General features: G+C 65.8%; 43 protein-coding genes, 1 rRNA gene and 1 riboswitch. Of the genes, 14 read left to right on the forward strand and 30 right to left on the reverse strand.

All coding sequences use genetic code 11. The features are described from left to right. The first annotated feature begins 174 nt into the window (after window positions 1-174). From rrf to bamE, 4 genes are all read left to right on the forward strand, one after another. Window positions 175-290, forward strand: a 5S ribosomal RNA gene (rrf, locus tag BLR75_RS23475). 182 nt (window positions 291-472) lie between these two features. Beyond that, a complete protein-coding gene (locus BLR75_RS23480; RefSeq protein WP_084314467.1) occupies window positions 473-1,486 on the forward strand; it encodes a class 1 fructose-bisphosphatase in 1,014 nt (337 codons plus the stop codon). Continuing rightward, the gene (locus BLR75_RS23485; protein ID WP_084314468.1) at window positions 1,483-2,085 is read left to right on the forward strand and encodes a DUF924 family protein; all 603 of its coding nucleotides are present in this window, start codon (window positions 1,483-1,485) and stop codon (window positions 2,083-2,085) included. Before BLR75_RS23480 ends, BLR75_RS23485 begins: the two co-directional genes overlap by 4 nt. 51 nt (window positions 2,086-2,136) lie before the next feature. Then, entirely contained in the window at window positions 2,137-2,391 is a 255-nt protein-coding gene (gene bamE / locus BLR75_RS23490) for an outer membrane protein assembly factor BamE domain-containing protein (protein ID WP_084314469.1), read from the forward strand. Between the two features lie 47 nt (window positions 2,392-2,438). On the opposite strand, the gene BLR75_RS23495 is transcribed toward bamE, so the two are convergent. The 7 genes from BLR75_RS23495 to pip form a co-directional block, all read right to left on the reverse strand. Continuing rightward, window positions 2,439-3,173 (reverse strand): amino acid ABC transporter ATP-binding protein, encoded by a 735-nt coding sequence (locus BLR75_RS23495; protein WP_084314470.1) that lies wholly within the window; start codon window positions 3,171-3,173, stop codon window positions 2,439-2,441. Then, window positions 3,166-4,128: an amino acid ABC transporter permease gene (locus tag BLR75_RS23500; RefSeq protein WP_084314471.1), complete on the reverse strand. Its 963-nt coding sequence runs from the start codon at window positions 4,126-4,128 to the stop codon at window positions 3,166-3,168. The genes BLR75_RS23495 and BLR75_RS23500 overlap by 8 nt, the downstream gene beginning before the upstream one ends. A 74-nt stretch (window positions 4,129-4,202) precedes the next feature. Then, on the reverse strand, window positions 4,203-5,000 hold the full coding sequence (locus tag BLR75_RS23505; RefSeq protein WP_084314472.1) for a transporter substrate-binding domain-containing protein: 798 nt from the start codon (window positions 4,998-5,000) through the stop codon (window positions 4,203-4,205). A 215-nt stretch (window positions 5,001-5,215) separates the two neighbouring features. Beyond that, entirely contained in the window at window positions 5,216-7,798 is a 2,583-nt protein-coding gene (mdoH, locus tag BLR75_RS23510; RefSeq protein WP_084314473.1) for a glucans biosynthesis glucosyltransferase MdoH, read from the reverse strand. Next, window positions 7,791-9,365: a glucan biosynthesis protein G gene (locus BLR75_RS23515; RefSeq protein WP_090416154.1), complete on the reverse strand. Its 1,575-nt coding sequence runs from the start codon at window positions 9,363-9,365 to the stop codon at window positions 7,791-7,793. The genes mdoH and BLR75_RS23515 overlap by 8 nt, the downstream gene beginning before the upstream one ends. Before the next feature lie 215 nt (window positions 9,366-9,580). Further along, on the reverse strand, window positions 9,581-10,018 hold the full coding sequence (gene dtd / locus BLR75_RS23520; protein ID WP_084314474.1) for a D-aminoacyl-tRNA deacylase: 438 nt from the start codon (window positions 10,016-10,018) through the stop codon (window positions 9,581-9,583). Further along, window positions 10,015-10,986: a prolyl aminopeptidase gene (pip, locus tag BLR75_RS23525; RefSeq protein WP_084314475.1), complete on the reverse strand. Its 972-nt coding sequence runs from the start codon at window positions 10,984-10,986 to the stop codon at window positions 10,015-10,017. The genes dtd and pip overlap by 4 nt, the downstream gene beginning before the upstream one ends. 169 nt (window positions 10,987-11,155) lie before the next feature. Here pip and BLR75_RS23530 point away from each other — a divergent pair, with 169 nt between their 5' ends. After that, window positions 11,156-11,632 (forward strand): NUDIX domain-containing protein, encoded by a 477-nt coding sequence (locus BLR75_RS23530; RefSeq protein ID WP_084314476.1) that lies wholly within the window; start codon window positions 11,156-11,158, stop codon window positions 11,630-11,632. 5 nt (window positions 11,633-11,637) lie between these two features. Here the strand turns inward: BLR75_RS23530 and BLR75_RS23535 are convergent, their stop codons facing one another. The 3 genes from BLR75_RS23535 to BLR75_RS23545 are packed head-to-tail and all read right to left on the reverse strand — an operon-like array spanning window position 11,638 to window position 14,198. Further along, window positions 11,638-12,537 carry a transporter substrate-binding domain-containing protein gene (locus BLR75_RS23535; protein ID WP_084314477.1) on the reverse strand — a complete coding sequence of 300 codons (900 nt, stop codon included), beginning with the start codon at window positions 12,535-12,537 and terminating at the stop codon, window positions 11,638-11,640. Between the two features lie 41 nt (window positions 12,538-12,578). Continuing rightward, window positions 12,579-12,929: a RidA family protein gene (locus tag BLR75_RS23540; RefSeq protein ID WP_084314478.1), complete on the reverse strand. Its 351-nt coding sequence runs from the start codon at window positions 12,927-12,929 to the stop codon at window positions 12,579-12,581. A 24-nt stretch (window positions 12,930-12,953) separates the two neighbouring features. Then, window positions 12,954-14,198 (reverse strand): D-amino acid dehydrogenase, encoded by a 1,245-nt coding sequence (locus BLR75_RS23545; protein WP_084314479.1) that lies wholly within the window; start codon window positions 14,196-14,198, stop codon window positions 12,954-12,956. A 119-nt stretch (window positions 14,199-14,317) separates the two neighbouring features. Here BLR75_RS23545 and BLR75_RS23550 point away from each other — a divergent pair, with 119 nt between their 5' ends. Beyond that, window positions 14,318-15,229, forward strand: a complete 912-nt coding sequence (locus BLR75_RS23550; RefSeq protein WP_084314480.1) for a LysR family transcriptional regulator — start codon at window positions 14,318-14,320, stop codon at window positions 15,227-15,229. A 54-nt stretch (window positions 15,230-15,283) separates the two neighbouring features. Here BLR75_RS23550 and BLR75_RS26590 read toward each other — a convergent pair whose 3' ends face one another. The 10 genes from BLR75_RS26590 to hutC form a co-directional block, all read right to left on the reverse strand. Further along, window positions 15,284-15,862: a hypothetical protein gene (locus BLR75_RS26590; RefSeq protein WP_139207057.1), complete on the reverse strand. Its 579-nt coding sequence runs from the start codon at window positions 15,860-15,862 to the stop codon at window positions 15,284-15,286. Continuing rightward, window positions 15,862-18,153 (reverse strand): M23 family metallopeptidase, encoded by a 2,292-nt coding sequence (locus BLR75_RS23555; RefSeq protein ID WP_139207058.1) that lies wholly within the window; start codon window positions 18,151-18,153, stop codon window positions 15,862-15,864. The genes BLR75_RS26590 and BLR75_RS23555 overlap by 1 nt, the downstream gene beginning before the upstream one ends. A 322-nt stretch (window positions 18,154-18,475) precedes the next feature. Then, complete coding sequence (gene hutG, locus BLR75_RS23560; RefSeq protein ID WP_084314482.1) at window positions 18,476-19,279, reverse strand: N-formylglutamate deformylase; 804 nt, start codon at window positions 19,277-19,279, stop codon at window positions 18,476-18,478. Between the two features lie 125 nt (window positions 19,280-19,404). Continuing rightward, window positions 19,405-20,628 (reverse strand): imidazolonepropionase, encoded by a 1,224-nt coding sequence (gene hutI / locus BLR75_RS23565; RefSeq protein ID WP_084314483.1) that lies wholly within the window; start codon window positions 20,626-20,628, stop codon window positions 19,405-19,407. A gap of 28 nt (window positions 20,629-20,656) precedes the next feature. Then, complete coding sequence (locus BLR75_RS23570) at window positions 20,657-22,057, reverse strand: amino acid permease (RefSeq protein ID WP_084314484.1); 1,401 nt, start codon at window positions 22,055-22,057, stop codon at window positions 20,657-20,659. A 100-nt stretch (window positions 22,058-22,157) separates the two neighbouring features. Next, complete coding sequence (gene hutH, locus BLR75_RS23575) at window positions 22,158-23,687, reverse strand: histidine ammonia-lyase (RefSeq protein ID WP_084314485.1); 1,530 nt, start codon at window positions 23,685-23,687, stop codon at window positions 22,158-22,160. A 99-nt stretch (window positions 23,688-23,786) separates the two neighbouring features. Continuing rightward, window positions 23,787-25,199 (reverse strand): purine-cytosine permease family protein, encoded by a 1,413-nt coding sequence (locus BLR75_RS23580; RefSeq protein WP_084314486.1) that lies wholly within the window; start codon window positions 25,197-25,199, stop codon window positions 23,787-23,789. 117 nt (window positions 25,200-25,316) lie between these two features. Continuing rightward, window positions 25,317-26,996 carry a urocanate hydratase gene (hutU, locus tag BLR75_RS23585; RefSeq protein ID WP_084314487.1) on the reverse strand — a complete coding sequence of 560 codons (1,680 nt, stop codon included), beginning with the start codon at window positions 26,994-26,996 and terminating at the stop codon, window positions 25,317-25,319. A gap of 484 nt (window positions 26,997-27,480) precedes the next feature. Continuing rightward, window positions 27,481-28,065 carry a HutD/Ves family protein gene (locus BLR75_RS23590; RefSeq protein WP_084314488.1) on the reverse strand — a complete coding sequence of 195 codons (585 nt, stop codon included), beginning with the start codon at window positions 28,063-28,065 and terminating at the stop codon, window positions 27,481-27,483. After that, window positions 28,062-28,814 carry a histidine utilization transcriptional repressor HutC gene (gene hutC, locus BLR75_RS23595; RefSeq protein WP_084314489.1) on the reverse strand — a complete coding sequence of 251 codons (753 nt, stop codon included), beginning with the start codon at window positions 28,812-28,814 and terminating at the stop codon, window positions 28,062-28,064. Before hutC ends, BLR75_RS23590 begins: the two co-directional genes overlap by 4 nt. 104 nt (window positions 28,815-28,918) lie before the next feature. On the opposite strand from hutC, the gene BLR75_RS23600 reads away from it, so the two are divergent. Further along, window positions 28,919-30,283, forward strand: a complete 1,365-nt coding sequence (locus BLR75_RS23600; RefSeq protein WP_084314490.1) for a formimidoylglutamate deiminase — start codon at window positions 28,919-28,921, stop codon at window positions 30,281-30,283. 151 nt (window positions 30,284-30,434) lie between these two features. Here the strand turns inward: BLR75_RS23600 and rhlE2 are convergent, their stop codons facing one another. From rhlE2 to BLR75_RS23625, 5 genes are all read right to left on the reverse strand, one after another. Then, complete coding sequence (rhlE2, locus tag BLR75_RS23605; RefSeq protein WP_090416156.1) at window positions 30,435-32,465, reverse strand: RNA helicase RhlE2; 2,031 nt, start codon at window positions 32,463-32,465, stop codon at window positions 30,435-30,437. A gap of 157 nt (window positions 32,466-32,622) precedes the next feature. After that, window positions 32,623-33,471 carry a methylenetetrahydrofolate reductase [NAD(P)H] gene (metF, locus tag BLR75_RS23610; protein ID WP_084314492.1) on the reverse strand — a complete coding sequence of 283 codons (849 nt, stop codon included), beginning with the start codon at window positions 33,469-33,471 and terminating at the stop codon, window positions 32,623-32,625. Between the two features lie 134 nt (window positions 33,472-33,605). Then, entirely contained in the window at window positions 33,606-35,015 is a 1,410-nt protein-coding gene (gene ahcY, locus BLR75_RS23615; protein ID WP_084314493.1) for an adenosylhomocysteinase, read from the reverse strand. Window positions 35,016-35,041: 26 nt separating this feature from the next. Beyond that, window positions 35,042-35,147: riboswitch (S-adenosyl-L-homocysteine riboswitch) on the reverse strand. A 299-nt stretch (window positions 35,148-35,446) separates the two neighbouring features. After that, window positions 35,447-36,670 (reverse strand): CaiB/BaiF CoA transferase family protein, encoded by a 1,224-nt coding sequence (locus tag BLR75_RS23620; RefSeq protein ID WP_084314494.1) that lies wholly within the window; start codon window positions 36,668-36,670, stop codon window positions 35,447-35,449. A gap of 112 nt (window positions 36,671-36,782) precedes the next feature. After that, window positions 36,783-37,964 carry an acyl-CoA dehydrogenase gene (locus tag BLR75_RS23625; protein WP_084314495.1) on the reverse strand — a complete coding sequence of 394 codons (1,182 nt, stop codon included), beginning with the start codon at window positions 37,962-37,964 and terminating at the stop codon, window positions 36,783-36,785. A gap of 221 nt (window positions 37,965-38,185) precedes the next feature. Here BLR75_RS23625 and BLR75_RS23630 point away from each other — a divergent pair, with 221 nt between their 5' ends. The 5 genes from BLR75_RS23630 (at window position 38,186) to BLR75_RS23650 (ending at window position 41,445) form a co-directional block, all read left to right on the forward strand. Continuing rightward, window positions 38,186-39,094 (forward strand): LysR family transcriptional regulator, encoded by a 909-nt coding sequence (locus tag BLR75_RS23630; protein ID WP_084314496.1) that lies wholly within the window; start codon window positions 38,186-38,188, stop codon window positions 39,092-39,094. 9 nt (window positions 39,095-39,103) lie between these two features. Continuing rightward, entirely contained in the window at window positions 39,104-39,511 is a 408-nt protein-coding gene (locus BLR75_RS23635; RefSeq protein WP_084314497.1) for an acyl-CoA thioesterase, read from the forward strand. Window positions 39,512-39,585: 74 nt separating this feature from the next. Then, the gene (locus BLR75_RS23640; protein WP_084314498.1) at window positions 39,586-40,416 is read left to right on the forward strand and encodes a DMT family transporter; all 831 of its coding nucleotides are present in this window, start codon (window positions 39,586-39,588) and stop codon (window positions 40,414-40,416) included. Between the two features lie 65 nt (window positions 40,417-40,481). Further along, window positions 40,482-40,868, forward strand: coding sequence for an MAPEG family protein (locus BLR75_RS23645; protein WP_084314499.1), 387 nt, complete (start codon window positions 40,482-40,484; stop codon window positions 40,866-40,868). A 115-nt stretch (window positions 40,869-40,983) separates the two neighbouring features. Beyond that, window positions 40,984-41,445 carry a c-type cytochrome gene (locus BLR75_RS23650; protein WP_084314500.1) on the forward strand — a complete coding sequence of 154 codons (462 nt, stop codon included), beginning with the start codon at window positions 40,984-40,986 and terminating at the stop codon, window positions 41,443-41,445. A 1-nt stretch (window position 41,446) separates the two neighbouring features. Here the strand turns inward: BLR75_RS23650 and BLR75_RS23655 are convergent, their stop codons facing one another. Further along, on the reverse strand, window positions 41,447-41,839 hold the full coding sequence (locus tag BLR75_RS23655) for a DUF1090 domain-containing protein (RefSeq protein ID WP_084314501.1): 393 nt from the start codon (window positions 41,837-41,839) through the stop codon (window positions 41,447-41,449). A 96-nt stretch (window positions 41,840-41,935) separates the two neighbouring features. On the opposite strand from BLR75_RS23655, the gene BLR75_RS23660 reads away from it, so the two are divergent. Then, window positions 41,936-42,904, forward strand: coding sequence for a CE1 family esterase (locus tag BLR75_RS23660; RefSeq protein WP_084314502.1), 969 nt, complete (start codon window positions 41,936-41,938; stop codon window positions 42,902-42,904). Between the two features lie 3 nt (window positions 42,905-42,907). Here BLR75_RS23660 and BLR75_RS23665 read toward each other — a convergent pair whose 3' ends face one another. Further along, a complete protein-coding gene (locus BLR75_RS23665) occupies window positions 42,908-43,651 on the reverse strand; it encodes a metallophosphoesterase (RefSeq protein ID WP_084314503.1) in 744 nt (247 codons plus the stop codon). A 184-nt stretch (window positions 43,652-43,835) separates the two neighbouring features. Between BLR75_RS23665 and BLR75_RS23670 the strand changes: the two genes are divergently transcribed. Further along, window positions 43,836-45,140: a ferredoxin reductase family protein gene (locus BLR75_RS23670; protein WP_084314504.1), complete on the forward strand. Its 1,305-nt coding sequence runs from the start codon at window positions 43,836-43,838 to the stop codon at window positions 45,138-45,140. Between the two features lie 6 nt (window positions 45,141-45,146). On the opposite strand, the gene ligB is transcribed toward BLR75_RS23670, so the two are convergent. From ligB to BLR75_RS23685, 3 genes are all read right to left on the reverse strand, one after another. Then, window positions 45,147-46,826 carry an NAD-dependent DNA ligase LigB gene (gene ligB / locus BLR75_RS23675; RefSeq protein ID WP_371858148.1) on the reverse strand — a complete coding sequence of 560 codons (1,680 nt, stop codon included), beginning with the start codon at window positions 46,824-46,826 and terminating at the stop codon, window positions 45,147-45,149. 130 nt (window positions 46,827-46,956) lie between these two features. After that, window positions 46,957-48,147 carry a methionine adenosyltransferase gene (gene metK, locus BLR75_RS23680; RefSeq protein WP_084314506.1) on the reverse strand — a complete coding sequence of 397 codons (1,191 nt, stop codon included), beginning with the start codon at window positions 48,145-48,147 and terminating at the stop codon, window positions 46,957-46,959. Between the two features lie 17 nt (window positions 48,148-48,164). Next, entirely contained in the window at window positions 48,165-49,166 is a 1,002-nt protein-coding gene (locus BLR75_RS23685) for an ArsR/SmtB family transcription factor (protein ID WP_084314507.1), read from the reverse strand. Window positions 49,167-49,357 lie beyond the last annotated feature (191 nt).

Here is a 49,357-nt window from a genome sequence, read left to right on the forward strand (position 1 = left end):
GCTAACCGATACTAATTGCCCGTGAGGCTTGACCATATAACACCCAAGCAATCTGAGAAGATTGTGCGGTGATGGTGAAGTCGACGAACCGAAAGTTCGTGAGAACCGCAAATTACATCACATACCCGAATCTGGATGAGCGTGAGCGCAAGCCACGAGCGTCCGAAAGAATTGCTTGACGACCATAGAGCGTTGGAACCACCTGATCCCATCCCGAACTCAGCAGTGAAACGACGCATCGCCGATGGTAGTGTGGGGTCTCCCCATGTGAGAGTAGGTCATCGTCAAGCACCTATCCCGAAACCCCTGGCCAGTGATGGCCGGGGGTTTTGCTTTTGCGCGCGGGAAATGCGCGCGGAACTGTCAGGCCTCCTGCGGCCTCAAACGGATCAGCCGTACCGCTGCCATGCAGCGCCGGTGCTGATTCCACGCTAAAATGCGCCCGATTTTTCTTCTTGTCCCGGAGCCTTTCATGTCCCGCGTAACCCTGAGTCGCTATCTGATCGAGCAGACCCGCAGTCACAACACTCCGGCCGACCTGCGCTTCCTCATCGAGGTGGTGGCGCGCGCCTGCAAGGAAATCAGCCATGCGGTGTCCAAGGGTGCGCTCGGTGGCGTGCTCGGCAGCATGGGCACCGAGAACGTGCAGGGCGAGGTTCAGAAGAAGCTGGACGTGATGTCCAACGAAATCCTCCTGGAAGCCAACGAGTGGGGCGGTACCCTGGCCGGCATGGCCTCGGAAGAGATGGACCACGCCTACCAGATTCCCGGCAAGTATCCGAAGGGCGCCTACCTGCTGGTGTTCGACCCGCTGGATGGCTCCAGCAACATCGACGTCAACGTCTCGGTCGGCACCATCTTCTCGGTGCTGCGCTGCCCGTCCGATTGCTTCAGCCAGAACGAGCCGCTCGGCGAGGAAGCCTTCCTGCAGCCGGGCACCAGGCAGGTCGCCGCCGGCTACGCCATCTACGGTCCGCAGACCATGCTGATGCTGACCCTGGGCAACGGCGTGAAGGGCTTCACCCTGGACCGCGAGATGGGCAGCTTCGTGCTCACCCACGACGACATCCGCGTGCCGGAGACCACCGCCGAGTTCGCCATCAACATGTCGAACCAGCGTCACTGGGAAGAACCGGTGAAGCGCTACGTCAGCGAACTGCTGGCCGGCAAGGAAGGTCCGCTGGGCAAGAACTACAACATGCGCTGGATCGCCTCGATGGTGGCCGACGTGCACCGCATTCTCACCCGCGGCGGCATCTTCATGTACCCGCGCGACGCCCGAGAGCCGGAGAAGCCCGGCAAGCTGCGCCTGATGTACGAGGCCAACCCGATGTCCTTCATCATCGAGCAGGCCGGCGGCGCAGCCACCAACGGCCACCAGCGCATCCTCGACATCCAGCCGGAATCGCTGCACCAGCGCGTGGCGGTGTTCCTGGGCTCTAGGGAGGAAGTCGAGCGCGCCACGGCCTATCACCGGGAAGGCTGATGGCTCCCTGGCAGCCCCTGCTCGAGTGGTGGTTCGGCGATGAGTCGACCGCCACGGCCGTCGCTGCGCAACGCCAGCGCCTGTGGTTCGGCAAGAATGCCTGCCAGGACCTGGACGTCGACAATCGCTTCGGCGGGCTGCTGCGCCAGGCGCTGGAAGGCGGTCTGGAAGACTGGAGCGCGTCGGCGCAGGGCTGGCTGGCGTTGATCCTGTTGCTGGATCAACTGCCGCGCATGGCCTTCCGTGATACCCCGCGCGCCTATGCCGGCGATGCCCGCGCCCAGCGACTGGTGCGCCGCGGGTTGGCCGAAGGACTGGACCGGCAGCTGCAGCCGATCGAGCGGGCCTTCGTCTACCTCGTCCTGGAACATGCCGAGGACAAGTCCAGCCAGGCGCTGAGTGTCGAGCTGCACCAGCAGCTGTGCGACGAGGTGGAGGCAGAGGAAAAGCCGCTGTTCGACGACTTCCTCGACTGGGCGGTGCGCCACCAGCGCGTCGTCGAGCGCTTCGGCCGCTTCCCCCACCGCAACGCTATTCTTGGGCGTGCCTGCAGCGAAGCGGAAGAACGTTTCCTCAGGGAACCCGGCTCACGTTTCTGACTCCAACGCAGCCGGCATTGCGCCGAGCTGTCATCATTCAGGAGCCTACCGATGTCGTTCCGTCGTATCGCATTGATCGCGCTGTGCCTCGCCATGGCGGCGTGCAACAAGGTCAACCAGCAGAATTTCGCCAAGCTGCAGACCGGCATGCCCAAGGCGGACGTGGAGAAGCTGCTCGGCCAGCCCACCGAATGCTCCGGTGCACTGGGCTTCACCAGCTGCACATGGGGCGATCAGAACACCTTCATCAGCGTGCAGTACGCCGGCGACAAGGTGCTGATGTTCTCGGGCAAGGGGCTGAAATAACGCGGTAGACGCGGGATCGCCAGCGCGGCCGGCGATCCCGCACCAGGTCAGAGAACCTGGCGGAGGAAGGCCTGGGCGCGCGGGTCCTTCGGCTGTTCGAAGAACTGCGCCGGCGGCGAGTCCTCCAGCAGCTTGCCGTGATCGAAGAACAGCACGCGGTCGGCCACTTCGCGGGCGAAGCCCATCTCGTGGGTCACGCAGACCATGGTCATGCCTTCCACGGCCAGGGTCTTCATCACGTCGAGCACCTCGCCGACCATTTCCGGGTCGAGCGCCGAGGTCGGCTCGTCGAACAGCATCACCTTCGGCTCCATGCACAGCGCACGGGCGATGGCCACGCGCTGCTGCTGGCCGCCGGACAGGCGCGAGGGATACTCGCCGGCCTTCTGGCCGATGCCGACCTTGGCCAGTAGCGCCTTCGCCTTCTCCTCGGCCTGCGCCTTGCTGCGCTTGCGCACGACCTTCTGCGCCAGGCAGAGGTTTTCCAGCACGGTCATGTGCGGGAACAGGTTGAAGTGCTGGAAGACCATGCCGACTTCGCGGCGATAGGCGTTGATGTCGGTCTTCGGGTTGGCCAGGTCGACGCCGTCGATGCTCACCGAACCGGAGTCGAACTCCTCCAGGCCGTTCAGGCAGCGCAGGAAGGTCGACTTGCCGGAGCCGGACGGGCCGACCACCACCAGCACCTCGCCCTTGGCCACATTGGTGGTGACGTCGTCGACGGCACGCACCACCTGACCGCGGGTATCGAAAATCTTCACCAGGTTGCGGACTTCAATCACTTTGCCCGAGCCTCCGTTCCAGCCGGCCCGCCAGATGCGACAGCGGCAGGTTGATCACAAGATAGAGCGCGGCGACGCAGAACCAGATCTCGAAGGTGGAGAACGAGGTGGTGATCGCCTCGCGGCCGCTCTTGGTCAGTTCGGTGATGGCGATCACCGAGACCAGCGAAGTGTCCTTGACCAGGCTGATGAACTGCCCGGCCAGCGGCGGCAGCACGCGCTTGAAGGCCTGCGGCAGGATCACATGGCGCATCGCCTGGGTGGCGTTCAGGCCGAGGGAGCGCGCCGCCTCGTTCTGCCCGCGGGCGATGGACTGCACGCCGGCGCGGACGATTTCCGCCACGTAGGCGCCGGTGAACAATGCCAGCGCGGCGACCCCGGCGAACTCGCGGGAGAGGTTCAGCACGGTGCCGATGAAGAAGTAGAAGATGAAGATCTGCACCAGCAGCGGCGTGCCGCGCACCAGTTCGACGTAGAGGGTGGAGAGGTCGTGCAGGGTGGGGTTCTTCGACAGCCGGCAGAGACCGGTGAAGAGGCCGATCGCCAGGCCGAAGGCGCCGGAGACGAAGGAAATCCACAGCGTGGTCCACAGACCCCAGGCCAGCGGGCCGGCGGCCCAGTGACGGGTCACGCCGACCACATCGCCTTCCTCGACGTCGTCGTTCTCGCTGAACTGCAGGCTGTCGGCGGCGACCAGCAGCACCTGCTGCTTGCCGTCCTCGTCGACCAGGGTGACCTGTGCGTCCTTGCCGCTCTCGGCGATCTTCTCGACGCGGGAAATGTTCTCCGCCCGCTGCGGTTCCTCGGCCTGGTAGGCGAAGTACTGCGGCACGCGGTTCCAGCGCCATTCGTAGGAAATCAGCGAGGTGGAGTACCAGATGCCCAGGCCGATCAGCAGGATGATCAGCCCGGTCAGCCCATGCCAGGGCCAGGTTGCGCGTTTCGTCTTAGCCACGAATCTCTACCGTAAAAAAGCGAACGCGCAGGCCGGTGGCCTGCGCGTCGGGTGGACGAACCTCGGGACGCGGATTACTCCATGTCCTTCAGCCAGTCGGTGTTCTTGAACCACTTGTCATGCAGGCGATCGTAGGTGCCGTCTTCATGGATCTGCTTCAGGAAGTTGTTGATCCAGTTCAGGCTGTCGTAGTCGCCCTTCTTCAGGCCGAAGGCCAGCGGCTCGTAGGTGAACGGCTGGTCGAGGTAGACCAGCTTGCCGGCGCCGAACTTGCTGACCGCGACGACGTTGTACGGCGAGTCATAGATGAAGGCGTCAGCCTTGCCGTTGACCACGTCCATCACCGCTTCCGGCTCGTTGTCGAAGCCGTGGTACTGGGCCTTGGAGAGCTGCTTCTTGGCGACGAACTCGCCGGTGGTGCCGATCTTGGAAGTAATCCGGTACTTCTCGTCGTTCAGGTCCTTGTAGGACTTGATGGTGCCTTCCAGGTCCTTGCGGATCAGCAGGGTCTGGCCGACCACGATGAACGGATCGGAGAAGTTGATGCGCAGGTTGCGCTCCTGGGTCAGGGTCATGCCGGAGCCGATCATGTCGAACTTGTCGGTCAGCAGGGCCGGGATGATGCCGTCATAGCCGGTGGAAACCAGTTCCAGCTTGACGCCCATGGACTTGGCCATGGCCTTCAGCAGGTCGACTTCGAAGCCGACGATCTGCCCGCGCTTGTTGGTCATCTCGAACGGCATGTAGGTCGGGTCCATGCCCACCCGCAGGGTGCCGCGCTTGACCGCGTCGTCCACCGCGCCGGCCTGCGCTGCGCTCACGCCCACCAGGGCGCAGACGCCCAGGACCAGCGATGCCAGATATTTCTTCATTCCCCAAACCCCTGATAGTCGATGAATGCCGTCTCCGGCTTCCGTGTTGGATTTCCAGTGCGAAGTCTTGTTGGAAGCCTGAAAGGGTGCAGATCGTACCCAAGTCTCCGGACTTCACAATACTTCGTGGATCGGAGGCGAAGGTTAGCAGCAGCGGTGCGGAAGGGGAAACCGGGCGATTCGACGCCCCCGCCGCGCGGGCGGGGGCGCCGGATTCAGGACTGCGCGGCGGTCAGCGGCATTTCCGCGCTGCCCGGCAGCGGCGCCAGCGGGACCGCCGGCGCATGGGCATCGGCCTGGACCGACTGGCGCCAGGGCGCCAGCCAGTTGTCCCGGCCGCCTTCCCAGACCTGCAGGTGCAGGCGCGACAGGGCTACCGGGTCGCTCAGCAGGGCCAGGCGCACGCTGCCGTCGAGCTGTTCCGGCCCCAGTTCCAGGGCGCGGCGCACGCGCTCGTCGCGGCCCGCCTCGATCACCTCGGCCTGGCTGTGGCGGGCGGTGCCCATGGCGCAGCTCAGGGCGTTCGCCAGCGGATCGACCACGGCGCGGAGGAAACCATCCTTCAGCGCCTGCCAGCGGTTCTGGTAGTTGTACTCGTCGGTGGCGCGCAGTTCGCGCGGCGTGTCGTATTCCTCGGGGATGAGGAACAGCTTGTTGTCGCGCGAGCTGAGGCCGAGACGGACGCGGCTGGTGATCACCGAGACCGGGATCGACAGCAGCAGCGCGCCGACGATGGGCGACAGCCACCAGAGGAACAACGGGTCGAGCCAGGCCACCAGCGCCGCCCAGGCCACGCCGAGCAGGGTCTGCAGGCCATGGCGGCGCACCGCCTCGCTCCACGGGGTGGCGTCGTCGTCGCGCTGCGGCGATTTCCACACCGCTTCCCAGCCGAGGAAGGCGGCCAGCACGAAGCGGGTGTGGAACAGCATGCGCACCGGCGCCAGCAGCATGGAGAAGAGCATCTCCAGGAGCATGCTGAGGGTGACCTTGAACACGCCGCCGTAGGCCTTGGCGCCCTTGGCCCAGATCAGCATGACGCTGAGCAGCTTGGGCAGGAACAGCAGGGTCAGGGTGGTGGAGAACAGCGCGATGGCCTTCTCCGGGTGCCATTGCGGCCAGATCGGGAACAGTTGTCCCGGCTCCATGAAGTACTGCGGCTCCATCAACTGGTGCACCGCCAGCAGCGCGGTGGACAGCACCAGGAAGGTGAACCACAGCGGCGCCGACAGGTAGGACATCACCCCGGTGAGGAACACCGCGCGGTGCACCGGGTGCATGCCCTTGACCAGGAACAGGCGGAAGTTCATCAGGTTGCCGTGGCACCAGCGGCGGTCGCGCTTGAGCTCGTCGAGCAGGTTCGGCGGCAATTCCTCGTAGCTGCCTTCCAGGTCGTAGGCGATCCACACGCCCCAGCCGGCGCGGCGCATCAGCGCGGCCTCGACGAAGTCGTGGGAGAGGATCGCGCCGGCGAACGCGCCCTTGCCCGGCAGTGGCGCCAGGGCGCAGTGCTCGATGAAGGGCTTCACGCGGATGATCGCGTTGTGCCCCCAGTAGTGCGATTCGCCGAGCTGCCAGAAGTGCAGGCCGGCGGTGAACAGCGGGCCGTAGACGCGGGTGGCGAACTGCTGGATGCGCGCATAGAGGGTATCCATGCCCGACGCCTTGGGTGCGGTCTGGATGATGCCCGCCTCGGGGTTGGCCTCCATCAGGCGCACCAGGCTGGTCAGGCAGTGGCCGCTCATCACGCTGTCGGCGTCCAGCACCACCATGTACTTGTACTGGCTGCCCCAGCGCCGGCAGAAGTCGTCGATGTTGCCGCTCTTGCGCTTCACCCGGCGGCGGCGGCGGCGGTAGAACAGCCGGCCGAAGGCGCCGGCCTCGCGGCACAGCTCGATCCAGGACTTCTCCTCGGCGACCGCGATGTCCGGCTGGTTGGTGTCGCTGAGGATGAAGAAGTCGAAGCGGTCCAGCTCGCCGGTGGCGGCCACCGATTCGTAGGTCGCACGCAGGCCGGCGAACACCCGCGGCACGTCCTCGTTGCAGATCGGCATGACGATGGCGGTGCGCGCCTCGGCAGCGATCGGCTCGCTGCCCGCGCTGCTGCCGGAGATGCGGTAGCGGTCGCGGCCGGTGAGCAGTTCGAGGAAGCCCATCAGCGCCGTCCAGAAGCCCGCCGAGACCCAGCAGAACAGCACGGCGAAGAGGAACAGCACGCCGAACTGGATCAGGTACGGCAGCACCTGCTGCAGGCTGGCCAGCCAGGACTGCTGCATGATCTCGTCGAGGTCGACGAAGGCCCAGCCCTGGTAGGGCAGGATACCCTTCATGTAGTAGGTGGCGATGGTGGTCTGGCCGAGCATCAGCGCCAGCAGGATCATCCGGCGGATCGAGCCGACCCGCTGCCAGCGCGCCTTCGGCAGGTCGCGGGTCGGCTTGGGCGGGTTGCTGCGGCCGGTCAGGCGGCGCCAGCCGCGCATCAGGATGTTGGTGCGCCACGGTTCGGGCAGCACCTTGGTGCGCTGGATCGGCGGTGCGGCCTTGAGATAGGCGCGGCCGTTGTCGTCCATGCCGAGCAGGTCGGCGTCTTCCAGTTCGCGGCCGAAGCCGTGGACCAGGCGCGGGCCGACCGAAGCCAGCGCGGCATCGCCGGCCGCCTCGCCTTGCACGGCGCCGGCCAGGCGGTGGTGCAGCTCGCCGAACGAGCCGCTGCGGGCCAGCTCCTCGCGCTCCTGCGCCGTCATCGGCAGGTGCGCGAGGTAGTCGGCCGGCGAGGCCTTGAGGGGAGTGGGATTATTCATCGGCAGGCAGCTGGTAGCTCCAGGTTTCGCTCAGGGTCTGCTGGCCGTTGACCAGCGCGGCGCGCATTTCCACCGGCTTCTTCGGATCCTTGACCTTGAGGCGCAGGGTCAGGCGCCAGCCCTGGGTGACGGGGTTGTAGCGCAGGCTGTTTTCCTTCACCTCAGAATTGTCGTCGGTGCTGACCTGGCTGCTCACCGGCGCATCCGGCGGCAGGGCCTTCAGCGACGGCCCGACGAAATCGACGACCAGCGCGGTGGTGCCGTCAGGCTGACGGATCAGGTTCTTCTGCTTGACGTCGCCGATCGAGCGCAGGGTCTGCATGACATAGGCCGATTGCGGGTCGTGCAGGCCCTGCTCGTCCAGGGTCCAGTGCATGCGATAGGCGAACTCCAGCGGCTCGCCGGCCGCCGGGCGCTTCTCCGGGTTCCAGAAGGCGACGATGTTGTCGTTGGTCTCGTCCGGGGTGGGGATTTCAACCAGTTCGACGGTGCCCTTGCCCCAGTCGCCCTTCGGCTCGATCCAGGCGCTCGGGCGCAGGTCGTAGCGGTCGTCCAGGTCCTCGTAGCGGGAGAACTCGCGGCCGCGCTGGAGCAGGCCGAAGCCCTTCGGATTCTCCACGCTGTAGGCGCTGACCGAGAGGTGCTTCGGGTTGTTCAGCGGGCGCCAGATCCACTCGCCGTTGCCGGCATGGATCTGCAGGCCGGTGGAGTCGTGCAGTTCCGGACGGAAGTTGTGCTCGGCGGACGGCTGGTTGGAGCCGAACAGGTACATGCTGGTCAGCGGCGCCAGGCCCAGCTTGGTCACGCTATCGCGCAGGTAGACGCGGGACTGTACGTCGACCACGGTTTCCACGCCCGGACGCAGGACGAAGCGGTAGGCGCCGGTGGCGCGCGGCGAGTCGAGCAGGGCGAAGATCACCAGGTGCTTGTCCTTGGCCTTCGGCCGCTCGATCCAGAATTCGCGGAAGCGCGGGAATTCCTCGCCGGAGGGCAGCGCGGTGTCCAGCGCCAGGCCGCGGGCGGACAGACCCCAGGCCTGGCCCTTGCCGACGATGCGGAAATAGCTGGCGCCGAGGAAGGAGGCGATCTCGTCCTGCTTGTCGGCCTTGTTGATCGGGTAGAGGATGCGGAAGCCGGCGTAGCCGAGGTCCTTGGTGGCATTTTCGTCGAACTTCAGCGTACCGAAGTCGAACTGCGCAGGATCGTACTTGATCTGCTTGACCGTGGTGGCGGTCACCTCGTTGATCTTCACCGGCGTGTCGAAGTGCATGCCCTGGTGATAGAAGCCGAGCTTGAACGGCGTCTTCTCGTCGGCCCAGTAGGCCTTTTCCATGCGCAGGCGAATCTGCTGGTAGTCGGCGAACTTCATCTCGCTGAATTCGGAAGGCAGATTGCTGGTGGGTGCCTTGTACTGTTCCCCGGCAAGTTTCTTCGCTTTCGCGCTCACGTCGTCCAGGTTGAAGGCCCAGGCCGTATCGGCGCCGAGGGCCATGATTGCGGAGCCGAGCAGCAGCAGGCTGCCGAGCAGAGTGCGAGAAGCGGGTAACTGAACGGAACGGAAAATCACGAGTCCCCCTCGTCCGTGAACATGAAAAAGCTTGAGCCAGCAAAGGCGATGCCAAAGTGCCGGCGATGGAGTTCCGACCCCGGTGAGTGCGAATGATTCCCCGCTTGGCACGGCGAACCCGTGGCCGGCGCGCGGCCGGCACTCCCGGAAGGCGATTGTTCTGAATGCGTGGGCATTACCATCATCCTACGGTTCGATTGCAAACAGACGTTCGTTCAAACCTCCAGCAGAAAAGTCACCGGCCCGTCATTGACCAGATGGACCTGCATGTTGGCGCCGAAACGGCCGGTGGCGACCTGGGGATGACGGGTGCGCGCCTGCTCCACGAGAAAATCGAACAGCTCGGCGCCCCGCTCGGGGGCCGCCGCGCTGGAAAAGCTCGGCCGCAGCCCCTTGCGGGTATCGGCGGCCAGGGTGAACTGCGAGACCAGCAGCAGGCCGCCACCGACGTCGCTCAGGGAAAGATTCATTTTACCTTCGGCGTCGGCGAACACCCGATAGTTAAGCAGCTTGTGCAGCAGCCGCTTCGCTGCTTCCTCGTCGTCCTGCGGTTCGACGCCGACCAGCGCCAGCAGGCCGTGGTCGATGGCGCCGACGATCTCGCCGTCCACTTCCACCCGCGCGCCGCGCACGCGCTGGATCAGACCTTTCATTCGGCCTCCGGCGGCAGGTTCAGCAGGCGGCGGCCGATCTCGTTGGTGGCGCGCACCAGCGCATCGGTGATGCCCAGCTCGCCGGCGGCATGGCCGGCGTCACGGACGATCTGCAGCTCGCTGTTCGGCCAGGCCTTGTGCAGCGCCCAGGCGTTGTCCAGCGGGCAGACCACGTCGTAGCGGCCGTGCACGATCACGCCGGGAAGATGGGCGATCCTGTGCATGTCGCGGAGCAACTGGTCCGGTTCGAGGAAGGCGGCGTTGACGAAGTAGTGGTTCTCGATGCGGGCGATGGACAGCGCACGGTGCGGATCGGAGAAGCGATCGACCACCGCCGTGTTCGGCCGCAGCGTCGCGGTGCGGCCTTCCCATACCGACCAGGCGCGGGCGGCATGCATCTGGGCGATCTGGTCGGCGCCGGTGAGGCGCTTGTGGAAGGCCTGCATCAGGTCGCCGCGCTCGTCCTCCGGGATCGGCGCCAGGTAGTCTTCCCAGTAGTCGGGGAACAGGCGGCTGGCGCCTTCCTGGTAGAACCAGTGGAAGTCCTGCGGGCGGCACAGGAAGATGCCGCGCAGGATCAGCGCGTGGACGCGTTCCGGATGGGTCTGCGCGTAGGCCAGCGACAGGGTCGAGCCCCAGGAGCCGCCGAACAGCACCCACTTGTCGATGCCGAGCTTCTCGCGGATGCGCTCCATGTCCGCCACCAGGTCCCAGGTGGTGTTCTTCTCCAGGCTGGCGTGCGGGGTGGAGCGGCCGCAGCCGCGCTGGTCGAAGGTGACGATGCGGTAGATGTTCGGATCGAAGAAGCGCCGCGACATCGCATCGCATCCGGCCCCCGGCCCGCCATGGACGAACACCACCGGCAGCCCCTCGGGCGTGCCGCTCTCGTCCACATAGAGGACGTGCGGCTCGTCGACGGCCAACTCGTGGCGGGCGTAAGGCTTGATTTCCGGATACAAAGATTGCATGGCGCGCTCCCGAATCAGTGCATGCGGTCGTCCCTCGACCGGGTCCCATCCCTGGCTCTGCCGGGCATGATACTCGGGCCGGAGCAAAACCGATAAAGGGGCCGCGCAATAATTACGGCGCCAGGGTCATTGGCGCCCCGTTGGCGACGAAAAAGGACGAGATCGGCACATGAGCGACCCACTGATCCACCGCATCCGCGCCGCCGGCCTGCTGCTGCGGGACGAACGCATCCTGCTGGTCAAGCACCAGGTCGGCGACGACATCTACTGGATACCGCCGGGCGGCGGCTTCGAATCCGCCAGCGACCGCTCGACCCGCGACACGGTGCGCCGCGAATGCATGGAGGAAACCGGCCTGGACGTGGACGTCGGCCCGCTGGTCTACGTGCGCGAATTCGCCGAGCCGCTGGCCGGGCGCTTCCATATGGAGCTGTTCTACCGGGTCGACGCCTGGCGCGGCGAGCTGACCATGGGCAACCTGCACGGGATCGGCGGCGACGAGTTCGAGATCCGCGATGTGGCCTGGGTGCCACGCAAGGCATTACCGCACCTGCCCTCCTTCTACCCCGCCGAATTGCTCGACGACGTCTGGGAGCGCCTGGCCGAGGCGCAGCCGCTGATCCGCCACCTCGGCCTGCAGCGCTAGCAGGGCTACTGCACCGGCTCGCTGGTGGGCTTGGCGATGATCGCCTGCAGCTCGGCGGTCATGGGGAATTCCAGGTTGAGGTTCTTCGGCGGGATCGGTTGTTCGAACCAGCGCTGGTAGATGTCCTTGATCTCGCCGGAGGCATACAGGTCGGCCAGGGTCTGGTTGACCAGGGCGAGGAACTGCGGATCGTCGCGGCGCACCATGCAGGCATAGATCTCCCGCGACTGCGGCTCGCCCACCACCACCCACTGACGCGGGTCGCGGGCCTTGGCCTTCTCGCCATAGAGCAGCGCGTCATCCATGTAGAAGGCCACCGCGCGGCCGGACTGCAGCATGAGGAAGGCTTCGCCGTGGTCCTTGGCGCTGACCACGTTCATGCCCAGCTTGTGCTCGGCGTTGTAGGCCTTGAGGTAGCGCTCGTTGGTGGTGCCGGCGGTGGTCACCACGTTCTTGCCCTTGAGGTCATCGAAACCCTGGATGCCGCTGTCCTTGGCAGTCAGCAGCTGGCCCTTCACATAGATGAAGCCATAGGAGAAGGCGACCTGCTTCAGGCGCTCGGCGGTGACCCCAGTGGAGCCGCATTCCAGGTCCACGGTGCCGTTCTGCACCAACGGGATGCGCGTCTGCGAGGTCACCAGGTTGTACTTCACCGCAAGATCGGGCTTGTTCAGCTTATGCCGGAGGCGCTCGACCACCTTGCCGGCCAGTTCCACCGAGTAGCCCATGGGCTGGCCGCTGTTGTCGCCCAGGTAGGAGAACGGCACCGAGGCGTCGCGATAACCCAGGGTTATCGTGCCGCGGTCGGCGACTTTCTTCAGCGTGCCGTCCAGCGCTTCGTTAGCCTGCGCCAGCGCACAGACCAGGCTGGACGCCGCCAGCATTCCCAGAGCAAGTCGTTTCATGGATTGCGTGCCTCTCTTGTTGTTGTCAGTCATGTTGAGATTCAGGGCCGCGCGGCGATCACGGTGATTTCCACCAGCACGGTCGGTCGCGCCAGCAGCGCCTGCACCGTGGTACGGGTCGGCGCGCAGCCTTCGGGCAGCCAGGCGGACCAGACGGCGTTCATGGCCTCGAAGTCGGCCGTGATGTCCTTGAGGTAGATGGTCGCGCTGAGGATGTTCGCCTTGTCGGTGCCGGCCTCGGCCAGCAGCGCATCGATCTTCGCCAGCACTTCGCCGGTCTGGCCCTGTATATCGGTGGCCTGACCGGGCACCTGCCCGGAGAGGAACACCAGCGAGCCGAAGACCATAGCGCCGGAAAGGCGGTCGTTGGTGGCGATGCGTGTGAGTTGCATGGTGGGTCTCCTAATCCGATGGAATCAGCCAGCCAGCCGCTCGGGCGTCAGGCCGCTGGTGTCTATGTCCGGGCAACGCCCGGTGATCTGCGCGGCGATCAGCCGCGCGCTGCCGCAGGCCAGGGTGAAACCCAGCGCGCCGTGACCGAGGTTGAGCCACAGGCCACGCGGTCCGCAGGCGCCCACCAGCGGCACGCCGGTGGGTGTGGCCGGGCGCATGCCGGCCCATTCGATGGCGGCGCCGTAGTCGCAGGCGTCGGGCAGCGTGTCCATCGCCTGCTGGCGAATCAGGGCCAGGCGCTTGGGCTCCAGGCGCGGGTCGAAGCCGACGATGTCAACCATGGCGGCGATGCGCAGGCGGTCGCCGATGCGCGCGTAGACCACCTTGCGGTCGTAGTCGGTCAGGCTCACGTCCGGCGCGTGGTCGCCGGCGCGGATCGGCGCGGTGAGGCTGTAGCCCTTGAGCGGATAGAGCGGCAGGCGCGGCCCGCCCGGCAGCAACGCGGCGCTGCGGTAGCCGGCAGCAAGCACGACGTGCTCGGTTTCGAAGCTCTCTCCACCCGCTTCCACCCCTGCCACAGTGCCGTTACGCAGAATCAGCCGGGACGCCGGACGGCCATAGAGGAGGCGGCAACGGCCGGACGCCTGAAGCCGCTCGGCCAGCCGCTGGCAGAACAGGAAGCAGTCGGCGACCTCCTCGTCCGGCGTGTGGATGCCCCCAACGAACGGTGCGCGCTCCAGCGCCGGGTCCAACTCGCGGCACTGCTGCGCCGAGAGAACGAATTGCGCGGAAGGATCGGACAGGTTCTGCCGCGCGCTGCGGAAACTGCCCTCATCCCGGAAGGCCACCAGCTTGCCGTTGCGCCGCCAGTCGAAACCGTCCAACCCATCCTCGCGCCACTGCGCCAGCGTGGCCTGGCTGAACAGAGCGAGACGCAGCAGATGTTTGGCATTGGCCTGGTTCACCGAGCGCCGGCAGGCGGCGGTGAACCCCAGCAACCAGCGCCATTGCGCCAGGTCCAGGCGCGGACGCAGACGCAACGGCGAGTCGCCACGCAGCAGCCAGCCCAGCGCCTGCTGCGGCACGCCGGCATCGGCCAGAGGCGCCACGTAGCGGTAGGACAGTTGGCCACCATTGGCGAAGCTGGTTTCCAGCCCGGCCGCATCCCGCGCTTCCAGCAGGGTCACGTCGAATCCTTCGAGGACCAGCGCCTGCGCCGTGGCCAGCCCGACCACGCCCGCGCCGATGATGCAAACCCGCTGTGCCATTGCCTTCTCACTACCTGAAGATTCCAGGCCTCGACCTTAGGGCCGGATGACAGGCGGCGAACAATGAATAAACATGGGCAACCCATAACCTTGCGTTATACGCACAGTAGGAGACGCCCATGCGCCTGCGCCATATCGAAGTGTTCCAGGCCATCCGCGAGACCGGCTCGGTCAGCGGCGCGGCGCTATTGCTGCACGTCTCGCAGCCGGCGGTGACCAAGGTGCTGCAGCACGCCGAGCAGCAATTGGGTTTCCCGCTGTTCCTGCGGGTGAAAGGAAAACTGCAGCCCACGCCCGAAGCACTGGAGCTGGAGCGCGAAGTGGCCAAGGTCAGCGAAAGCCTGCAGGGCGTGCGCCGCCTGGCGCAGAGCCTGCGCGGCCAGCCGGAGAACCGCCTCCGCGTGGGCGCCACGCCCGCCATGGCGCTGTCGCTGCTGCCACCAGTGATCCGCGAATGGACCGACCGCTACCCGCAGAGCAGCTGCGAACTGGCCACCCAGCACTCCCGCGAGCTGGTGCAGAACCTGCTGATGCGCGAGCTCGACCTCGCCCTGACCCTGCAGCAGACCGACCATCCCGGCCTGCGCTCGCAGCCCATCGCCAGCGGCCCGCTGGTGGCTTTGGCGCCGCGCGGGCACTGGCCGGAGGAGCGCCTGGACCAGCCGCTGACACTGGACGAACTGGCGGGCGAGCCCATGATCGGGCTATCGACTTCCGACCCGTTGTCCGCACGCCTGGAAGGCCACCTGGCCAACGTCGAACCACCACCGCGCGTGCGCATCGCAGTGCAGACCTATGCGCTGGCGCGCACGCTGGTGGAAGCGGGAACCGGATTGGCGCTGGTCGATCCCTTCACCGCGCTGGGTGCGGACGAACGCCTGACGGTGCAGCGAACCCTGTCGCCCACGGTGAAGGTGACCCTTTACGCCCTGACCCGCGCCGACGAAACGCCGCCGCACACCCAGGCATTGCTGCTGGAGATGCTGGTGCGGCACGCCGAGAGGCAACTGGCACGGCATTGTCTTGAGTAGCTGATCGGTGGAGTTCCGCAGCGACTTACTCAATCTGCGCTAACTAATGCAGGGCTATTTAGTTGGCTCAAGGAACTTGATGCTCTTCAGCAACTCAAGGACTTTCGGCAAACTAGACTGTTTGGGATACGCCACATAACCAACAGCCTCACTGGTCCCACAAAGAATTTGTTTCTGATCCGTGAGGCAAAAACCGATGCCTTGAACACGCCTTTCCTCCTCACCAGTAGTTTGAACGTAGGTTATCGCCGCACCATCCACACCATTTCCTCGGAGAGTGTAGACCTTCAGATCAGCCAAATTCTCCGGATCTGATTTATCAGGAATCACACCCCACTCACCGTTATTATGAGAAATCCCCATATTGGAGAAAGCTTTCTGCCCAAGAGTCGTGCTACAGCTAAACTCAATAGAAACGTCAACCGCGTGACGAGCATAAACATTTGAATTAAATCTATAAAAGGCCTGCTTCGGAGGGGAGTATTCGCTCACTTCCAACTGGCCACCATAGATATCTGCGATTGTGAACCGACAACCATCGAAGCTTGCCTCGCGATTCTCCCCCGCCGATACCAATATGCAAGTACCACATATAGCGATGCCTAAGGTAAATTTTGACAATAGATGCACCATCAAATTCTCCTTGGCGTGCAGCCTTCCGGATACTCGTATTCCTGCCCATGAATATCAGTGAATCGCAACCCCTCGGACAATACCATTAACGCACTGATGTACGCTTGATAACGAGCCTGGATTCCATTAACACCCGATATGGCGGATGTGGTAGTCGTTGGGTTCCCAAAGTTAACCGTAGCCGCTACCTGCCCGAATGGGATGCTGCTGTAATAGACAAACGCATCCGCTCCACTTACGACTTGCCTGACCATGACAGGTGATTGATCTGCGAACACAGCAGCTTTTGTCCAAGACCAGTATGCGCAAGCGCTATTTGCCGCATCGAATGAATCACGCTCCACACTATTTCTCCACCGAATCATTTCTGGCGTCAATCCTGAGAAATTACTATCCCGCAGCGCGTTGTTGCAATTTTGCTGATGTGCCGTCACCGCAGCATTTCGGAGTTGCTGCCGAAGAGTTTCACTTACAACACGCCCACGGAAGCGCCAGTACTTTATGTAGTTATCGGCATGTGTAAGTTGTAGGAAACCACGTCCATCCCACGGGAAATACCAAGCCCCTGAATTATCTTCATGCAGCTTGGCGAACCATTGCGTCTCTTGCATTGCATTGCCGAAGAAGGCAGCGAGGCGCAGAGGGCTAGAGGACACAGCAAATATCCGCAGTGCTTTGTTGAGCGCGGCGCGTCGTTCCTCCATACGGCCTCTTATCGGTCCTGGATACGCAACCGGCTCCGACACCCACTGCCCATGTGCCTTACGCAATGCAGTCATCGGTAGCAGTTGGGTCAGTTCCGTCTGGCTCAGCCATCCACATCTTCGAAATGCCTCAATGAACTGCCGGGGCGGAAAGTGCCAATGGGTGCTCCCGATGCCATCCAGTGCAGCCTCCTCCCAGAACGCCAACGCCTTCTGATGAGCCTTCAGCTTCTCATAGCTCTGCACGGCAGCTTCGTCGTTATGGAAAATCCTTGTCCACCAGCCATAGCGAGCATCAAAGCCCTCGTGGCGCCATTCCGTAGGGAACTTGAAGGCAAATCGCTTGAGGTGTTGGTAACACTCACTGAGCTTCGCGACATTGCGTTCCTGCTCGATTTCATATCGCTCGCCCAACCAATCCTTTTCCTCGGCTGGCAGGCCGCCATAAGACGGGGAGTTGGCAATGGAGATTGCGTCCGTGCCGTCGGGGAAAAGGGGATCTTCATCCAGCTTCAACACCGCACGAACAATGGCCGACTGACAGTGCGAATCATCGTCGGTGTCATCGTCGACCAGTTGCCAGCCAAGCCAGTGAGGAAAGTCGGCGTCGCTGAAACAGGTCACGGTTGTGGCATTCAAGTTGACCCATGCAGGACCGCTGGGTAGGGAAATTTGCCGCCAATGGGCAGCTTGCGCGGGTCTCAAGGGATCCGGTCCGAGTACCCTGCCCCAGCGCAGCAGCTCGTAACCGGCACTGGGGCAAGCCGGATAGCGGTCGCAGGCCGTTTGATAAAGCTCGTATTCAAAGTCTGTGACTTCCGCACGCTCACCCAGCACCTCACCGGCTTCCGTAATGGTGGTCAGCGTGCATTGGCCTTTTGCATAGCGCAGTCGGATGAACAGGCTCTGCGCCGGCCTGGTAACAATGGCAGCTGTGGAGTTGTCCGAGCTGACCCAACTCGCGGGTCGCTGCTCGTAGCACAGGACCTCGGGGGGCAGATGGAAATGCGCATCGCCCCAGCAACTGTCCTTGCGTCCGTCGCTGCTCTGGTGGTCCAGCTTGGCGCTGGTACGCCCAATCAATGAGGCGGCTTCAGCGGCGATGATCTCGAAATGAATCTTTGCCGTACCCGGCTCCCTGATGGACCCAGCCTGCCCTAGCTCATCCTTTCGGTAGATCTTCCCACCCACCACTGGGTCGCTCAGTTTGATTGTCGAAAGGTGCTGGTACACGGAGAAGAACACGACATGTGCGGTATCACCTTCACCTATTTCGGTTTCATGGCGAAGCACGATGCAGCCGTCGTCGGTCCAGGCACCGCCGTAGTTGAGCGCATGGTTCTCGTCGCTGCTGCGTGCAGTTGGTTGACGTACGTACGCCAAGGTACCGTCGGCGACTGCTCGAACAGGTAGTGGCGCCCCACTTTCCATTGGCGCGGTCAGATGGACACCACCGTGCCAGTTCAGGTCATAGCTGACCGGAAAGCCGCCATTGCCGGGAATACCTTCCAGCATCGCGCGGTTGAGGTAAGCGCTATCCGGTTCGCCCGGATTGGAGGTTGGAAGAAACGGAGGGCTGATGATCATCGGGAGTCGTCATCCTTGATGGCAGCGAGTCAGGTCGGGGTCCGAACCTAGCACTCACCTGCATCGCGGCTACCGGGGGATTTGATCGATCAGAACTTTCGACAAAATATGGGGATAGTTCCCGTGCATGACTCTACGGAGCACTGTCAGCCGGCATTCTGTGGCCTCCTCGCCCCCATGCCTTGCGGCTGAAGATGCTGGCGCAGCACCGCTTCGAATGAAAAGACAGCTCCCTGCCGGAACGGGAAAAGCGCCGCCGGGATGCGTGGACCGACGGCGCCGCGCCGACAAGATCCCCGCCCGGCAGGAAGCTGCGTAAAACTCAGCGGCCGTAGCGCTCGCGGCCCCAGGCGATGAAGGTTTCCAGCATGCGCCGGAGCACCTGGGCGGTGGGCCCCGCCAGATCCTCGCGATAACCGAACGGCGCGCTTTCATCCATGTAGTTGCACTGCGCCAGCTCCAGCTGCACTGCGTGCACGTCCTGCTGCGGCTGGCCGTAATGGCGGGTGATGTGCCCGCCCTTGAAGCGGCCATTGAGGATGTGGCTGTAGCTCGGCGCCTCGGCGCACACCGCCAGCAGACGCTCGGCCAGCTGCGGATCGCAGCTGGCGCCGCTGTTGGTGCCGATGTTGAAGTCCGGCAGCTTGCCGTCGAATAGGTGCGGGATGTGCGAACGGATCGAGTGGGCATCCCACAGCAGCGCGTAGCCGAACTCCGCCTTCATCCGCGCCAGCTCTTCGCTCAGCGTGCGGTGGTACGGCGTCCAGACTTCGGCCAGGTAGCGTGCACGCTCCTCGGCGGACGGCGTCTGGCTGTCCTTGAACAGCGGGCGGCCGTCGAACAGGGTGTCCGGGTACAGGCCGGTGGTGGCGGTGCTGTACAGCGGCTTGTCATCGGACGGCCGGTTCAGGTCCACCACATAGCGCGAGTAGCCGGCGGCCAGGGTGCTGGCGCCCAGCTCTTCGGCAAAGGCGTAGAGCTTGGGAATGTGCCAGTCGGTATCGGCCAGTTCACGGGCTTCGTCGACCAGGCCGGCTTCCACCGCCGGGGTCAGGCGGATGCCGGGGTGGGGCATGCTGATCAGCAGCGGCACACGGCCGCGCTTGAATTCGAGAACGTTATCCATGGGGTGCTATCTCCAGCCCAAGCGAGATGTGATCGTTTTTCGTAGGAGCGAGCTTGCTCGCGAACCGGGCCCCGCTGCGGGGATGTTCGCGAGCAAGCTCGCTCCTACAGAGTTCGGGCAATTCTCTAGCGCCCTGCCCGGCCATCTTCGAAAAGCTCTTCACCATGACGAATGATGCGCTTGGGCAGGTCGCCGCCGAGCCAGTAGGCCAGCTCCGCGGGGCGCTGGATGTCCCAGGCGACGAAGTCGGCGACCTTCCCCGCTTCCAGGCTGCCGTGGCTGGCGCCGAGGCCCAGGGCCTTCGCCGCATTGATCGTGACGCCGGCCAGCGCCTCTTCCGGGGTCATGCGGAAGGCGGTGCAGGCCATGTTCAGCATCAGGCGCAGGGACAGCGCCGGCGAGGTGCCGGGGTTGAGGTCGCTGGCCACGGCGATGGCCACGCCGTGCTTGCGCAGGGCGTCCATCGGCGGCAGCTGGGTTTCGCGCAGGACGAAGAAGGCGCCCGGCAGCAGCACCGCGACGGTGCCCGCCTCGGCCATGGCGATGGCGTCTTCCTCGGTCATGAATTCCAGGTGGTCGGCGGACAGCGCGCCGTAGCGTGCGGCGAGGCTGGAGCCGTGCAGCGACGACAGCTGCTCGGCGTGCAGTTTCACCGGCAGGCCCAGGCGCTTGGCGGCCTTGAATACCCGCTCGACCTGCGCCGGGGAGAACGCCAGGTGTTCGCAGAAGGCGTCCACCGCATCCACCAGCCCTTCCGCGGCCAGGGCCGGGAGGATGTGCTCGCAGACCTGGTCGATGTACTCGTCGGCGCGGCCCGCGTACTCCGGCGGCAGCGCGTGGGCCGACAGGCAGGTGGTACGCACCGTCACCGGCAGCACCTGCTCCAGGCGGCGAGCGACGCGCAGCATGCGCCGCTCGCTTTCCAGGTCGAGGCCGTAGCCGGACTTCACTTCCAGCACGGTCACGCCGTCGGCCAGCAACGGCCGGGCGCGCTTGATGGCGCTGGCCAGCAGTTCGTCCTCGCTGGCCTCGCGGGTGGCGCGCACGGTGCTGGCGATGCCACCACCGGCGGCGGCGATCTCGGCGTAGCTGACGCCGTTCAGGCGCTGCTCGAATTCGCCGCTGCGATCACCACCGAATACCAGGTGGGTGTGGCAGTCGATGAAGCCCGGCGTGACCCAGGCACCGCCCAGGTCCACCGTGCGTTCGGCGGCGACCGTCGGCAGCTCACTGCGCGGGCCGATCCATTCGATCAACCCGGCGCGGGTGACGATCGCCGCATCCTCGATGATCGAGTAGCGACCCTCGGCCAGGGTCGCTGCGTGGCAATGCTGCCAGAGAGTTCTCATAAACGGTCTCCTTATGTAGCGCTACGACTTAGTGGTGCACGCCGACCTGCTCCCGGACCAGCTCGCCCTGGCCTGCGCGCGGCTTGCACCAGAGCAGGTAGGAGGCCACCAGGAACACCACCCAGATCACGCCGACGATCAGCGCCGCCTGGGTGTCCGGGAAGTAGCCGAGCACGCCGACGATGAACACCATGAAGGCAATGGCCATGGCCGGGCCGTAGGGCCAGAACGGTACCGGGAACTTCAGCTGGGCCGCTTCCTCGCGGCTCATGCTGCGGCGCATGGCCACCTGGCTGACCAGGATCATCAGCCACACCCACACGGTAGCGAAGGTGGCGATCGAGGCGATCAGCAGGAACACGTTTTCCGGGATCAGGTAGTTGAGCAGCACGCCGACCAGCAGCGCGGCGCCCATCACCACCACGGTCAGCCACGGCACGCCGTGCCGGGAGACCTTGCCGAAGCTGCGCGGCGCGTGCCCCTGCTGGGCCAGGCCGTACATCATGCGGCCGGCGCCGAAGATGTCGCTGTTGATGGCCGAGATCGCCGCCGAGATCACCACGACGTTCAGCACGGCCGCGGCCGAACCGATGCCCAGGTTGCTGAAGATCTGCACGAACGGGCTGCCCTGGGTGCCGATCTGCGGCCAGGGGTACAGGCACATCAGGACGAACAGGGTGAGCACGTAGAACAGCAGGATGCGCGCCGGCACGGCGTTGATCGCGCGCGGCAGGACGCGCTGCGGGTCCTTGGCCTCGCCGGCGGTGACGCCGATGATCTCGATGCCGCCGAAGGCGAACATCACCACGGCGAAGGAGGCGATCAGCCCGCCGATACCGTTGGGCATGAAGCCACCGTGGCCGACCAGGTTGCTCACGCCGACGGCGGCGTCAGCGCTCACGTGATGGCCCAGGCCGAAGATCATGATGCCGAAGCCGGCGGCGATCATCGCGACGATGGCGCCCACCTTGAGCAGCGACAGCCAGAACTCCATCTCGCCGAAGACCTTGACGTTGCACAGGTTCAGCCCGCCGATCAGGAACACGATGCTCAGCACCCAGATCCAGCGGGGCACGTCGGGGAACCAGAAGCCCATGTAGATACCGAAGGCGGTGATATCGGCGATGGCGACGATGACCATCTCGAAGGCGTAGGTCCAGCCGAGGACGAACCCGGCCATGGGGCCGAGGAAGGTGCTGGCGTAATGGCCGAAGGAGCCGGCCACCGGGTTGTGCACGGCCATCTCACCGAGGGCGCGCATGACCATGAACACTGCCGCGCCACCGATAAGGTAAGCCAGCAGCACCGCCGGGCCGGCCATCTGGATCGCAGAGGCGGAGCCGTAGAACAGCCCGGTGCCGATCGCGGAGCCGAGCGCCATGAATCGAATGTGCCGGGCCGAGAGCCCGCGCTTGAGACCTTCTTGCATTTCGCATCCTGTAATTTTTGTAGGCGAAAAGGCTGCACGGACCCTTTTCAGCGGAAAGAGTCCGTGCAGCGGAAGCTGGCCCGAGACGGCCAGCGCGCGATTACAGGCTCGGCAGAACGCCGGCCGGCAGCAGGCCGGTCAGGCAGCCCTTGGCCAGCAGTTCGGTGGCGAGCTCGATGTCCGGGGAGAAGAAGCGGTCCCGGTCGTAGTGCGGAACTTCACGGCGCAGGATCTGGCGTGCCTGCTCCAGCTTGGCCGAGGTCTTCAGGCCTGCACGCAGGTCCAGGCCCTGGCAGGCGCCCAGCCATTCGATGGCGAGGACCCCACGGGTGTTCTCGGCCATTTCCCACAGGCGCTTGCCGGCGGCCGGAGCCATGGAGACGTGGTCCTCCTGGTTGGCGGAAGTCGGCAGGCTGTCGACGCTGTGCGGGTGCGACAGGGCCTTGTTCTCGCTGGCCAGGGCGGCGGCGGTGACCTGGGCGATCATGAAGCCGGAGTTGACCCCACCGTTTTCCACCAGGAAGGGCGGCAGCTGGGACATGTGCTTGTCCATCATCAGCGAGATGCGGCGCTCGCTCAGGGAACCGATCTCGGCGATGGCCAGGGCGATGTTGTCGGCGGCCATGGCCACCGGCTCGGCGTGGAAGTTGCCGCCGGAAATCACGTCACCTTCGGCGGCGAACACCAGCGGGTTGTCCGACACGGCGTTGGACTCGATCGCCAGCACCTCGGCGGCCTGGCGCAGCTGGGTCAGGCAGGCGCCCATGACCTGCGGCTGGCAGCGCAGGGAGTACGGGTCCTGGACCTTGCCGCAGTCCTTGTGGGACTGGGACACCTCGCTGGAATCACCGAGCAGGTCGCGGAAGCAGGCGGCGGTGTCGATCTGGCCGCGCTGGCCGCGCGCTTCATGGATGCGCGCATCGAACGGCGAGCGCGAGCCGAGCGTCGCTTCCACGGTCAGGCTGCCGCAGGCGATGGCGCCAGCGAACAGGTCCTCGGCCCTGAACAGGCCGCGCAGGGCGTAGGCAGTGGATGCCTGGGTGCCGTTGAGCAGGGCCAGGCCCTCCTTGGCGGCCAGGGTCAGCGGCTCCAGGCCGGCGACCGCCAGGGCCTCGGTGGCCGGCAGCCACTGGCCCTTGTAGCGGGCCTTGCCTTCACCGAGCAGGACCAGGGACATGTGCGCCAGCGGCGCCAGGTCGCCGGACGCGCCGACCGAACCCTTGAGCGGGATGTGCGGGTAGACCTCGGCGTTGACCAGGGCGATCAGCGCGTCGATGACCTTGCGACGGATGCCGGAGAAGCCACGGCTGAGGCTGTTGATCTTGAGGACCATGATCAGCCGCACCATGTCGTCGTCCAGCGGTGCGCCGATGCCGGCGGCATGGGACAGCACCAGCGAACGCTGCAGGTTTTCCAGGTCGTGGGTGGCGATGCGGGTCGAGGCCAGCAGACCGAAACCGGTATTGATGCCGTAGGCGGTGCGGCCCTCGGCGAGGATCTGCTCGACACAGGCGACGCTGGCATCGATCGGAGCATCGGCGCTGGCGTCCAGGGTCAGGTGCACAGGGGCGAGATGGACTTGGCGAAGCTCGGCCAGGGTCAGGTATCCGGGTTTCAGGTGCAGGTTCATCGAGAGTCTCCTTCGCGGCTTATCGGCGGCGTCGCCGTCCGTTGCCGCTAATTCAAGGTTTGGACGGCGGTTGTGCCGCCGTCTTTAAAAAAAATCGGTTCAGGCCCCGGGCGCCGGATGTTCGGCACAGGGGCTGCGCACCGCGATACGGCGCGCGACCACGTAGTAGAGAGCTGCCGGGACCACCAGACCGATAATCCAGGAGATGTCCACGCCACCCAGCGCATCCACCAGCGGGCCGGTGTAGAACTTGGTGGAGATGAAGGGCAGCTGTACCAGCACACCGGTCGCATAGACGCTGATGCCGGGAATGTTCCAACGGCCGTAGCGGCCATTCGGATCTGCCAGAGCCGGCACGTCGTACCGCTCGCGGCTGATGCAGTAGTAGTCCACCAGGTTGACCGCGCTCCACGGGGTGAAGAAGGCCAGCAGGAAGAGGATGAAGGACTTGAACGCCCCGAGGAACGAATGCTGGCCGAGCAGCGCCATCAGGGTCGCGGCGCCGACGATCAGCAGGACGAACACCAGCCGTTGCAGGCGCGTCACCTCCAGATGGCCACGGAAGCCGCTGATGATGGTGGCGATGCACATGAAGCTGCCGTAGGAGTTCAGCGTCGAGATGGTCACCTTGCCGAAGGCGATGCTGAAGTACAGCAGCGCAGCGGTGGCGCCGCTGCCACCGAGGCCGACGATATAGGCCACTTCGCGGCCGGCGAACTGCCCGTTGGCCATGGCCGCGGCGAACACGCCGAGGACCATCGCCACCTGCGCACCGATCACCGAACCGGCACCGACGGCGAGGAAGGTCTTCACCGACGACGTGTTGCTCGGCAGGTAGCGCGAGTAGTCGGCGACATAGGGTCCGAAGGCGATCTGCCAGGAGGCCGCCAGCGACACCGCGAGCAGGAAGCTGCCCCAGCTGAAGTGACGGATTTCCAGCAGCGCGCCGACGTCGGTCTGCGCCATCAACCGGCTGAACAGATAGACGAAGGCGATCACGCCGATGACGCTGGCGATGCGGCCGATGACGTGGATCACCCGGTAGCCGAGCACGGTGACCAGCACGATGACGCTGGCGAAGATCAGGATGCCGACGCTGTCGCTGACACCGAACAGCTGACCCAGCGCCTGGCCGGACAGCACCGTGCCGGTAGCGGTGAAGCCCATGTACATCAGGCACACCAGCACCATCGGGATGGCCGCGCCGAGGACGCCGAACTGTACCCGGCTGGAGATCATCTGCGGCAGGCCCAGCTTCGGCCCCTGCGCCGCGTGCAGGGCCATCACCCCACCGCCCAGCACCTGGCCGATGAACAGGCCGATCAGCGACCAGAACACATCGCCGCCCAGCACCACGGCCAGGGCCCCGGTGACGATGGCGGTGATCTGCAGGTTGGCGCCCAGCCAGAGGGTGAACTGGCTGTACAGCTTGCCGTGGCGTTCGGCTTCGGGAATGAAGTTGATCGAGCGCTGCTCGATCAGGGGCTTGGAGCTATCACTGGCCTGGGACATCGTTATTGTTCTCCCGGGAAATTCTTGTTGTGTCGAAGCTCTTGCACACGGACCGAGCCGCCGCACCACGCGGTGCGGCGGCTCCCTTCCTGGTCCTGGCGGCGAACCGCCCGCTGATTACCTGCCGGTGATCATCGGCAGGTTCAGCCCCTGCTCCCTGGCGCAGTCGATGGCGATCTGGTAACCGGCATCGGCATGGCGCATCACGCCGGTACCCGGGTCGTTGGTCAGCACGCGGGCGATGCGCTCGGCGGCTTCGTCGGTGCCGTCGCAGACGATCACCATCCCCGAGTGCTGGGAGAAGCCCATGCCCACGCCGCCGCCGTGGTGCAGCGAAACCCAGGTGGCGCCGCTGGCGGTGTTCAGCAGGGCGTTGAGCAGCGGCCAGTCGGAGACGGCGTCGGAGCCGTCCTGCATGGCTTCGGTCTCGCGGTTCGGGCTGGAGACCGAGCCGGAGTCGAGGTGGTCGCGGCCGATCACGATCGGCGCGGACAGCTCGCCGCTGCGGACCATCTCGTTGAATGCCAGGCCCAGCTTGGCACGCAGGCCCAGGCCGACCCAGCAGATGCGCGCCGGCAGGCCCTGGAAGCTGATGCGCTCGCGGGCCATGTCCAGCCAGCGGTGCAGGTGGGCGTCGTCCGGGATCAGCTCCTTCACCTTGGCGTCGGTCTTGTAGATGTCCTCGGCGTTACCGGACAGCGCGGCCCAGCGGAACGGACCCACGCCACGGCAGAACAGCGGGCGGATATAGGCCGGGACGAAGCCGGGGAAGTCGAAGGCGTTGTCGACACCTTCTTCCTTGGCCATCTGGCGGATGTTGTTGCCGTAGTCGAAGGTCGGGATGCCCTGCTTCTGGAAGTCCAGCATGGCTTTCACGTGCACGGCCATGGACTGCTTGGCGGCCTTCACCACGGCAGCCGGTTCGGTCTGCGCGCGGTCGCGGTACTGTTCCCAGGTCCAGCCGATCGGCAGGTAGCCGTTCAGCGGGTCGTGGGCGGAAGTCTGGTCGGTGACCATGTCCGGACGCACGCCGCGGCGCACCAGTTCCGGGAGGATCTCCGCGGCGTTGCCCAGCAGGGCGATGGAGATGGCCTTGCCTTCGGCGGTGTACTTGGCGATGCGCGCCAGGGCGTCGTCGAGGTCGTTGGCCTGCTCGTCGACGTAGCGGCTGCGCAGGCGGAAGTCGATGCGGCTCTGCTGGCATTCGATGTTCAGCGAGCAGGCGCCGGCCAGGGTCGCGGCCAGCGGCTGGGCGCCGCCCATGCCGCCGAGGCCGGCGGTCAGTACCCAGCGGCCGGTGAGGTTGCCGTCGTAGTGCTGGCGGCCCGCTTCGACGAAGGTTTCGTAGGTGCCCTGGACGATGCCCTGGCTGCCGATGTAGATCCACGAACCGGCGGTCATCTGGCCGTACATGGCCAGGCCCTTGGCGTCCAGTTCGTTGAAGTGTTCCCAGGTCGCCCAGTGCGGCACCAGGTTGGAGTTGGCGATCAGCACGCGCGGGGCGTTGGCGTGGGTCTTGAACACGCCGACCGGCTTGCCGGACTGCACCAGCAGGGTCTCGTCGTCGTTCAGTTCCTTCAGGGTGGCGACGATCTTGTCGTAGCACTCCCAGTTGCGTGCAGCGCGGCCGATGCCGCCGTAGACCACCAGTTCCTTCGGATTTTCGGCCACTTCCGGATCGAGGTTGTTCATCAGCATGCGCAGCGGCGCTTCGGTCAGCCAGCTCTTGGCGTTCAGCTGGGTGCCACGCGGGGCGCGGATCTCGACGTCACGGAATTTGGTGTTCGGGGTGTTCATGGAGTGGCTCCTGACTCGGTGTCGGCAAGGCGGGCAGGGTGGTGAACTCTGCACACGTATTAACTTGTACATACAAGCATATGCATGATGAGGGCCAACCTTGCCAATCGCGTGAAAAAAACGCTGTTCCTAATAAGGAAGGACCCGCTGGAGAAGGCTTTGTGCATTTGCGGACGAGCGGTGGGGGAAGGGGGGTGTGGCGGGAGGAGTGTTACCAAAGTGGACATCGTTGCCGGTTTTTGTGGTGCGCGATTGTTGTCGGTAACACTTGGAGATGTCACCCCGTCCGGGGTCTTTCCTGCAGGAGCGCAGCTGGGCGCGACCGGTCGCGGGCATGGCCCGTTCCTACAGGTAATCCAGGGCCGCGATGCTTTTCGTAGGAACGAGGGGGCGCCTAGCCCTTGCTCGCGAACAAACTCCATGGCGGGGCCGGTTCGCGGGCAAGCTCGCTCCTACAGCCGGGTAGGGCGGGTGAAACCCGCCGTCAGGCTGGCGTCAGTTCGATCAGGCAGCAGTCGGTGGGCTGTGCGGAGCCAAGCACCAGCTCCGCCAGCTCGCTTCCGCGCTCGATCTGCAGGCAGTCATGCTGGCCGAGAGTGGCGCACTCTTCGCCGTCCAGTCGCACCGTCAGTTCATTCCTGGCATTGAACAGCAGCACGGTCGGCGCCGACGAGAACAGCCGCTGCGGGCCGTCGACGTGCAGCCATTGCAGGCGCGCGCTGTAGCGCTGCGGCGAGTAGATCAGGTTGAAGTCGCGGATCGCGCCATCCAGCAGCCGGCATTGCACCGCGCTGTCGCCGGAAAAGGCGAAGGGGTCGAGCGCATGCAGCGGCCGCGATTCCGTGCCGTCGACCGTCAGGCTCATGCCTGCGCCCTCCAGCACGGTGATGATCCGCTGGTAGCCGTTGAACGCGGAGAAACCGCCGGACTCGCCGACGTCGGCGATCGACAGCCGCCAGCCGAAGCCGTCCAGCCCGGCGCCGGCGTCGCGGGTGATTTCCAGGGTGGTGCCGGCCCCGTTCTTCCAGGGCATGCGCGGATAGTCCGCGGCGCGAAGCAGATGAATCATGAGTGGAATTTTCCCTCCAGACGGTAACGCGATCCCGGGTAGAGCAGCCGGGCGCTGGCCACCACCACGCGGCCGGCCCAGGTGCGCCGGCGGATCAGCAGGCATGGTTCGCCGCGCTCGATCTTCAGCAGCTTGCATTCGTTGGCGTTGCCGAGCACGGCCTCGACCACATGTTCGCCCTCGGTCATTGGCGCCAGGGCGGTCAGGTAGGCATTCGGGGTGATGCGGGTGAAATCCTGCTTGAGGTAATCCGGCACCACCTGCGGGTTCACGTAGCGCTCCTCGATCTGTACCGGCACTTCGTTCTCGAAGTGAACGACCTGCGAATAGAACAGCTTCTGCCCTTCACGCAGGTCCATGGCCATGGCGCGCTCCGGCGTGGCCTTGACCTCTTCGAGGACGATCACCTCCGAGCGGTGGACATGCCCACGGCTGGCGATTTCGTCGGCGATGTTCTGCACTTCGAACAGGGCCGACTGGCCCTTGGGTTCGGCGACGAAGGTGCCGACGCCCTGCATGCGCACCAGCAGCCCCTCGGCGGTCAGCTCGCGCAGCGCGCGGTTGATGGTCATGCGGCTGAAACCCAGTTCGCTGACCAGCTCGCTCTCCGAGGGCACCCGGTAGTGCGGCGGCCAGGCACCGCTGGCGATCTGCTGGGAGATCATCTGCTTGACCCGCGCGTAGAGCGGCGCCGGCACTTCCCCGAGCTGCGCCGACAGCGGGGTCGGCGTGGACTGTGGTTTCGGCATCTTTGCGCTCCTTGGCAAGACGTCAGCTGTTCGGCAGTTTACGCGCGCCGTGAACGTCTGTATATGTATATACAAATAAGTCCATGCGTGCAGGAGCATAGATTATGCCCGCCTATTACGCCGAACGCGCCCTGCTTCCCTCGGGATGGGCGCGGAACGTTCGTTTCGAGATTTCTCCCGAGGGCCTGCTGGGTTCGGTGCAGCCCGACGGCTCCGCGGATGCTGCCGAGCGCCTGTCCGGTCCGGTGCTGCCGGGGATGCCCAACCTCCATTCCCATGCCTTCCAGCGAGCCATGGCCGGTCTCGCCGAGGTCGCCGGCAATCCCAACGACAGCTTCTGGACCTGGCGCGAGCTGATGTACCGCCTGGTCGGCCGCCTTGAGCCGGAGCAGGTCGGGATCATCGCCCGCCAGCTCTATATCGAGATGCTCAAGGCCGGCTACACCGGTGTCGCCGAGTTCCACTACGTGCACCACGACCGCGACGGCAAGCCCTATGCCGATCCGGCGGAGCTGTCCCTGCGCATCAGCCAGGCCGCCGCCGACACCGGCATCGGCCTGACCCTGCTGCCGGTGCTGTATTCCCACGCCGGCTTCGGCGGACAGGCGCCGAACGAGGGGCAGCGCCGCTTCATCAACGGCACCGATGCCTACCTGGCGCTGATCGAGCGCCTGCGCGCGCACTTCGCCGGGCAGCCGTTGCAGGAGGTGGGGCTGTGCTTCCACTCGCTGCGCGCGGTCACCCCGCAACAGATCGCCGAGGTGCTGGTCAGCGACAGCAGCGACTGCCCGATCCACATCCACATCGCCGAGCAGCAGAAGGAAGTCGACGACTGCCTGGCCTGGAGCGGCCGCCGGCCGTTGCAGTGGCTGTACGAGAACGTCGAGGTGGACCCGCGCTGGTGCCTGGTCCACGCCACCCATGCCGAGCCCGACGAGGTTTCGGCGATGGCACGCAGCGGCGCGGTGGCCGGGCTGTGCCTGACCACCGAGGCCAACCTCGGCGACGGCATCTTCCCGGCGGTGGACTACCTGGCCCAGGGCGGACGCTTCGGCATCGGCTCGGACAGCCATGTGTCGCTCAGCGTGGTCGAGGAACTGCGCTGGCTGGAATACGGCCAGCGCCTGCGCGACCAGCGGCGCAATCGCCTGTATCGCGGCGACCAGCCGATGGTCGGGCGCACGCTCTACGACGCGGCCCTGAGCGGCGGCGCCCAGGCGCTCGGCCAGCCGAGCGGGGCGCTGGAGGTGGGCAAGCGCGCCGATCTGCTGGTGCTGGATGGCAGCGATCCCTACCTGGCGACGGCCGAGGGCGATGCGATCCTCAACCGCTGGCTGTTCGCCGGTGGCGACCGGCAGGTTCGGGATGTGATGGTGGGCGGCAATTGGCAGGTGCGCGAGGGGCGGCATGCCCTGGAGGAGCGCAGTGCCGGGGAGTTTGCGCAGGTGTTGAGGGAGTTGTTGGGCTGAGGGGGGCATAACACCCCCGGCGTTATCCGCCGCAGGCTCGGCGCGAGTCCCGTCGGAGGATGACGCTGGCGCGTCATTCACCCTACAGGAGCGGTCACCCCGCCAACAAAAACGCCGTCCCGAAGGGCGGCGTTTTCATTTGCCTGGCTGTCTATTCCTCGCGATTGCGGGTCAGCAGCGCCGGGCGTTCGGTCTTGCGGCGCGGTTCCAGCTCTTCCAGCTGCTCCGCGGTGGGGAAGCGATCGATGCGCAGCAGGTCGCGCTTGTTGATCACCACCGGCTGGCGGGTCGGCTTGCTGGCGCCGTATTCCGACGGCTCGCGCAGCGGCGCATCGTTCATCCGCGAGATGTCGCTGCGGCCCTGGCCGCCGCGCTTGCTCTTGGCGGCGCGCTGCTTGCCCTGGCCCTGGCCTGGCTGGCCGCCACGGGCGTTGGCATTGCCGGCGCCCTTGGCGCGGCCGCCCTGCTTGTCGCCCTTGGCGCGACCCTGGCCTTGTCCCTGACCTTGCTGCTGGCCCTGGCCCTGAGCACGACCACGCTGCTGCCCACCCTGGCCCTGGCCGCCCTGGCGTTGACCTTGACGCTGGCGCTGGCCGCGCGGATTGTCCTTGCCCTGGTAGGGGCTGACATAGTCGGCGCGGTTGCCGAAATTGTCGAAATCGTCGTCGAGGAACTCTTCCGGGTCGCGGTCGGTGGTGACCATCGGCGTGGGAGCCGGCTTCGGCTGCCTGGCCTCGCGCGGCTGCTTCTGCCGCGGCTGGCCTTCGCTGCGCTGCTCCTGCTGTTGCTGGCCCTCGGCGCCCTTGTTCTTGCCCTTGCCGCCACGACGGCGACGCTTGCCGGCCGGCTTCTCGCCCTGGGCGGCTTCGGCGCCGGCTTCCGCAGTGACGACGGCTTCCGCCTGCTGCTGCGGCTCCTTCTCCTTGCGCTCGCGGGGCTTGCGTTCGCGCTTCTCGCGGGGCTCACGCGCCTTGCGCGGTTGCCGCTGGGTTTCCTCGCGGGCTTCCGGCTGGGCGACTTCCGGCAATGCCACGTCCGGATCGAAGCCCTGCATGTCGCCGGCGGGAATCTGCTGCCGGGTCAGGCGCTCGATGGCCTTGAGCAGCTTCTCCTCGTCCGGGGCGACCAGCGAGATGGCTTCGCCGCTGCGACCGGCGCGGCCGGTGCGGCCGATGCGGTGGACGTAATCTTCCTCGACGTTGGGCAGCTCGTAGTTGACCACGTGGGGCAACTGGTCGATGTCCAGGCCGCGGGCGGCGATGTCGGTGGCGACCAGGATGCGCACGTCGTTGGCCTTGAAGTCGGCCAGCGCCTTGGTCCGCGCGTTCTGACTCTTGTTGCCGTGGATCGCGGCGGCCGGCAGGCCGTGCTTGCTCAGGTATTCGGCGAGGCGGTTGGCGCCGTGCTTGGTGCGGGTGAACACCAGCACCTGCTCCCAGGCGCCGACGGTGACCAGGTGCGCCAGCAGCGCGCGCTTCTGCACGGAGGGGATGCGGAACACGCGCTGTTCGATGCGCTCGACGGTGGTGTTCGGCGGGGTGACCTCGATGCGCTCCGGGTTGTGCAGCAGCTTGTTGGCGAGGTCGGTGATGTCTTTCGAGAAGGTCGCCGAGAACAGCAGGTTCTGGCGCTTCGGCGGCAGCTTGGCGAGGACCTTCTTGACGTCGTGGATGAAGCCCATGTCGAGCATGCGGTCGGCTTCGTCGAGGACCAGGATCTCCACGCGGGAGAGGTCGACGCTGCCCTGGCCGATGAGGTCGAGCAGGCGGCCGGGGCAGGCCACCAGGATGTCGACGCCCTTGGACATGGCCTGGACCTGGGGATTCATGCCGACGCCGCCGAAGATGCAGGCGCTCTTCAGCGGCAGGTCGCGGGCGTAGACCTTGAAGCTGTCGTGCACCTGGGCCGCCAGTTCGCGGGTCGGGGTCAGCACCAGCACGCGGGCCTGGCGCGGACCGTGGCGGTGCTCGCGGTCAGGGTGCCCGGTGGGGAACAGCAGTTCCAGTACCGGCAGGGCGAAACCGCCGGTCTTGCCGGTGCCGGTCTGGGCAGCGACCATCAGGTCGCGGCCTTGCAGCACGGCGGGGATGGCCCGTTGCTGGACGGGTGTGGGATGCGCGTAGCCGGCGGCTTCGACGGCGCCGGCCAGGGCCTCGGAGAGACCGAGGGAAGTAAAGGACATGCGGGGTTCCTGTCATTGCCGGCAACCTGCCGGCTCTAGGGCGCGTGGTTTTCGCTCGGGGCGAGTGGGCCGGCGGGGGCCGGTCGACACCCCGCCCATGATCTGCCGGCGTTGCGCTGGCCGGTGATCTGGGCGGTGAGCCCGGAGCAATTGATCCTCAGCGTGGGAGCTTGAGGTTGTTCCAGATTGCCAGGCTGGGTTCGGCCTGGTTAAGGGTATAGAAGTGCAGACCCGGTGCGCCACCCTGCAGCAGGCGTTCGCACATTTCAGTGACCACTTGTTCGCCAAAGGCCTGGATGCTGCGGGTGTCGTCCCCGTAGGCTTCCAGCTGCTTGCGGACCCAGCGCGGGATTTCCGCGCCACAGGCGTCGGAGAAGCGGGCCAGCTTGGTGTAGTTGGTGATGGGCATGATACCCGGGACTACCGGGATGCTCACGCCCAGCTTCTCGGCGCGCTCGACGAAATAGAAATAGCTGTCGGCGTTGAAGAAGTACTGGGTGATGGCACTGTCGGCACCGGCCTTCACCTTGCGCACGAAGTTCGCCAGATCATCCTCGAAACTGCGTGCCTGTGGGTGAACTTCCGGATAGGCGGCAACTTCGATGTGGAACTGGTCGCCGGTTTCGCTGCGGATGAACTCCACCAGCTCGTTGGCGTAGCGCAGCTCTCCGCTGGCCATGCCCATGCCCGACGGCAGGTCGCCGCGCAGGGCGACGATGCGGCGGATGCCGGCTTCCTTGTACTGGGCGAGCAGGGTGCGCAGCTCCTCGCGGGAGTCGCCGACGCAGGACAGGTGCGGGGCGGTGGAGACTTTCACCTCGCCGTCCAGTTGCAGCACGGTGCTTACGGTGCGGTCGCGGGTGGAGCCGCCGGCGCCGTAGGTGCAGGAGAAGAAGTCCGGCTTGTAGGCAGCCAGCTGGCGCGCGGTGGCCAGGAGTTTTTCATGCCCGGCTTCGGTCTTCGCGGGGAAGAACTCGAAGCTGTAGCGGCGTTCGGGTGTCGTCATGGGACAGATCCGCAAGAGGCTGTCGGGACTGTGTGGTCCCGGGAATCCTGTGATCGCCGAAGGCTGGAGGCCGGAGGCTGAACGAAAGGCAGCTTTTTCGTCCAGCTTTCCGGCCTCAGGCCTCCAGCGGCTTTTTAGTAGCGATAGGTGTCCGGCTTGAACGGGCCTTCCACGGTTACGCCGATGTACTCGGCCTGTTTCGGGGTCAGCTGGGTGACCACGCCACCGAAGCCCTTGACCATTTCCAGGGCGACTTCCTCGTCGAGCTTCTTCGGCAGCACTTCGACGGACAGGCGCTTGGCCTTCTCGGCGGCGGGCTGGTCGGCGAACTTGCGCTCGAACAGGTGGATCTGCGCCAGCACCTGGTTGGCGAAGGAGCCGTCCATGATCCGCGACGGGTGGCCGGTGGCGTTGCCCAGGTTCACCAGGCGGCCCTCGGCGAGCAGGATCAGGTAGTCGTCGTTGTGCGGATCGAAGCCGTCGTTGCCGGTGCGGTGGATCTTGTGCACCTGCGGCTTGACCTCTTCCCATGCCCAGGTCTTGCGCATGAAGGCGGTGTCGATCTCGTTGTCGAAGTGGCCGATGTTGCAGACCACGGCGCGCTTCTTCAGCGCCTTCAGCATGTTGGCGTCGCAGACGTTGACGTTGCCGGTGGTGGTGACGATCAGGTCGATCCTGCCCAGCAGGGCGGCATCTACGCTGGCTTCGGTGCCATCGTTCAGGCCGTTCCTGTACGGCGAAACCACTTCGAAGCCGTCCATGCAGGCCTGCATGGCGCAGATCGGATCGACTTCCGAGACCTTGACGATCATGCCTTCCTGGCGCAGCGACTGCGCGGAGCCCTTGCCCACGTCGCCGTAGCCGATCACCAGCGCCTGCTTGCCCGACAGCAGGTGGTCGGTGCCGCGCTTGATGGCGTCGTTGAGGCTGTGGCGGCAGCCGTACTTGTTGTCGTTCTTGCTCTTGGTCACCGAGTCGTTGACGTTGATCGCCGGGACTTTCAGGGTGCCGGCCTTGAGCATGTCGAGCAGGCGGTGCACGCCGGTGGTGGTCTCTTCGGTGATGCCGTGGATCCTGTCCAGCATCGCCGGGTATTTCTTGTGCAGGATCTCGGTGAGGTCACCGCCGTCGTCCAGCACCATGTTGGCGTCCCACGGCTGGCCGTCCTTGAGGATGGTCTGCTCGATGCACCATTCGTATTCCACTTCGGTCTCGCCCTTCCAGGCGAAGACCGGGATGCCGGCGGCGGCGATGGCGGCGGCGGCCTGGTCCTGGGTGGAGAAGATGTTGCAGGACGACCAGCGCACTTCGGCGCCCAGGGCCACCAGGGTCTCGATGAGGACCGCGGTCTGGATGGTCATGTGGATGCAGCCGAGGATCCTGGCGCCTTTCAGCGGCTGGGTGGCGGAATACTTGCGGCGCAGACCCATCAGCGCCGGCATTTCCGATTCGGCGATGATGATCTCGCGGCGGCCCCAGGCGGCCAGGGAAATGTCCGCAACCTTGTAGTCGGTGAAACCGGCAGGCGTCATGACAGCGCTCATGAAGTGAGTTCTCCATTCGTTTTGTGTGCGAATGGGCGCCGTTGGTGCGTTGACAGGGCGGGGAAGCTGCCCTGTGAGCGCGCTCCGTTCGAGCCTGACTGGTTGCTACCAGCTGCAGCGCCCCTCGAACGGAAGGCGGGAGCGGCCGGACGGCCGCTTGAGTCGGCGATTATAGCGGCGTCCACGGCATCGCCCAAGCGTGGCGTGCGCCATTGGTCCGTCGAGACGGCTCGATCGTTCCTCCGCTCCCGCGAGGGGACGCATCCACGAACCTGTAGGAGCGAGCTTGCTCGCGAAGCTCTTTTCGCCAGCCAGTTCGCTTGGCGGCGAGGGAGATCGAAAAAATACGCCACGGGGCCGTGACTACCCGTGGCGCAAGAGCCGGCCTGGGGGCAAGCCGGGCTGGTCGTCCGTGTGGGGCGGACGACCGGTCAGATCACCTTGCCTTCGCGCAATTTCGCCTGCGCGGCGTCGTCCAGCCCGAGCACGCCGCCGAGAATCTCCGCGGTGTGCTGGCCGAGGGTCGGCGGGGCGTTGCGGTATTCCACGGGCGTTTCCGAAAGGCGGATCGGGCTGGCCACCTGCGGCACGGTTCCGGCCAGCGGGTGGGGCAGGTCGATGCGCAGCTGGCGGGCGATCACCTGCGGGTCGGCGAAGACCTGCGACAGGTCGTTGATCGGCCCACACGGCACGCTGGCGCGTTCGAGGATTTCGATCCACTCGGCGGTGGTGCGCATCACGGTGGACTGGCGGATCAGCGGGATCAGCACGTCACGGTTGGCGACCCGCGCCTTGTTGGTGGCGAAGCGCGCGTCGTCGGCCCACTCGGGATGCCCGGCCAGTTCGGCGAACTTGCGGAACTGCCCGTCGTTGCCGACGGTGAGGATGAAGTCGCCGTCCGCGGTGGGGAAGTCCTGGTACGGCACGATGTTCGGGTGCGCGTTGCCTAGCCGCCGCGGCGGGATGCCGGTGGTCAGGTAGTTCAGGGTCTGGTTGGCCAGGCAGGCGACCTGCACGTCGAGCAGGGCCATGTCGATGTGCTGGCCGATGCCGCTGACGTCGCGGTGCGCCAGGGCGGCGAGCACGGCGGTGGCGGAGTACAGGCCGGTGAGGATGTCGGTCAGCGCCACGCCGACCTTCACCGGGCCGGCGCCTTCCTCATGCTCGGAGCGGCCGGTGATGCTCATCAGGCCGCCGAGGGCCTGGATCATGAAGTCGTAGCCCGGGCGCTTGGCGTAGGGGCCGTTCTGGCCGAAGCCGGTGATCGAGCAGTAGATCAGCTTCGGGTTGACCTGCTTCAGCGACTCGTAGTCGAGACCGTAGGCCTTGAGTCCGCCGACCTTGAAGTTTTCCAGCACGATGTCGGATTTCGCCGCCAGTTCGCGGACGATGCGCTGGCCTTCCGGTTGGGTGAAGTCGACGGTGACGGACTTCTTGTTGCGGTTGGCCGAGAGGAAATAGGCCGCCTCGCTGGTGTCGCGCCCTTCGGCGTCCTTGAGGAACGGCGGACCCCAGTGGCGGGTGTCGTCGCCGACGTCCGGGCGCTCGATCTTGATCACTTCGGCGCCGAGGTCGGCGAGGATCTGCCCGGCCCAGGGACCGGCGAGTACGCGGGAGAGGTCTAGGACGCGGATGTGCGAGAGAGCGCCGGACATCGCTGGACTCCTTCAGGAGAGTGACAAATGCCCCGTAGGAGCGAGCTTGCTCGCGAAAAACCGGTCAGCTCCGGTTCGCGAGCAAGCTCGCTCCTACAGGTTCGGCGTTGGCTTAGAAGAACGCCTGGATGCCGGTCTGGGCGCGGCCGAGGATCAGCGCGTGGACGTCGTGGGTACCTTCGTAGGTGTTCACCACTTCCAGGTTGACCAGGTGGCGGGCCACGCCGAACTCGTCGGAGATGCCGTTGCCGCCCAGCATGTCGCGGGCCATGCGCGCGATGTCCAGGGACTTGCCGCAGCTGTTGCGCTTCATGATCGAGGTGATTTCCACCGCGGCGGTGCCTTCGTCCTTCATCCGGCCGAGGCGCAGGCAGCCTTGCAGGGCCAGGGTGATCTCGGTCTGCATGTCGGCCAGTTTCTTCTGGATCAGCTGGTTGGCAGCCAGCGGGCGGCCGAACTGCTTGCGGTCCAGGGTGTACTGGCGGGCGGTGTGCCAGCAGGCTTCGGCGGCACCCAGGGCGCCCCAGGAAATGCCGTAGCGGGCGGAGTTCAGGCAGGTGAACGGGCCGCGCAGGCCGCGCACTTCAGGGAAGGCGTTCTCTTCCGGGACGAACACGTTGTCCATCACGATCTCGCCGGTGATCGAGGCGCGCAGGCCGACCTTGCCGTGGATGACCGGAGCGGACAGGCCTTCCCAGCCCTTCTCGAGGACGAAGCCGCGGATCTGGCCTTCATCGTCCTTGCCCCAGACCACGAAGACGTCGGCGATCGGGCTGTTGGTGATCCACATCTTGTTGCCGGTCAGGCGGTAGCCGCCGTCGACCTTGCGCGCGCGGGTGATCATCGAGCCCGGGTCGGAGCCGTGGTTCGGCTCGGTCAGGCCGAAGCAGCCGATCCACTCGCCGCTGGCGAGCTTCGGCAGGTACTTCTGCCTGGTGGCTTCGTTGCCGAATTCGTTGATCGGCACCATCACCAGGGAGGACTGCACGCTCATCATCGAGCGGTAGCCGGAGTCGACGCGCTCGACTTCGCGGGCGATCAGGCCGTAGCACACGTAGTTCAGGCCGCTGCCGCCGTACTGGGTGGGGATGGTCGCGCCGAGCAGGCCGACTTCGCCCATTTCGCGGAAGATCGCCGGGTCGGTCTTCTCCTGGCGGAAGGCCTCCAGCACGCGCGGAGCCAGCTTGTCCTGGGCGAACTGACGGGCGCTGTCGCGCACCATGCGCTCTTCTTCGGTGAGTTGCTGATCCAGCAGCAGCGGATCTTCCCAGTTGAAGCTTGCTTTGGTGGCCATGGAGGGATTCCTCGGGGGTACAGGCAGGGGTTCCCGCTACAGTCTAGGCGGGGCTGTTGAGGCGCATCCTAGTCAGCCGTCGGGAAGCCCGGCAAACGAATAATTCGCACGCTGTTGTGCTATTTTCTCACTCCGTGATCTGAATCAATGGCTTCTGTCACGCGCTGGAACCTGCGTTCCGTGCTTTTTATAAGCTACGAAATTCCACGGAGGCATTCGACGTGAGGCGCAAGATTCCCACCACGGCGGCCCTGGTCAGCTTCGAGTCCGCGGCGCGCCACGAGAGCTTCACCAAGGCGGCGGACGAACTGGCGCTGACCCAGAGCGCGATCTGCCGGCAGATCGCCGGGCTCGAGGCATTCCTCGGCGTCGAGCTGTTCCGCCGCTCGCGGCGCGGGGTGAAGCTCACCGAGGCGGGCCTCAGCTATAGCCGGCGGATCGCCGCGCGGCTCGATGCGATGGAGCGCGACACCCTGGCGGTGATGGGCCAGCAGGGCGGCGGCACCATCGAGCTGGCGGTGGTGCCGACCTTCGCCACCCAGTGGCTGCTGCCGCGGCTGAAGGCGTTCAGGCAGCTGCATCCGGAAGTCACGCTCAACCTGACCAACCGCACCCGGCCGTTCCTCTTCGCCGACACCGAATTCGACGCCGCGCTGTATTTCGGCGACGGCGTCTGGTCGGGCACCTCCGCGCACTTCCTGATGCGCGAGGCGCCGGTGCCGGTGTGCAGCCCGGAAATGCTCGGCGGCCGCAGCGATCTCGGCGCGGAGGAAATCGCCGCGCTGCCATTGATGCAGCAGACCACCCGGCCCTATGCCTGGCGCCAGTGGTTCGGCTCGCTCGGGCTGAACGTCGCCCACGACATGAGCGGCACCCGCTACGAACTGTTCTCCATGCTCGCCCAGGCGGCGATCCTCGGCATGGGCGTGGCGCTGATCCCGCCGCTGCTGATCCAGCGCGAACTGGCCGAGGGCCGGCTGGTGGTGGCCATGCAGCATGCCTACCTGAGCGAGAACGCCTATTACTTGATGATCCCCGAGCGCCGCGTGGAATCGGCGGCGGTCGGGGCTTTCCGCGATTGGCTGGTGGAAGAGGCGCGGACTTACCGCGCCGAGACCGGCCTGGAATAAGGAGCCTGCATGAATTTCCATACCCGCAAATGGGTCAAGCCCGAAGACCTCAACCCGAACGGCACGCTGTTCGGCGGCAGCCTGCTGAAGTGGATCGACGAGGAAGCGGCGATCTACGCCATCGTCCAGCTCGGCAACCAGCGCGTGGTGACCAAGTTCATCTCCGAGATCAACTTCGTCAGCTCGGCGCGCACCGGCGACATCATCGAGATGGGCATCACCGCCACCGAGTTCGGCCGCACCTCGATCACCCTGACCTGCGAAGTGCGCAACAAGATCACCCGCAAGAGCATCCTCACCATCGACAGGATGGTCTTCGTCAACATCGGTCCCGACGGCCTGCCGGCGCCGCACGGGCGTACGGAAATCCTCTACATCAAGGACCAGTTCAAGGACGAGGCGCTCAGCGAAGCCTGAGTTCCGTTCCGGGGCTTGCCGGGACCGGGGCGCGGCGGGATAGAATCGTTTGGTCTATACCAAAAGGTCCCGCCGTGTTCGCCACCAGCCTGGTGTTGCTCGCCGCCGTCCTGCACGCGGCCTGGAACACCCTCGTCAAGTTCAGCAGCGACCGCCTGCTGGTCGTCGCCTGCATGGACGTCGTCGGCGTCCTCGTCGCCCTCGCCGTATTGCCCTGGATGCAGGTTCCGCCGGCGGAAGTCTGGCCGTGGCTGGCGGCCGCGACCGCCTTGCAGCTGGTCTACCGGGTGCTGCTGATCGAGGCCTACAAGGTCGGCGACCTGGGCCTGGTCTATCCGCTGATGCGCGGTCTCTCGCCGCTGGTGGTGCTGGCGCTGACCCTGTACTTCGGCGGCGAAACCCTGAGCGACCGGCAGATCCTCGGCATCCTGCTGATCCCCGTCGGCATGCTCTGCCTGCTCAAGGGTGGCGGCGGGGCGCGCCTGCCCTGGGTGGCCTATCCGATCGTGCTGCTGATGGGGCTGTGCATCGGCAGCTACACCTGGACCGACGGCAACGCGCTGAAGCGCTGGCCGCAGCCGCTGGACTACCTGGTCTGGCTGACCCTGCTGTCCGGCGCGCCGTTCCCGCTGATCGCCCTGTTCGCCCGCACGCGCTCGTTCGCGCGCTTCTGGGTCAACGAGTGGAAGGTCGGCGTCACCGTCGGCCTGTGCGTGGTCGCCAGCTACGGGCTGGTGCTCTGGGCCATGCAGATCGGCTCGATCGCCGAGGCGGCGGCGCTGCGCGAGACCAGCGTGCTGCTCGCCGTGCTGTTCGGCATGCACTTCCTCAAGGAACCGTTCGGCCTGCCGCGGCTGCTGGCCTGCGCGCTGGTGCTGGCCGGAATGCTGGTGATGAAGCTTTGACGGCCTGTGGACGAACGGTCATCGATATTGCAGGCTGGCGTTTCCTTTCCTGACGGGACCCCATCATGACCATCGCCTTCTGGTGTGTACTGATCGCACTGTTCCTGCCCTACCTCGGCACCATGACCGCCAAGTTCGGCGGCCCGGGCTTCGGCCCCAGGCAGAACCACGACGCGCGAACCTTCCTCGCCGGCCTGGAGGGATTCCGCAAGCGCGCCCACCATTTCCAGCTGAACAGCTTCGAGGCGACCCCGGCCTTCGCCGTGGCGGTGATCGTCGCCTACGTGGTGGACAACGCCGACCCGGCCACGGTGGATCGCCTGGCCATCGCCTGGGTCACCAGCCGCCTGCTGTACTTCATCTTCTACCTCGCCGACCTGGCGATCCTGCGCTCGCTGGCGTGGTTCGTCGGCATGGCCATCGTGGTGGCGTTGTTCGTCATCTCGGCCTGAGCGATCGCTCGCTGGTTGCGGCGGATGGCCGCAGTCCGGGCCAATGGCTATGGATCAATCAACGACAGCGGCGGATAATCCGCCGCTCCGTGATTCCCGCCTGCAAGAGCTCCCAATGAAGCTGAAGACCCTGCTGGTCCTGTCGTTGGCCGTTACGGCCCTGGCCGGCTGCAACCGTCTCGATCCGAATTCGCCGCTGGCCAAGCGCCAGGCCATCTTCAAGGACATGCTGCGTACCAGCGAGAACATGGGCGGCATGCTGCGCGGGCGCCTGCCGTTCGATGCGGAGAAGTTCCGCGCCGGTTCGGCGAAGCTCGGCGAACTGGCCGACAAGCCCTGGCAGTACTTCCCCCAGGCCAAGCCGGCCGAGACCGATCTCGACGATACCCGGGCGAAAGAGGAAATCTGGCAGCGCCAGCTGGAATTCCAGGCCGACGCCAAGACCTTCGAGCAGGCCGTGGCGGCGCTGACGGCCAACACCCGCCAGGCCAAGCCCACGCCGGAAGGCGTGCGCAAGGACTTCGCCGCCGTGGAAGACGCCTGCGAGGCGTGCCACAAGAAATTCCGCGCCCTCTGAGTCAGGGCGCGGTTTCGCCGCTCAGCTCCCTCTTGGCCTGATCCAGTTCCGTGCGCGCCTCGGCCAGCTTGCTGCGGCGCTTTTCCAGCTTTTCCGCATCCCCGGTGTTCATCGCCTTGCGCAGGTCCTTCTCGCGCTCGGCGACTTCCTTTTCCGCATCCAGCACGCGCTGCGTGCGTTCCTGAACCAGGCCGGCATCGGTGCAGTGCGCCCGGCTTTCCTCGAGAGCGGTCTGCAGACCGGCGACCTTGTTCGCGTTGCCCTGGGCGCGGGCGGCTTCCAGCTTGCCTTCGATGGCCGCCTGCCTGGCCGCGCAACCGGTCGGCGCCGGGGCGGCGAAAAGCGGAACTGCCAGCAGCATGCCGGTCATAAACAGAGTGGGGCGCAGGAGCATCTGTAAATCCTTCGTCGTCGCACTGAAAGGCTAGAGTTTGCCATGGACCGGCTGCGCGAATCCTGACCTGATCCGGTTGGCAAGGAGGTGGGCACGATGCGCATCGTCATACGCTTGCTGCAGACCCTCATCGGCGTGCTGGTGCTGGCGCTGCTGGTCGGAACCTGGTGGTATGTGCCGAGCGAAACGCTGCGCCGGCCGGCGCTGACCGGCAGCAGCGAGGACGCCACCCTGCGCGTGGCCGGGCTGCGCCGCTACTACCTGCTGTACATCCCGCGGCAGTTGCCGGAGAACCCGGCACTGCTGGTGGTGCTGCACAGCTCGCGCAGCAACGGCGCGAAGATGCGCCGCGACAGCGGCTACGGCTTCGATGCGCTGGCCGACCGCGAGGGCTTCCTGGTGCTCTATCCGGACGGTTTCGGCGGCCACTGGAACGACTGCCGCAAGGCCGCCGACTACAGCGCGCGGCGCCAGCAGATCGACGACGTGCGCTTCCTTTCCCGGCTGATCGAGCAGATCGGCCGCGAGCGCCGCATCGACCCGCAGCGGATCTTCGTCACCGGCTACTCCAATGGCGGGCAGATGGCCTTCCGCCTGGCCGCCGAGGCGCCGCAGCGGATCGCCGCCATCGCTACCGTCGCCGCCAGCCTGCCGACCGCGGGCAATGACCTCTGCGCCCCGCAGGTCCAGCCGATGGCCGCGCTGCTGATGAACGGCACCCGCGATCCGATCAATCCCTATCGCGGCGGCAGGGTCACCCTGTTCGGTTTCGGCGATCGCGGCAGCGTGCTGTCGGCGGAACAGTCGGCGGCGATCCTGGCGCGGGTCAACGGCATCGAGGGCGAGGCCAGCGTCGAGCGGCTGACGCCCTGGGGCAAGGTCTGGTCCGAGCGCCAGGTGTGGCGGGAAGACGGCGCGCCGCCGGTGGAACTGGTCAGCGTGCACGGCGGCGGGCACCTGCTGCCGCAACCGGGCTACCGGCCGCCGCGCATGCTCGGGCAGATGGACCCGGCGCTGGACGGGCCGGGAGAAATCTGGCGCTTCTTCAGCCGCCTGCGCCCCTGAGGCTCAGACCTCGACCAGCCAGCACGGATCGAAGTTGCATTCCTCCCGCGGATAGCCGCCCGGATTGGCGACGATCCGCGCCTTGCCGATGCGGTAGTCCATGCGCTCGTGCACGTGCCCGTGAATCCACAGGTTGCAACGCGCCGCCAGCGCTTCGAGGTCGGAAGCGAAGGCCGGGGAGAGCGCATCGCCGACGTACTGCTGCGGGATCGAGCGGGCGCTGGGCGCGTGATGGGTGACCACCACGGTGGGCCCGGCGAAGGGCTCGTCCAGTTGCGCCGCCAGCCAGTCGCGGGAGGCCTGGAACAGGCTGCTGCTCAGCTCCGGCGTGTAGGGTTGGGTGAAATAGTCCACGCAGTCGAAGTCCGGCATCAGCCGCAGCGCCTTGGCGTGGGCCAGTTGCGCCGCCTCGCTGCCGTAGAGCTGGAAGTCGGTCCACAGGGTCGCGCCGAGGAAGCGCACGCCGTCGATGACCACCGCATCGTTTTCCAGGAAGTGGATATCCAGCGCCCGCGCCAGGTTGCGCATGGACTGGGTCAGCTCCGGCAGGTCCGAGTGGTAGAACTCGTGGTTGCCGGAGACGTAGATGATCGGCGTGTCGGGGAAGGCTTCCCGCGCCCAGTGCAGCCCCTGCAGGTGCTCGTGGATATCGCCGGCGAGCACCACCACGTCGGCCTCCACCTCGGGCAGCGGACGCAGGCCGCCGAAGTGTTCATGGTGCAGGTCGGAAAGGATTCGCAGGTGCATGGTCGTCGCGGCATCGTCGGAAGTTCTCCATTCTGCGCAGAAAGCGCTGGAATGCCCAGTGATTGAGCTGCGTCATGGCATGGCCGATGGCCTTTAAATTCCCACACTGAATTAATGGATAATTCAGAAGAATCGGTCAGTTTCCCCATGGGCGAGCCGGGTTGGCTCGCCGTGAGGGGGAATCATGAAAATCATCTGGATCGTACTTCTGACAGTCGCGGCCACCTTCGGCCTGGCGCTGTTCCTTGACCCGCCGTCGACCCTGGATATCTGGATGCTGCGCAAGCAGGCCATCCTGTTCACTGGCGTGGCGGCATTCGCCCTGATGTCCCTGATCATGCTGCTGGCGGTGCGACCGGCCTGGCTGGAGCGTCCGCTCGACGGGCTGGACCGCATGTACCTGGCGCACAAGTGGGCGGGCATCCTGGCCATCACCCTGGGCCTGCTGCACTACCTGATGGAACTGGCCGGACCGCTTCTTGCGAAGGTTGTCGCCAAGCCGGCCAAGGGCCCGCGGGTGGAGACCTTCCTCGATGTCTTCCGCGACTCGGCGAAGGAACTGGGTGAATGGTCCGCCTGGCTGCTTGCGGCGATGCTGGTCATCACCCTCTGGCAACGCTTCCCGTACCACCTGTGGCGCTACGTTCACAAGGCGCTGGCGGTGGTCTACCTGGTGCTGGCTTTCCACTCGGTGGTACTGGCTCCGGCTGGCTACTGGTCGCAGCCTGTCGGCTGGCTGGTGGCGTTCTGCGCAGTGCTGGGAAGTCTGTGCGCGTTGTGGTCCCTGGCTGGGCAGATCGGTCGGCGGCGCACCCATGAGGGCGTGGTGGTGGCGGTGGAGCACCCGGGCGAGCGCATGCTGGAAGTGACCTGCAAGTTGCAGGGCGACTGGAAACATCGCGCAGGCCAGTTCGCCTTCCTGACCTGCGACCGCCTGGAGGGTCAGCATCCCTTCACGCTTTCCAGCGCCGACCGTGGCAACGCTGAGGTTCGCTTCAGCATCAAGGCGCTGGGCGACTACACCCGGCGCCTGCAGGACAGCCTCCGGGTCGGCGATCCGGTTACGGTGGAAGGCCCCTACGGTCGATTCGACTTCCGCCGCGACAGGGGCGGACCGCAGGTGTGGATCGCCGGGGGCATCGGCATAACGCCTTTCCTCGCCTGGCTGGAGTCGCTGCAGGAGAGGCCTGATGATTGCCCGGAGACGACCCTGTTCTATTGCGTACGCAGGCCGGCGGACGCCATCCATGCAGGACGCCTGCGCGAGCTGTGCGCGAAGCTGCCGCGAATCGACCTGCGAGTGCACTGCAGCGAAACGGAAGGCCGCCTGCAGACGGAGCATCTGGGGCTGAATCCAGGCCCGCGGGGGCGCTGGCCGAGCGTCTGGTTCTGTGGACCGCAGGGGCTCGCCGAACTGCTGCGGCGCGACCTGCGCCGTTCGGGCATGCCCCGTGACCGCTTCCATCAGGAAGCCTTCCAGATGCGCTGACGCCGTTCAGAATCCGTCGACACCGAGGTTGTGCAATTGCTCGCGCAAGCGCACGACCTCAGGTTCATGGAAGAAGCGCTCCAGTTGCATGGCGCGAACCGGCCCGATGCCTGGCTGCCGTCGCCATTGCCCGGCGCTGCGTGCTGCCAGGGCCGGCCAGTCCTCAGCAGCGGGCAGGGAATCCGGCGAGGGCACGCCAAGTGCTTTCAGCCAGTTGCGGAAGGGGCGTTTCGGCGCGGCCTCGAACTGTTCGCGAAGCTTTGCCGCGCTGCGTTCGCCCATGCCTGGAATTGCCAGCAGATCCTCGCGAGACAGCGACAGCCAGTCGAGCATTCCCGGCAACGCCCCGGCGTCGAGAAGGCGGCGCCAGGTACCGGGTCCGAGGCCGGTCAGGGCGAGGCCGTTTTTTCCGCCCAGCCACTCCAGCCGTGCCAGGAACTGCTCCTCGCAGCCGGGTGTTGGGTGCCAGCAGGTCAGTTCGCTGTATTGCCCGTCCTGCGGCACTTGCAGCCCAGGACGCAGCGGCGAGCGCCAGACCACGCCGTCCAGCCGCGGAATGGTCAGGCCGGCCAGGGCGATGGAAACCTGGTCGCCGGGGCGGATATCCAGCGCCTGCCAGCGTTGCAGCGAGCCGACGCTGACACGCTGGATGCGCCGGCCGTCCAGCTCCACCGGCAGCAGTTGCAGCACCGGCGTGATGCGCCCGCTGCGGCCGACGTTGAACTGCACCGCGCGCACTTCGGCGAGGGCCTGGGCAAAGGGATATTTCCAGGCCCTGGCCCAGAACGGCGCCTGCGCCTGCCAGCTTTCCCCGCCGGGACGATTTCCCTGGCGGATGACGATGCCATCACTGGCGAATGGCAGTGCGCTGCGGTACCAGTGTTCGCGCCAGCGCTGCACATCGGCGAAACCCCGCACCGGCTCGGTGAGTGCCGCGCTGTCGGCGAGGCCCAGCGCCTTCAGGCGTTGCAGGCGGCCGGGCATGTCCAGCGGGCCGAGCGGCAGTTCCCAGACGAACAGGCCGACATTGCCCGCATCGCTGCCGATGTCTTCCCGCGCCATCGCCCCGGCCACCTTGCCGCGCGCGCCGAGGCCGCCTTTCTGCGCCTGGATGTGATCCGGCAGGCGCCAGTACAGCTCGCCCTGCAGCACCAGCCGGCCATGCTCGCCCGTTAGCCTGTGCGGAATGTGCGGCAGCTTCTGCGCATTGGCCGTCCAGTCCTGCCCGCGCAGGCCATCGCCCCGGCTGATGGCCTGGATCAGCTTGCCGTCCCGATAGAGCAGGCTGACCGCCACGCCATCCACCTTCGGCTGCACCCAGAGATCGTCGCGGCCGCGCAGCCATTCCTGCACGGCGGCTGGGTTGGGCAGCTTGTCGAGGCCGGTATGGGGAATCGGATGGCGCAGCGTTCCGGCACTGCCGTCGAGCGGGTCGGGCAGGGCGGGCGCCTGCTGCGGGAAGCAGTTGCGCCATTGGTCGAAGCGGGCGCGGGCCTGGTCGTAGAGTTCGTCGGCGACCGGCGAGACGCCCTGGCGATGGTAGGCGTCGTCCCAGTCCGCCAGTTGCTGGCCCAGCGCGGTCAGTTCGGTGCGGGCCTGGTTATCGGTCCAGTCGGGGCAGGCGGAGGCGAACGGCGGGCAGGCGAGGAGGGCGAAGGTGAAGAAGAAGCGCTTCATGACCGGCATCCGTGCGGCGGAAGGAAGCGCTCAGCGTAGGAAGGGTAGAGCTGAGAATCGGCTGCAAGCCAGGGCGGAATTCTCCGCAAAAAACAGAAAACCCCGCCGAGGCGGGGTTTCTGCTGTTCGAGCCGGGGGCTTACAGGCCGGCGGCGTCGCGCAGGGCGGCGGCCTTGTCGGTCTTCTCCCAGGTGAAGGCGGTGAAGGTGTCGCCGTCGTAGGTCATCTCGAACGGGTTGCGGCCGAAGTGGCCGTAAGCCGCGGTCGGCTGGTACATCGGGTGCAGCAGGTCGAGCATCTTGGTGATCGCGTACGGACGCAGGTCGAAGTGCTCGCGGACCAGCTGGATGATCTTGTCATCGCTGATCTTGCCGGTGCCGAAGGTGTTGACCGAGATGGAAGTCGGCTGGGCCACGCCGATGGCGTAGGACACCTGGATCTCGCAGCGCTCGGCCAGGCCGGCGGCAACGATGTTCTTGGCCACGTAGCGGCCGGCGTAGGCAGCGGAACGGTCGACCTTGGACGGGTCCTTGCCGGAGAACGCGCCGCCGCCGTGACGGGCCATGCCGCCGTAGGAGTCGACGATGATCTTGCGGCCGGTCAGACCGCAGTCGCCCACCGGGCCGCCGATCACGAAGTTGCCGGTCGGGTTGATGTGGAACTGGGTGTCCTTGTGCAGCAGCTCGGCCGGCAGGACGTGCTTGATGATCAGCTCCATCACGCCTTCACGCAGGTCCGCGTACTTGACCTCCGGGTTGTGCTGGGTGGACAGCACGATCGCGTCGATGCCGACGACCTTGCCATTTTCGTAGCGGCAGGTGACCTGGGACTTGGCGTCCGGACGCAGCCACGGCAGCAGGCCGGACTTGCGGGCTTCGGCCTGGCGCTCGACCAGACGGTGGGAGAAGCAGATCGGCGCCGGCATCAGCACGTCGGTTTCGTTGCTGGCGTAGCCGAACATCAGGCCCTGGTCGCCGGCGCCCTGGTCTTCCGGCTTGGCGCGGTCGACACCCTGGTTGATGTCCACGGACTGCTTGCCGATGATGTTCAGCACGCCGCAGGTGGCGCCGTCGAAGCCGACGTCGGAGCTGTTGTAGCCGATATCGATGATGACCTTGCGCACCAGCTCTTCCAGGTCGACCCAGGCGGAAGTGGTGACTTCACCGGCGATGATCGCGACACCGGTTTTCACCAGGGTTTCGCAGGCAACGCGGGCGTACTGGTCCTTGGCGATGATGGCGTCCAGCACCGCATCGGAAATCTGGTCCGCGATCTTGTCCGGATGGCCTTCGGATACGGATTCAGAGGTGAAGAGGGAGTATTCGCTCATCTAGCGGTTCCTATTGATTACCGGTGGGTGAGGACGCTTTGCGGACCCGGCCTGGCGAAATGCCGCACCTGGATCTGAAAGCCATTTTTTAATCCAACGTAAACACTTTCGCCGGGTTCCAGCCCGGCGGCGTCGGCCCAGCGTGCCAGGTCTTCCTGGTCGAAGCCGAGCCAGAGATCGCCGCAGGCATCCCGGGCCCAGCCCTGGTCATGACTGCAGAGATCGGTTACCAGCAGGCTGCCACCGGGATGAACCAGGCGGGCCAGCTGTTTCAATGCATCCGCCGGCGCGGCGAAATGGTGCAGAACCATGTTCAGCACCACGCAGTCGGCTGTCTCGGCCGTGTCCTGCAGCGCGTCGGCCAGGGCCAGGCGTACATTGCCGAGGCCTTCCTCGACGCAGCGCGCCCTGGCCAGTTCCAGCATCGCCGCGCTGTTGTCCAGCGCCGTGACCTGGCTGAAACGCCGCGCCAGCTCGGGGAGGAATCCACCGTCGCCGGGGCCGACCTCCAGCGCCGTGGCGCCGGGGGCGAAGCTCAGTGCGTCGAGCAGCGCCAATACGCTCTCGCGATACTGTGGCAGTCCTGCGATCAGGTCCTGCTGGGCGCGCAGCTTTTCCGGGCTGCGGGCGAAATAGTCGCGACTGGCTGCCGCACGCTGGGCATGCACTTCGGCAATCCGTGCGCTGACGTCTTCAGGCAGCGCCAGCTCGTCGACTTCATCGAGCAGCGCACCGTGCAATTGACCGCCGAGCGCCTCGCTCTGCGGCAGGGCGCGGCGATAGAAGATCGCGTTGCCTTCGCGACGGCTCGCCACCAGGCCGGCCTGAGCCAGTACCTTCAGGTGGTGGCTCATGCCCGACTGGCCGATGCCGAAGATCTGCGCCAGTTCCAGCACGCCGAACGAATCGTTGGCCAGCGCGCGCAATACGTTCAGCCGCAGCGGATCGCCGCCGGCCTTGCACAGGGCGGCCAGTTCGTCGCAATCGTCGTGACGGATCGAGGGCATGCGCAGGCTCATAAGGCGCGCAGTCTAGTCGCCGCTATCGGGAGGGGCAACCTCTGTATCAAAAAGTTTTGATATTGGTGACGGAAGGCGGCTGCAGGCTGTAGGCCGCAGGCAAGAGCTTGGCTTGGCGGGGTTGGGCGGTACGCTGTTCGCCTGAAGCCTGAAGCCTGAAGCCTGAAGCCTGAAGCCTGAAGCCTGAAGCC

Source organism: Pseudomonas jinjuensis, assembly GCF_900103845.1.
GTDB classification, from domain to species: domain Bacteria; phylum Pseudomonadota; class Gammaproteobacteria; order Pseudomonadales; family Pseudomonadaceae; genus Pseudomonas; species Pseudomonas jinjuensis.

Excerpts from the sequence above, each read along its gene's own strand:
- BLR75_RS23600 (WP_084314490.1), top strand. The coding sequence starts at position 28,919 with ATGCCCGCCTATTACGCCGAACGCGCCCTGCTTCCCTCGGGATGGGCG.
- BLR75_RS23555 (WP_139207058.1), bottom strand. The coding sequence starts at position 18,153 with ATGATCATCAGCCCTCCGTTTCTTCCAACCTCCAATCCGGGCGAACCG.
- ahcY (WP_084314493.1), bottom strand. The coding sequence starts at position 35,015 with ATGAGCGCTGTCATGACGCCTGCCGGTTTCACCGACTACAAGGTTGCG.
- BLR75_RS23570 (WP_084314484.1), bottom strand. The coding sequence starts at position 22,057 with ATGCAAGAAGGTCTCAAGCGCGGGCTCTCGGCCCGGCACATTCGATTC.
- BLR75_RS23540 (WP_084314478.1), bottom strand. The coding sequence starts at position 12,929 with ATGCAACTCACACGCATCGCCACCAACGACCGCCTTTCCGGCGCTATG.
- hutU (WP_084314487.1), bottom strand. The coding sequence starts at position 26,996 with ATGAACACCCCGAACACCAAATTCCGTGACGTCGAGATCCGCGCCCCG.
- BLR75_RS23480 (WP_084314467.1), top strand. The coding sequence starts at position 473 with ATGTCCCGCGTAACCCTGAGTCGCTATCTGATCGAGCAGACCCGCAGT.
- bamE (WP_084314469.1), top strand. The coding sequence starts at position 2,137 with ATGTCGTTCCGTCGTATCGCATTGATCGCGCTGTGCCTCGCCATGGCG.
- BLR75_RS23590 (WP_084314488.1), bottom strand. The coding sequence starts at position 28,065 with ATGATTCATCTGCTTCGCGCCGCGGACTATCCGCGCATGCCCTGGAAG.
- BLR75_RS23670 (WP_084314504.1), top strand. The coding sequence starts at position 43,836 with ATGAAAATCATCTGGATCGTACTTCTGACAGTCGCGGCCACCTTCGGC.
- metF (WP_084314492.1), bottom strand. The coding sequence starts at position 33,471 with ATGACGACACCCGAACGCCGCTACAGCTTCGAGTTCTTCCCCGCGAAG.
- hutH (WP_084314485.1), bottom strand. The coding sequence starts at position 23,687 with ATGAACCTGCACCTGAAACCCGGATACCTGACCCTGGCCGAGCTTCGC.
- BLR75_RS26590 (WP_139207057.1), bottom strand. The coding sequence starts at position 15,862 with ATGGTGCATCTATTGTCAAAATTTACCTTAGGCATCGCTATATGTGGT.
- pip (WP_084314475.1), bottom strand. The coding sequence starts at position 10,986 with ATGCAATCTTTGTATCCGGAAATCAAGCCTTACGCCCGCCACGAGTTG.
- hutG (WP_084314482.1), bottom strand. The coding sequence starts at position 19,279 with ATGGATAACGTTCTCGAATTCAAGCGCGGCCGTGTGCCGCTGCTGATC.
- BLR75_RS23685 (WP_084314507.1), bottom strand. The coding sequence starts at position 49,166 with ATGAGCCTGCGCATGCCCTCGATCCGTCACGACGATTGCGACGAACTG.
- hutI (WP_084314483.1), bottom strand. The coding sequence starts at position 20,628 with ATGAGAACTCTCTGGCAGCATTGCCACGCAGCGACCCTGGCCGAGGGT.
- BLR75_RS23505 (WP_084314472.1), bottom strand. The coding sequence starts at position 5,000 with ATGAAGAAATATCTGGCATCGCTGGTCCTGGGCGTCTGCGCCCTGGTG.
- BLR75_RS23655 (WP_084314501.1), bottom strand. The coding sequence starts at position 41,839 with ATGCTCCTGCGCCCCACTCTGTTTATGACCGGCATGCTGCTGGCAGTT.
- BLR75_RS23625 (WP_084314495.1), bottom strand. The coding sequence starts at position 37,964 with ATGGCCACCAAAGCAAGCTTCAACTGGGAAGATCCGCTGCTGCTGGAT.
- BLR75_RS23645 (WP_084314499.1), top strand. The coding sequence starts at position 40,482 with ATGACCATCGCCTTCTGGTGTGTACTGATCGCACTGTTCCTGCCCTAC.
- BLR75_RS23580 (WP_084314486.1), bottom strand. The coding sequence starts at position 25,199 with ATGTCCCAGGCCAGTGATAGCTCCAAGCCCCTGATCGAGCAGCGCTCG.
- ligB (WP_371858148.1), bottom strand. The coding sequence starts at position 46,826 with ATGCCGGTCATGAAGCGCTTCTTCTTCACCTTCGCCCTCCTCGCCTGC.
- BLR75_RS23535 (WP_084314477.1), bottom strand. The coding sequence starts at position 12,537 with ATGAAACGACTTGCTCTGGGAATGCTGGCGGCGTCCAGCCTGGTCTGT.
- BLR75_RS23550 (WP_084314480.1), top strand. The coding sequence starts at position 14,318 with ATGCGCCTGCGCCATATCGAAGTGTTCCAGGCCATCCGCGAGACCGGC.
- BLR75_RS23665 (WP_084314503.1), bottom strand. The coding sequence starts at position 43,651 with ATGCACCTGCGAATCCTTTCCGACCTGCACCATGAACACTTCGGCGGC.
- BLR75_RS23620 (WP_084314494.1), bottom strand. The coding sequence starts at position 36,670 with ATGTCCGGCGCTCTCTCGCACATCCGCGTCCTAGACCTCTCCCGCGTA.
- metK (WP_084314506.1), bottom strand. The coding sequence starts at position 48,147 with ATGAGCGAATACTCCCTCTTCACCTCTGAATCCGTATCCGAAGGCCAT.
- BLR75_RS23635 (WP_084314497.1), top strand. The coding sequence starts at position 39,104 with ATGAATTTCCATACCCGCAAATGGGTCAAGCCCGAAGACCTCAACCCG.
- BLR75_RS23660 (WP_084314502.1), top strand. The coding sequence starts at position 41,936 with ATGCGCATCGTCATACGCTTGCTGCAGACCCTCATCGGCGTGCTGGTG.
- BLR75_RS23530 (WP_084314476.1), top strand. The coding sequence starts at position 11,156 with ATGAGCGACCCACTGATCCACCGCATCCGCGCCGCCGGCCTGCTGCTG.
- dtd (WP_084314474.1), bottom strand. The coding sequence starts at position 10,018 with ATGAAAGGTCTGATCCAGCGCGTGCGCGGCGCGCGGGTGGAAGTGGAC.
- hutC (WP_084314489.1), bottom strand. The coding sequence starts at position 28,814 with ATGCCGAAACCACAGTCCACGCCGACCCCGCTGTCGGCGCAGCTCGGG.
- rhlE2 (WP_090416156.1), bottom strand. The coding sequence starts at position 32,465 with ATGTCCTTTACTTCCCTCGGTCTCTCCGAGGCCCTGGCCGGCGCCGTC.
- BLR75_RS23650 (WP_084314500.1), top strand. The coding sequence starts at position 40,984 with ATGAAGCTGAAGACCCTGCTGGTCCTGTCGTTGGCCGTTACGGCCCTG.
- BLR75_RS23545 (WP_084314479.1), bottom strand. The coding sequence starts at position 14,198 with ATGGCACAGCGGGTTTGCATCATCGGCGCGGGCGTGGTCGGGCTGGCC.
- mdoH (WP_084314473.1), bottom strand. The coding sequence starts at position 7,798 with ATGAATAATCCCACTCCCCTCAAGGCCTCGCCGGCCGACTACCTCGCG.